58 protein-coding genes, 1 other RNA gene and 1 other annotated feature (1 of these 60 running past the window's edge) are annotated in these 56,336 nt (G+C 56.1%); of the genes, 21 read left to right on the top strand and 38 right to left on the bottom strand.

Annotated elements, in window-relative coordinates; all coding sequences use genetic code 11:
* Positions 1–45: 45 nt before the first annotated feature.
* The 5 genes from hisD to GNG29_RS09790 are packed head-to-tail and all read left to right on the top strand — an operon-like array spanning position 46 to position 4,823.
* Positions 46–1,368 (top strand): histidinol dehydrogenase, encoded by a 1,323-nt coding sequence (gene hisD / locus GNG29_RS09810; protein ID WP_197431839.1) that lies wholly within the window; start codon positions 46–48, stop codon positions 1,366–1,368.
* 3 nt (positions 1,369–1,371) lie between these two features.
* On the top strand, positions 1,372–2,136 hold the full coding sequence (locus GNG29_RS09805) for an SDR family NAD(P)-dependent oxidoreductase (protein WP_156654377.1): 765 nt from the start codon (positions 1,372–1,374) through the stop codon (positions 2,134–2,136).
* 11 nt (positions 2,137–2,147) lie between these two features.
* Complete coding sequence (locus tag GNG29_RS09800) at positions 2,148–2,864, top strand: alpha/beta fold hydrolase (protein ID WP_231736613.1); 717 nt, start codon at positions 2,148–2,150, stop codon at positions 2,862–2,864.
* Entirely contained in the window at positions 2,857–3,645 is a 789-nt protein-coding gene (locus GNG29_RS09795) for an HpcH/HpaI aldolase/citrate lyase family protein (protein ID WP_156654375.1), read from the top strand. Before GNG29_RS09800 ends, GNG29_RS09795 begins: the two co-directional genes overlap by 8 nt.
* An 11-nt stretch (positions 3,646–3,656) precedes the next feature.
* Positions 3,657–4,823 (top strand): cupin, encoded by a 1,167-nt coding sequence (locus GNG29_RS09790; protein WP_156654374.1) that lies wholly within the window; start codon positions 3,657–3,659, stop codon positions 4,821–4,823.
* A gap of 40 nt (positions 4,824–4,863) precedes the next feature.
* Here GNG29_RS09790 and GNG29_RS09785 read toward each other — a convergent pair whose 3' ends face one another.
* Positions 4,864–5,499 carry a carbonic anhydrase gene (locus GNG29_RS09785; protein WP_103179339.1) on the bottom strand — a complete coding sequence of 212 codons (636 nt, stop codon included), beginning with the start codon at positions 5,497–5,499 and terminating at the stop codon, positions 4,864–4,866.
* A gap of 71 nt (positions 5,500–5,570) precedes the next feature.
* On the bottom strand, positions 5,571–6,362 hold the full coding sequence (locus tag GNG29_RS09780; protein WP_156654373.1) for an MBL fold metallo-hydrolase: 792 nt from the start codon (positions 6,360–6,362) through the stop codon (positions 5,571–5,573).
* A gap of 128 nt (positions 6,363–6,490) precedes the next feature.
* On the opposite strand from GNG29_RS09780, the gene GNG29_RS09775 reads away from it, so the two are divergent.
* Positions 6,491–6,631, top strand: coding sequence for a hypothetical protein (locus GNG29_RS09775; protein ID WP_032617828.1), 141 nt, complete (start codon positions 6,491–6,493; stop codon positions 6,629–6,631).
* A 118-nt stretch (positions 6,632–6,749) separates the two neighbouring features.
* Here the strand turns inward: GNG29_RS09775 and GNG29_RS09770 are convergent, their stop codons facing one another.
* From GNG29_RS09770 to GNG29_RS23160, 4 genes are all read right to left on the bottom strand, one after another.
* Complete coding sequence (locus GNG29_RS09770) at positions 6,750–7,232, bottom strand: heme-binding protein (RefSeq protein ID WP_156654372.1); 483 nt, start codon at positions 7,230–7,232, stop codon at positions 6,750–6,752.
* An 89-nt stretch (positions 7,233–7,321) separates the two neighbouring features.
* Complete coding sequence (locus GNG29_RS09765) at positions 7,322–7,933, bottom strand: response regulator transcription factor (protein ID WP_156654371.1); 612 nt, start codon at positions 7,931–7,933, stop codon at positions 7,322–7,324.
* Complete coding sequence (locus GNG29_RS09760; RefSeq protein ID WP_156654370.1) at positions 7,926–9,254, bottom strand: sensor histidine kinase; 1,329 nt, start codon at positions 9,252–9,254, stop codon at positions 7,926–7,928. Before GNG29_RS09760 ends, GNG29_RS09765 begins: the two co-directional genes overlap by 8 nt.
* Positions 9,255–9,414: 160 nt before the next feature.
* Complete coding sequence (locus GNG29_RS23160) at positions 9,415–9,576, bottom strand: hypothetical protein (protein ID WP_168192014.1); 162 nt, start codon at positions 9,574–9,576, stop codon at positions 9,415–9,417.
* Positions 9,577–9,815: 239 nt separating this feature from the next.
* On the opposite strand from GNG29_RS23160, the gene GNG29_RS09755 reads away from it, so the two are divergent.
* From GNG29_RS09755 to GNG29_RS09740, 4 genes are read left to right on the top strand one after another with little or no spacing between them, the layout of a single operon-like run.
* Complete coding sequence (locus GNG29_RS09755; RefSeq protein ID WP_103179334.1) at positions 9,816–10,634, top strand: ABC transporter substrate-binding protein; 819 nt, start codon at positions 9,816–9,818, stop codon at positions 10,632–10,634.
* Between the two features lies 1 nt (position 10,635).
* Positions 10,636–11,451, top strand: a complete 816-nt coding sequence (locus GNG29_RS09750) for an amino acid ABC transporter ATP-binding protein (protein ID WP_156654369.1) — start codon at positions 10,636–10,638, stop codon at positions 11,449–11,451.
* Positions 11,448–12,218: an amino acid ABC transporter permease gene (locus GNG29_RS09745; RefSeq protein WP_156654368.1), complete on the top strand. Its 771-nt coding sequence runs from the start codon at positions 11,448–11,450 to the stop codon at positions 12,216–12,218. Before GNG29_RS09750 ends, GNG29_RS09745 begins: the two co-directional genes overlap by 4 nt.
* Positions 12,212–12,898 carry an ABC transporter permease subunit gene (locus tag GNG29_RS09740; protein ID WP_103179331.1) on the top strand — a complete coding sequence of 229 codons (687 nt, stop codon included), beginning with the start codon at positions 12,212–12,214 and terminating at the stop codon, positions 12,896–12,898. The genes GNG29_RS09745 and GNG29_RS09740 overlap by 7 nt, the downstream gene beginning before the upstream one ends.
* Here the strand turns inward: GNG29_RS09740 and fumD are convergent.
* The 4 genes from fumD to GNG29_RS09720 all read right to left on the bottom strand — a co-directional run bounded on the left by fumD (position 12,879) and on the right by GNG29_RS09720 (position 15,716).
* Positions 12,879–13,088: a fumarate hydratase FumD gene (gene fumD, locus GNG29_RS09735; RefSeq protein ID WP_014831602.1), complete on the bottom strand. Its 210-nt coding sequence runs from the start codon at positions 13,086–13,088 to the stop codon at positions 12,879–12,881. The genes GNG29_RS09740 and fumD overlap by 20 nt on opposite strands.
* Before the next feature lie 104 nt (positions 13,089–13,192).
* Positions 13,193–14,005, bottom strand: a complete 813-nt coding sequence (locus GNG29_RS09730) for a MetQ/NlpA family ABC transporter substrate-binding protein (protein ID WP_039029111.1) — start codon at positions 14,003–14,005, stop codon at positions 13,193–13,195.
* Positions 14,006–14,032: 27 nt separating this feature from the next.
* Positions 14,033–14,701 (bottom strand): methionine ABC transporter permease, encoded by a 669-nt coding sequence (locus GNG29_RS09725; protein ID WP_103179330.1) that lies wholly within the window; start codon positions 14,699–14,701, stop codon positions 14,033–14,035.
* Positions 14,694–15,716 (bottom strand): methionine ABC transporter ATP-binding protein, encoded by a 1,023-nt coding sequence (locus GNG29_RS09720; protein WP_156654367.1) that lies wholly within the window; start codon positions 15,714–15,716, stop codon positions 14,694–14,696. The genes GNG29_RS09725 and GNG29_RS09720 overlap by 8 nt, the downstream gene beginning before the upstream one ends.
* A gap of 583 nt (positions 15,717–16,299) precedes the next feature.
* Here GNG29_RS09720 and pykF point away from each other — a divergent pair.
* Together pykF and lpp are read left to right on the top strand one after the other, a co-directional pair.
* Entirely contained in the window at positions 16,300–17,721 is a 1,422-nt protein-coding gene (gene pykF, locus GNG29_RS09715) for a pyruvate kinase PykF (RefSeq protein ID WP_103179328.1), read from the top strand.
* Between the two features lie 310 nt (positions 17,722–18,031).
* On the top strand, positions 18,032–18,268 hold the full coding sequence (gene lpp, locus GNG29_RS09710) for a murein lipoprotein Lpp (RefSeq protein WP_001082307.1): 237 nt from the start codon (positions 18,032–18,034) through the stop codon (positions 18,266–18,268).
* Between the two features lie 64 nt (positions 18,269–18,332).
* On the opposite strand, the gene GNG29_RS09705 is transcribed toward lpp, so the two are convergent.
* From GNG29_RS09705 to GNG29_RS09665, 9 genes are all read right to left on the bottom strand, one after another.
* A complete protein-coding gene (locus GNG29_RS09705; protein ID WP_103179327.1) occupies positions 18,333–19,331 on the bottom strand; it encodes a L,D-transpeptidase family protein in 999 nt (332 codons plus the stop codon).
* A gap of 97 nt (positions 19,332–19,428) precedes the next feature.
* The gene (gene sufE / locus GNG29_RS09700; RefSeq protein WP_103179326.1) at positions 19,429–19,845 is read right to left on the bottom strand and encodes a cysteine desulfuration protein SufE; all 417 of its coding nucleotides are present in this window, start codon (positions 19,843–19,845) and stop codon (positions 19,429–19,431) included.
* A 14-nt stretch (positions 19,846–19,859) separates the two neighbouring features.
* Complete coding sequence (gene sufS, locus GNG29_RS09695) at positions 19,860–21,080, bottom strand: cysteine desulfurase SufS (RefSeq protein ID WP_156654366.1); 1,221 nt, start codon at positions 21,078–21,080, stop codon at positions 19,860–19,862.
* Positions 21,077–22,348: a Fe-S cluster assembly protein SufD gene (gene sufD, locus GNG29_RS09690; RefSeq protein WP_103791328.1), complete on the bottom strand. Its 1,272-nt coding sequence runs from the start codon at positions 22,346–22,348 to the stop codon at positions 21,077–21,079. Before sufD ends, sufS begins: the two co-directional genes overlap by 4 nt.
* A complete protein-coding gene (gene sufC / locus GNG29_RS09685) occupies positions 22,323–23,069 on the bottom strand; it encodes a Fe-S cluster assembly ATPase SufC (RefSeq protein WP_039029104.1) in 747 nt (248 codons plus the stop codon). Before sufC ends, sufD begins: the two co-directional genes overlap by 26 nt.
* Before the next feature lie 16 nt (positions 23,070–23,085).
* Positions 23,086–24,573: a Fe-S cluster assembly protein SufB gene (gene sufB / locus GNG29_RS09680; RefSeq protein ID WP_103179323.1), complete on the bottom strand. Its 1,488-nt coding sequence runs from the start codon at positions 24,571–24,573 to the stop codon at positions 23,086–23,088.
* Positions 24,574–24,581: 8 nt separating this feature from the next.
* Positions 24,582–24,950: a Fe-S cluster assembly scaffold SufA gene (sufA, locus tag GNG29_RS09675; RefSeq protein ID WP_103179322.1), complete on the bottom strand. Its 369-nt coding sequence runs from the start codon at positions 24,948–24,950 to the stop codon at positions 24,582–24,584.
* Positions 24,951–25,763: 813 nt separating this feature from the next.
* A complete protein-coding gene (menI, locus tag GNG29_RS09670) occupies positions 25,764–26,174 on the bottom strand; it encodes a 1,4-dihydroxy-2-naphthoyl-CoA hydrolase (RefSeq protein ID WP_103179321.1) in 411 nt (136 codons plus the stop codon).
* Complete coding sequence (locus GNG29_RS09665) at positions 26,171–29,227, bottom strand: FAD-binding and (Fe-S)-binding domain-containing protein (RefSeq protein ID WP_156654365.1); 3,057 nt, start codon at positions 29,225–29,227, stop codon at positions 26,171–26,173. Before GNG29_RS09665 ends, menI begins: the two co-directional genes overlap by 4 nt.
* 206 nt (positions 29,228–29,433) lie before the next feature.
* Between GNG29_RS09665 and ydiK the strand changes: the two genes are divergently transcribed.
* Both ydiK and rprA read left to right on the top strand, forming a co-directional pair.
* Complete coding sequence (ydiK, locus tag GNG29_RS09660; protein WP_103179319.1) at positions 29,434–30,546, top strand: AI-2E family transporter YdiK; 1,113 nt, start codon at positions 29,434–29,436, stop codon at positions 30,544–30,546.
* Positions 30,547–30,734: 188 nt separating this feature from the next.
* Positions 30,735–30,845, top strand: an RNA gene (rprA, locus tag GNG29_RS09655) — antisense sRNA RprA.
* A gap of 44 nt (positions 30,846–30,889) precedes the next feature.
* Here rprA and GNG29_RS09650 read toward each other — a convergent pair.
* The 3 genes from GNG29_RS09650 to ppsA all read right to left on the bottom strand — a co-directional run bounded on the left by GNG29_RS09650 (position 30,890) and on the right by ppsA (position 37,290).
* Positions 30,890–33,271, bottom strand: coding sequence for a glycoside hydrolase family 3 N-terminal domain-containing protein (locus GNG29_RS09650; RefSeq protein ID WP_156654364.1), 2,382 nt, complete (start codon positions 33,269–33,271; stop codon positions 30,890–30,892).
* A gap of 3 nt (positions 33,272–33,274) precedes the next feature.
* A complete protein-coding gene (locus GNG29_RS09645; protein WP_103179317.1) occupies positions 33,275–34,675 on the bottom strand; it encodes an MFS transporter in 1,401 nt (466 codons plus the stop codon).
* A 236-nt stretch (positions 34,676–34,911) separates the two neighbouring features.
* Positions 34,912–37,290 carry a phosphoenolpyruvate synthase gene (gene ppsA, locus GNG29_RS09640; RefSeq protein ID WP_103179316.1) on the bottom strand — a complete coding sequence of 793 codons (2,379 nt, stop codon included), beginning with the start codon at positions 37,288–37,290 and terminating at the stop codon, positions 34,912–34,914.
* 337 nt (positions 37,291–37,627) lie between these two features.
* Here ppsA and GNG29_RS09635 point away from each other — a divergent pair, with 337 nt between their 5' ends.
* The 3 genes from GNG29_RS09635 to hemP all read left to right on the top strand — a co-directional run bounded on the left by GNG29_RS09635 (position 37,628) and on the right by hemP (position 40,055).
* The gene (locus tag GNG29_RS09635; protein WP_103179315.1) at positions 37,628–38,461 is read left to right on the top strand and encodes a pyruvate, water dikinase regulatory protein; all 834 of its coding nucleotides are present in this window, start codon (positions 37,628–37,630) and stop codon (positions 38,459–38,461) included.
* Positions 38,462–38,614: 153 nt separating this feature from the next.
* On the top strand, positions 38,615–39,661 hold the full coding sequence (gene aroH, locus GNG29_RS09630; RefSeq protein ID WP_103181075.1) for a 3-deoxy-7-phosphoheptulonate synthase AroH: 1,047 nt from the start codon (positions 38,615–38,617) through the stop codon (positions 39,659–39,661).
* Between the two features lie 157 nt (positions 39,662–39,818).
* Positions 39,819–40,055: a hemin uptake protein HemP gene (gene hemP / locus GNG29_RS09625; protein WP_156654363.1), complete on the top strand. Its 237-nt coding sequence runs from the start codon at positions 39,819–39,821 to the stop codon at positions 40,053–40,055.
* Between the two features lie 33 nt (positions 40,056–40,088).
* Here hemP and selO read toward each other — a convergent pair whose 3' ends face one another.
* From selO to thrS, 14 genes are all read right to left on the bottom strand, one after another.
* A complete protein-coding gene (selO, locus tag GNG29_RS09620) occupies positions 40,089–41,531 on the bottom strand; it encodes a protein adenylyltransferase SelO (RefSeq protein ID WP_156654362.1) in 1,443 nt (480 codons plus the stop codon).
* Positions 41,532–41,595: 64 nt separating this feature from the next.
* Positions 41,596–42,306 (bottom strand): EAL domain-containing protein, encoded by a 711-nt coding sequence (locus tag GNG29_RS09615; protein ID WP_156654361.1) that lies wholly within the window; start codon positions 42,304–42,306, stop codon positions 41,596–41,598.
* 285 nt (positions 42,307–42,591) lie between these two features.
* On the bottom strand, positions 42,592–43,056 hold the full coding sequence (locus tag GNG29_RS09610) for an NlpC/P60 family protein (protein WP_103179311.1): 465 nt from the start codon (positions 43,054–43,056) through the stop codon (positions 42,592–42,594).
* Positions 43,057–43,128: 72 nt separating this feature from the next.
* On the bottom strand, positions 43,129–43,884 hold the full coding sequence (gene btuD, locus GNG29_RS09605; protein ID WP_103179310.1) for a vitamin B12 ABC transporter ATP-binding protein BtuD: 756 nt from the start codon (positions 43,882–43,884) through the stop codon (positions 43,129–43,131).
* Positions 43,884–44,435: a glutathione peroxidase gene (locus GNG29_RS09600; protein ID WP_156654360.1), complete on the bottom strand. Its 552-nt coding sequence runs from the start codon at positions 44,433–44,435 to the stop codon at positions 43,884–43,886. The genes btuD and GNG29_RS09600 overlap by 1 nt, the downstream gene beginning before the upstream one ends.
* A 35-nt stretch (positions 44,436–44,470) precedes the next feature.
* On the bottom strand, positions 44,471–45,451 hold the full coding sequence (btuC, locus tag GNG29_RS09595) for a vitamin B12 ABC transporter permease BtuC (protein WP_156654359.1): 981 nt from the start codon (positions 45,449–45,451) through the stop codon (positions 44,471–44,473).
* 101 nt (positions 45,452–45,552) lie between these two features.
* Positions 45,553–45,852, bottom strand: coding sequence for an integration host factor subunit alpha (gene ihfA / locus GNG29_RS09590; RefSeq protein WP_006820203.1), 300 nt, complete (start codon positions 45,850–45,852; stop codon positions 45,553–45,555).
* Between the two features lie 4 nt (positions 45,853–45,856).
* Positions 45,857–48,244, bottom strand: a complete 2,388-nt coding sequence (gene pheT / locus GNG29_RS09585) for a phenylalanine--tRNA ligase subunit beta (protein ID WP_156654358.1) — start codon at positions 48,242–48,244, stop codon at positions 45,857–45,859.
* 15 nt (positions 48,245–48,259) lie between these two features.
* Positions 48,260–49,243: a phenylalanine--tRNA ligase subunit alpha gene (gene pheS / locus GNG29_RS09580; RefSeq protein ID WP_156654357.1), complete on the bottom strand. Its 984-nt coding sequence runs from the start codon at positions 49,241–49,243 to the stop codon at positions 48,260–48,262.
* A 40-nt stretch (positions 49,244–49,283) separates the two neighbouring features.
* Positions 49,284–49,407: a sequence feature (Phe leader region), on the bottom strand.
* Positions 49,358–49,402 carry a pheST operon leader peptide PheM gene (gene pheM, locus GNG29_RS09575; protein ID WP_001386830.1) on the bottom strand — a complete coding sequence of 15 codons (45 nt, stop codon included), beginning with the start codon at positions 49,400–49,402 and terminating at the stop codon, positions 49,358–49,360. It overlaps the preceding feature by 45 nt.
* 117 nt (positions 49,408–49,524) lie before the next feature.
* Positions 49,525–49,881, bottom strand: a complete 357-nt coding sequence (gene rplT / locus GNG29_RS09570; protein WP_000124850.1) for a 50S ribosomal protein L20 — start codon at positions 49,879–49,881, stop codon at positions 49,525–49,527.
* 50 nt (positions 49,882–49,931) lie between these two features.
* Positions 49,932–50,129: a 50S ribosomal protein L35 gene (gene rpmI, locus GNG29_RS09565; RefSeq protein WP_001124225.1), complete on the bottom strand. Its 198-nt coding sequence runs from the start codon at positions 50,127–50,129 to the stop codon at positions 49,932–49,934.
* Positions 50,130–50,226: 97 nt separating this feature from the next.
* Positions 50,227–50,769 carry a translation initiation factor IF-3 gene (gene infC / locus GNG29_RS09560; RefSeq protein ID WP_023616141.1) on the bottom strand — a complete coding sequence of 181 codons (543 nt, stop codon included), beginning with the start codon at positions 50,767–50,769 and terminating at the stop codon, positions 50,227–50,229.
* Positions 50,770–50,772: 3 nt separating this feature from the next.
* Positions 50,773–52,701, bottom strand: a complete 1,929-nt coding sequence (gene thrS, locus GNG29_RS09555) for a threonine--tRNA ligase (RefSeq protein WP_103179305.1) — start codon at positions 52,699–52,701, stop codon at positions 50,773–50,775.
* Positions 52,702–53,016: 315 nt separating this feature from the next.
* Here thrS and yncL point away from each other — a divergent pair, with 315 nt between their 5' ends.
* Both yncL and yniD read left to right on the top strand, forming a co-directional pair.
* Entirely contained in the window at positions 53,017–53,121 is a 105-nt protein-coding gene (gene yncL, locus GNG29_RS09550) for a stress response membrane protein YncL (RefSeq protein WP_309236337.1), read from the top strand.
* Between the two features lie 100 nt (positions 53,122–53,221).
* On the top strand, positions 53,222–53,329 hold the full coding sequence (yniD, locus tag GNG29_RS09545) for a small membrane protein YniD (protein WP_103179303.1): 108 nt from the start codon (positions 53,222–53,224) through the stop codon (positions 53,327–53,329).
* Between the two features lie 186 nt (positions 53,330–53,515).
* On the opposite strand, the gene GNG29_RS09540 is transcribed toward yniD, so the two are convergent.
* Together GNG29_RS09540 and GNG29_RS09535 are read right to left on the bottom strand one after the other, a co-directional pair.
* Positions 53,516–53,749, bottom strand: coding sequence for a hypothetical protein (locus tag GNG29_RS09540; protein ID WP_156654356.1), 234 nt, complete (start codon positions 53,747–53,749; stop codon positions 53,516–53,518).
* Between the two features lie 256 nt (positions 53,750–54,005).
* Entirely contained in the window at positions 54,006–54,764 is a 759-nt protein-coding gene (locus GNG29_RS09535) for a YdiY family protein (protein ID WP_103179301.1), read from the bottom strand.
* A 292-nt stretch (positions 54,765–55,056) separates the two neighbouring features.
* Between GNG29_RS09535 and pfkB the strand changes: the two genes are divergently transcribed.
* Entirely contained in the window at positions 55,057–55,989 is a 933-nt protein-coding gene (gene pfkB, locus GNG29_RS09530; protein ID WP_156654355.1) for a 6-phosphofructokinase II, read from the top strand.
* 87 nt (positions 55,990–56,076) lie between these two features.
* On the top strand, positions 56,077–56,336 hold the 5' portion of the coding sequence (gene ghoS, locus GNG29_RS09525; RefSeq protein WP_103179299.1) for a type V toxin-antitoxin system endoribonuclease antitoxin GhoS. 31 nt of this gene lie beyond the right edge of the window; only the first 260 of its 291 coding nucleotides appear in the window; it begins with the start codon at positions 56,077–56,079; the stop codon falls past the right edge of the window.

The following is a 56,336-nucleotide window of genomic DNA, read 5'->3' as shown; positions in this document are numbered from 1 at the left end:
CCGCCGGGAGGATAGTTGTCATCTTAATTATGCGAGGAAGAGATTGTGGCTTATATGCTTAAAACCAGTAAACCGGTTCAGGAACGTCAGGATGCGCAGCGTCAAATAAGGGAAACGGTAGAGCTAATCCTGGCGGATATTGAAAAACGCGGTAATAAAGCCATCCGCGAATTATCCATTAAGTTTGATCGCTATGACCGTCAGGATTATCGCCTGAGCGACGCGGAAATTAATGCCTGTATCAATAAATTAAGCCGCCAGGATATTCACGATATCGAATTTGCGCAGGAGCAGGTCTTTAATTTCGCCCGCGCTCAAAAAGAATGTCTGCGGGATCTGGAAATTGAAACCCGTCCGGGGGTGATTCTCGGGCATAAAAACATTCCCATCAATGCGGTGGGGTGTTATGTCCCGGGCGGGAAATATCCCCTGCTGGCCTCAGCGCATATGTCGATTATCACCGCCAACGTGGCGGGCTGTTCCCGCATCGTGAGCTGCGCGCCGCCGTTCGGCGGCGAACCGGCTCCCGCAATCGTCGCGGCGCAAAAAATGGCCGGCGCCACGGAAATTTATGCGCTGGGGGGAATTCAGGCCATCGGCGCGATGGCGCTGGGCACCGATTCGCTCTCGCCGGTCGATATGCTGGTCGGGCCTGGTAACGCTTTTGTGGCGGAGGCCAAACGCCAGCTCTTTGGCCGGGTCGGGATTGACCTCTTTGCCGGTCCAACGGAGACGCTGGTCATTGCCGACGACACCGTTGACGCCGAAATGTGTGCTACCGATCTGCTGGGACAGGCCGAGCATGGTGTGACCACGCCAGCCATTCTGCTGACCAACTCGATGGCCCTTGCCAAAGAGACGCTGCGCGAGATCGATCGCCTGCTGGAAAAACTGCCCACCGCTGATATCGCCCGCCAGGCGTGGCGCGATTATGGGGAGATCATCGTCTGCGACAGCTACGAAGAGATGCTCGCGGAAGCCGACCGCATCGCCTCTGAGCATGTTCAGGTCATGACCGCCCGGGACGACTGGTTCCTGGCCAACATGACTAACTTCGGCGCTCTGTTCCTCGGCCCGCGCACCAACGTTGCCTATGGCGATAAGGTGATCGGCACCAACCACACGCTGCCCACGCAAAAAGCGGCGCGTTACACCGGCGGCCTGTGGGTGGGGAAATTCATGAAAACCTGCACCTGGCAGAAAGTCCTCAGCGATGAAGCCACCACCGAGATCGGCAGCTACTGCTCGCGCCTCTCGCTGCTGGAAGGCTTCGCCGGACATGCTGAGCAGGCCAATATCCGCGTCCGCCGCTACGGCCAGGTGGAGGTGCCTTACGCCACCCCGGCGCCGATCAGAGAGAAGGTGTAAGTCATGGCGTTTCCTGAGATGCCCTCCTTCGGCCTGCAGGGAAAGCGAGCCCTGGTGACGGGCGGCTCCCGCGGGCTGGGATTCGCCTGCGCTGTCGCCCTGGCGCAGAGTGGCGCAGAGGTGTGGATTGCCGCCAGGGATCGCCAGGCGCTGGATGCGGCTGCCACCCTCGCCGCCGAACGCGGGCTGCTGCTGCGTCCGGTGGTGCTGGATATCACCGATGTCGCCCAGGTGGAGGCCGTCACCAAAGCCCTGCCCGCCTTCGACATTCTGGTCAACAGCGCCGGGCTGGCTCGCCACGAACCGTTTCTGACGGTCAGCGAGGCGAACTTTGATGCGGTGATGGCGATCAACCTGCGGGCGACCTTTTTTGTCAGCCAGCGGATCGCCGCCCGGATGCGTGAGGAGCGAATAGCAGGCTCGATCATCCACATCTCCTCCCAGATGGGGCATGTCGGCGGCCCTAAGCGCAGCGTCTACTGCGCGTCGAAATTTGCGCTGGAAGGGTTAACCAAAGCCATGGCGCTGGAGCTTGGCGAGGCGGGGATCCGGGTTAATACCCTCTGCCCGACCTTTATTGAGACGGCGCTGACCGCATCGTCGCTGGCCGACCCGGCCTTTCGCCACTACGTGCTGGAGAATATCAAGCTCGGACGCACCGGTACCATCGAAGATGTGATGGGTCCGGTGGTGTTCCTGGCCTCCGGCGCCGCAGCGATGATCACCGGCAGCGCGCTGATGGTCGACGGCGGCTGGACCGCAACCTGAGGAGTAAGATTGTGGATAATCACGCCCTGCCGCTGGTGCTGATTAGCGGCACGCTCTGTAACGCGCGTCTCTGGCAGCCGGTGCTTGACAGGCTCAACCTCTCTGACGTGCTCTGCATTACGCTGACCGACGCGACGTCGGCGGCAGACGCCTCGCGAAACCTGCTGCGCGAACTGCCGCCGCGCTTCCTGCTGGCTGGCTTTTCACTGGGGGCGATTGTGGCCCTACAGATGGTCGCCGACGCGCCACAGCGTATCGCCGGGCTGGCGCTGCTGTCGGTCAATCCCCTTGCCGATGCGCCAGAAAATGCCGCTCCCCGACGCGAGGCGGTGCGCGTGGCGCGACAGCAGGGTGTAATGAGTTGGCTCTCCGCCAGCCTGTGGCCGAAATACGTTGCCCCGACGCGCACGCAGGATGCCGCCCTGCACGATCTGATTTGCCAGATGGCCGGGGAGTGCGGTCCCGACACCCTGGCGACGCAGACTGAAATCGCCATTACCCGGCGGGATAATCGCGGGGCGCTCCCGGCCCTCGCCTGCCCCATCGTTGTTATCAACGGCCTGCACGATCCCATCTGCACGCCGTCTCACCACCAGCGGGTTATTGAGAGTGCGCCTCAGGCGACGCTTGTCACCCTCGCCTCAGCCGGACATTTCACCCTGCTGGAAGCGCCGGATGAGGTTGCTCACCCGCTACGTCACTGGATCCAGGAGTGTTTAGATGCGTAAAAACAGACTCAATGCAATGCCCGACGGCAGCGCCATGATTAACGGCTGGCTGGCCATCCCGTCGGGCTACAGCGCGGAGATCGCCGGCCATCAGGGTTTCGATGCGGTCACCGTCGATCTTCAGCACGGCATGATTGACTTCGCCAGCGCGCTCGCCATGCTGCAGGCCCTCTCCGCTACCCCTGCGGTGCCGCTGGTGCGGGTGCAGGATAACGATCCGGCGCAGATCATGCGCATGCTGGATGCGGGTGCCTACGGCATTATCTGCCCGATGATCTCCACGGCCGAAGAGGCTCGCCGTTTTGTGGCCGCCTGCCGCTATCCGCCGCTGGGCAACCGCTCCTTTGGCCCTGCCCGGGGGCTGCTCTACGGTGGCGCGGATTATCCGCAGCACGCCAACGACGAAATATTGACCCTGGCGATGATCGAAACCCGTGACGGGCTGGCGAACCTGGATGCCATCCTTGCCACCGACGGACTGGATGGGGTCTTCATCGGCCCGAACGATCTGTCGTTGACCCTGACCGGCAGCGCCAGCGCCGAATCCCGTCACCCTGAGATGCTGGCCGCCATCGAGCGGGTCGTCAGCCGGTGTCGTCAGTGGAATAAAATCGCCGGGATCTTTTGCACCTCGGGTGAGGCTGCCGCCCGGCGCATTAGCGAAGGTTTCCAGTTTGTCACCCCGGCGAACGATGTCATGCAACTTGGCCGCGCCTCACGCGAAGCCATCGCCCTGGCGCGGGGCAATGCACTCCCCACTACCGGCGCATCAGGTTATTAACAGGAGAAAAGATGAAAGCACGTCACATTAGCCCCGAACTGGCCCGCAGCCGTCTGGTTGCCCCTGAAGATATGGTGTCCTGCAATCTTGCGTTTATCGACTGCAAGCTCCCCGGCTCTCACCTGAAACAGAACTATTCGTTTATTGGCCCGGGCGTGACCCAGTCCTCCGCTCAGGTGGTCAATATCCCGGAGCCGCACGGCTTTAATATCGGCGCCGCGGCGATGCCAAAAGGGGTGACCAATAACCTGCATCTGCATTTCACCGCCGAAGTGTTCTTGATTCACGAGGGCACGTGGCGTTTTCGCTGGGGAGCCAACGGCGAAAATGAAGCCGAGTTCAGCGCCCCGGCCATTCTTTCCATTCCCACCTGGATCTTCCGCGGCTTTACCAATGTCAGTAAAGAAGAGACCTGCGGCATGGTCTACACGGTGCTTGGGGGAAATAACACGGGGGGAATTATCTGGCATCCGTCGATTCTGAACGCGGCCAGCGAGTATGGCCTCTATCTGAGCAAAGACAACATGCTTATCGACGTGAATGCGGGCGATACCCTTCCGGAACCGGCAGGACTGCTGGCGCCATTGCCTGCAGAAGAGATCGCCGCCCTGCGCCACTACTCCGTGGAGGAGATGCGCGAGCGGGCGGTGACCGGTAACGATCGGCGCTGGTCGGCGGCGGGGTTACTCGATTCGGTCCTGCCCGGCCACGGCGGCGAGATCGCCCCGGCGATCGGCTTTGGTATCAGCCAGGATAAACACGCCGCGCCAGCTATTGTTAACCCGCACGGTTTTTCCGTTGAGTGGCTGCGCCTGGCCGCGGAGCATGTGGTGGGTCGCCACCTCTGCCCGGACGTACAGGTGATCATGGTCTTTAAAGGGACGCTGGAGGTGACCTGGAATAAAGAGGGCGAAGAGGTGAGCATTGTCGCCCCTGAGCGTTCGGTCATTTCGGTTCCGGCCAACAGCTGGCGGCGTTATCGCGCGTTGGAGGGCGACATGGAGTGCATTCTGACTACCGAGGGCGATCAGCGTAAGCGCGTCTACTGGGATGAAGAGATCCTGCAACAGGCGAGAGCGGCAAACCGCTGTCTCGATCCGGACGGGTATGTCACGGCGGCGGATCTGCTGCCGGAAACGGCGAAGCGCGCGGGTCTGAAACTTGAGGCGCTACCGTAAACAGAATCAGGGCGGGATCGCCCGCCCTGAATGCGGCGTGTTACTCGAAGTAAACGCCAGGATTTTCGGACAGCGAAACGAAGGTTTTCGTCTCTTTATCCAGGGCGCGAATTTCGCCGCTTTCGATATCGTACACCCAGCCGTGCAGGCGAATGGCGTTGTTACGCAGGCCAACCGCCACAGACGGATGGGTTTTGATATTGCTCAGCTGGGCGAAGACGTTCTCCTGCACCATGGCGTTGACCTTGTCGGTCGGGGTCTCCCAGGTTTTCTTTTCCACCACCGCTTTTGCCGCATCGGAGTAGCGCAGCCAGTGAGAGACGGCAGGCATCGGCTCGAGGTTGGCGTTGTCGGCAATCGCCTTCATCGCGCCACAGTTTGAGTGGCCGCAGATCACGATGTCGGTCACGCCCAGGGCGACCACCGCATATTCGATGGTGGCGGAAACACCGCCCGGCTCCGGCCCGAAAGGCGGCACGATGTTGCCAGCATTACGAATGACAAAGAGCTGTCCCGGCTCCTGCTGGGTTACTAACTCCGGCACCAGGCGGCTGTCAGAACAGGAGATGAACAGCGCTTTGGGATTCTGGCTGGACGCCAGACTGCGGAAAAGGTCTTTACGTTGCGGAAAAATTTCTTTTTGAAAGCTGAGAAAACCTTCAATGATATGTTGCATAGCAATGTCTCATTTTTTTGTGATTGTTACAGGCATGATCGAGATCACGGTTTTTTGAGTTTACCCACCGGTCACGACTTCAGACAAGCAATATATTTCTGGACCGACCGCATGACAATCTCCCGCGCGTTCGCGGAAATGTTCTGGCCTTCAAAGGCGCCGTAGAGGCGTTCGAAGGAAACCTTTTCCAGCCTGGCGGCGATCTCAGCCACGACGCCTGCCGGGAGCGGCAGCATGTTCGGGTAGCTCCACATAAACGACACCCCATCTTTGCCCGGCGTGACCTGCAGAATATCCCCGGCCAGCAGAATACCGCCGTCGCGGTGCCAGTGCAGCACCGTCCCGCCGGCAAAATGGCCGCCCAGTCGGTGCAGCGTCACGTCAGGGACGATCTCCAGCGAATCCCCCTCCCAGAAGCGCAGCGCCGGGCTGTCCCTCATCACCCACTGCCGATCCCTGGCGTGAAGGTATACCGGGGCGTTAAAGGCCGCTGCCCAATCCTGCATGGTGGTGTAGTAGTGCGGGTGCGAGATGGCGATGGCGTCGATACCGCCCAGCGCGTTCACCAGCGCCCGGGTGGCGGGATCGAGATTGGCGATGCAGTCCCACAGCACATTACCCTGCGCGGTTCTCAGCAGGATCGCGCGCTGGTTGATGGCAAACGCGGGCACGGTTTTGATGCTCAATAAGTCGGGTTCAAGCTGTTGCCACTTGTTGGTGTGCGTGTTGGTCAGGGCGGAAAAATCAAGCCACTCCTGGCCGGTCGCGGGTACATACTGGCGCTCATCTTCGCAAATGGCACAGTGCTGCGGTTCGTGGTCGGCGTCATAAGACGTGCCGCAAGTTTTACATAAGACGATCACAACGCCTCCTGAGTCCGGGTGAGTCATCAGTATGGCAAGGATTATCCTTATGTGCGCTGGGGTGCCTCCTCCCTCTGTTTTGCTCTATAATACGACCTGGAACAAAAACCGAACAAAGCAGGTAAACGATGGAAATTGATCTCAACAATCTGGTGTTTGACGGGCTGGACGAAGCCGAAGAACGTAACGCTGAACGCCTTGAAGATGCGGATAAAAAAGCCCAGGCGATCGTAGCGGATGATGATTGCGGCGACGCCTGCAAGATCTGATGTAAAAAGCCCCGGACTCGCGTCGGGGCTTTTAGTTTTATGCCGGGTGGCGCTACGCTTACCCGGCCTACAACACCCTTCCCTCAGAGCCGCTTAAGCGCAGCGCCGCCGGGCGTTTTTACGACTTCTTCAGGCCATCAATGGCTTGCTGCGCGCAGGCTTCATCCAGATGACCACCCGGCGCGCCGCCAATGCCGATGGCGCCAATCACCTCATCCCCTTCCCTGACCGGTACTCCCCCCGCCAGCAGCAGAAGGCCAGGGATATCGCGCAGGTTCTGCGCGCCCGCGTTGCTCTGGGCAGACTCCATCACCTTCCCCGACGCGTTTTTGGTGCTGAGGGCGGTAAAGGCTTTCATTTCGCTGGCTTTCAGGGTGTGCGGACCGGCGTTATCCGTGCGCTGCACCGCTTTTACCACCCCGGCGCGATCCACCACCGTGACGCTGACCTGATAATTTTTTACTGTGCAGGCCTGGATCGCCGCGCTGGCTAACGCATTCGCCTGGGCCAGGGAGAGATTTTTTTGCGCCACAGACTGTGCATGCGCCGATACGCTGACCATCCCTGCTACACACGCTGCCGCCATCATTAACTTTTTCATCGCACATCCTCTTGTAAGTGGGAACCCTTGCAGCGTATCCAGTCGTGCGATGAAATGTTATTCGGTTGACTACGCGGTGATCCTGGTAGTTATACGGATTGTAATTTGTCATATTCCCGGATGGCTTGCACCAGACTTGAGACGCCCAGCTTGGCGAACACCGCCGCCCGGTGCGCTTCCACTGTCCTTGGGGAGAGATTCAGCCGGGCGGCGACCGCTTTATTACTGCTGCCTTCCATGAGCGCCTGCAGCACCTCATGCTCCCGGGTGGTGAGCTGTTCAAACCGCGCTCGGACCCGCGTGGCCTCCTGCCAGACGCCCAGGCGCCGCTGGCTCTCGGTGAGGGCGGCGGTAATGGATTCGATCAGCCTGTCGGCATCCAGCGGCTTGGTGAAAAATTCAAACACGCCGTTGTGAAACGCGCGGCGGCAGGCATCAATGGTGCCATGACCGGTCATGAGGATCACCGGCAGCAGCGGCCAGGGCCATGCCCCCTCCTCCAGCCAGGCGAGCCCACCTTTTCCCGGCATGCGCATGTCCAGTAGCAGACAGCCGGTCAGGGATTTTTCCCCACTCTGAGCCGCGGTAAACGCGGCAATACTGTCATAAGGCTCCACATGCCAGTTCATACCGGTGAAAAGAAAAACCAGCGACTCTCTGACTGACGCATCATCATCAATCAACCAGATGACGTTATCCATTTACCTGACCTCCGGGGTGAGCAAACTGCAATCTGATCCTGGCCCCGCCCTCCGGGGCATTATCCAGAGCCAGCGTGCCATTCATCCGGGTGACCAACGACTCCGTTAAGGTCATTCCCAGCCCCGTGCCGCCCTCTCGCCCGCTATAAAAAGGCATAAAGGCGTTGTGGAGCGCTTCCGGGGTAAAGCCCGGGCCACCGTCAGTGATCGCTATATGGATGCGTTCGCCTTCGCGATGGCTGCGGATATGCACCCATCCTGCGGCGCGCTCCTGCTGGGCCTGAATAGCGTTGCTGAGCAGGTTATGCAGCACCTGCTCCAGCCACAGCCGGTCGGCGCAGAGCGTGCGGGCATCGGCGGCGAAATCATGGGTAAGACGAACAGGACTGGCGGTGCGCTCATGCTCCAGCAGGTTACTGACATGCCGCCAGCACTCGGCCAGATCTACTGCTTCTAAGGTGACAGCCTCCTGGGTCACGTGCTCACGAAAGCGGGTCAGCAGCGCGCTAATGCGCTGGGTTTGCACCAGCGCCGAGCCCAGCGCCTGAGCAACCGCCGCAGGGTTATCCTGGCGCACCTGGCGCTGCGCCCCCTGGATCCAGGTCTGCACCGCTGTGAGAGGCTGGTTGATCTCATGCACGATACCCGCGGTGATCTCCCCCAGGGTATTGAGCCGGGCATGTTGATAGTACCAGGCGCGCTGCTCGGCGTTCTGGCGCTGCTTACGCTGCCAGAGGATCACGCCACCCGCCGCGACCACAATAGCCCAGCCCACAAACAGCAGGACAAACGGCAGCAGCGCCACGCTCAGCCACGCCGGTTGGGCCTCGGCCAGCAGAATAAACGGCTGGGTATGCTGAGAAAACTGTCGCTGCCAGTGCCAGAAAGCCTCTGTTGCCGGTGGCTGCACCTCACCGGAGAGATTCAGGGTGAGGCGGGAAAAGCGGGGCCAGGCGTTAAGGACCGGCGAAGGGTCAATCAGCACCCGGATCTGTCGCCAGGGGTTGTAGAGCCAGTACTGCGTGCCCGTCACCGGTTCAACCCGGGCGGCGTCGAGTGCGCGACCAGAGGTGGTTTGCAGGTCGAGTATTTGCGGGAATTTTTTACGCAGCGCCGTCAGATCTTCATCGCCATTCAACAGCGGCAGCACTGACTCATTCTGGGTGAGAACCGCGCCGATCTCCGTAAACGCCGTGGCAAATTCCCGGTCGAGTGCCCAGTACTGACGGCGGATCTGTTCGGCATACAGCAGCACGCTGCTGAGCAGGCAGAGCGTGAGCCAAATCAGGAGCCCTCGTTGTAGATAGTTTTTGCTGTTCATTCATTTAACTGGCGCAGGAAAAGGACGCCAGAGACCTTAGCAGGAAGCTAAGCCGTGGACAAAACTTGCGGCGATTTTTGGATGTTAGCGTCCAGAATGGCAGAGGGTGCGGTGAAGAATGCACACCTCATTCCAGTATGTTTCCCGCACCAGACGGTGTTCAGCGTGGCGTTTGGTCATGGAACCACTCCGGGTCAATATTGGCGATATCCACACCGTAGAGGCTGGCGACAGGCAGAATGGATTCAATAATACGCTGCGCGCTGTTCTCTTCCGATCGTGCGGTAAAAAACCGCCGTAACGTACTCATCAGTTTGTCCATTGCCCTGTTCCTCATGTGCTCAACCTGAAAGCAGTACAACAGCAATCCGTCGGCGATGGAAATGCCGATTCCGGCAGAGGATTTGCGCCAGGCGCAAAAGCAACGCTGCTTTAACCGCTGAGTAACGCGCTGTTCACTAATGATTTTTTTCGTTAAGCAAAGATAATATTGGCATTTGGCTACCTGCGCCGGGTATGGGAGCGTATGAGGACAAAATAAAAACAGAAGCAGAGGAACCTATGGCAATACACACAAAACGGACGCTGGCACTGGCTTTACTGGCCGCTGTCGGGATGGTTTCCACCCAGGCGCAGGCAGACCAGCTGGCGGATATTAAGGCGGCGGGTGTGGTGAAAGTCGCAACGTTTGATGCCAATCCGCCGTTTGGATCGGTGGATGCAAAAAGCCATGAGATCGTCGGCTATGACGTCGACTTTGCTAAAGCGCTGGCAAAATCACTCGGGGTAAAACTGGAGCTGGTCGCCACTAACCCGGCAAACCGCATCCCGCTGCTACAGTCCGGGAAAGCGGATCTGATTGTGGCGGATATCACCATCACCCCGGAACGGGCGCAGGTGATCGACTTTTCGACCCCCTATTTCGTGACCGGGCAGCAGTTCCTGGTTCCGGCCAAGGGCGCGGATAAACTGGAGGCCTACAGCAAGGCGCGTATCGGGGCGGTAAAAGGCACCACCGGGGAGCAGGCGCTGCATCAGCGTTTCCCGCAGTCCCGCGTGCTCTCTTATGACGATATTCCGCTGGCGCTGACGGCGTTGCGCAACGGCAACGTGCAGGCGATCACCCAGGACAGCACCATTCTGGCGGGTCTGCTGGCCCAGGCGCCGGATAAAGCCAACTTTAAGATCCTCCCGGATCTGCTAAGTAAAGAAGAGATTGGCGTCGGGGTGAAAAAAGGCGAAACCGCGCTGTTAAAGGTGGTGAACGATGAGCTGGTGAAGCTGGAGAATACAGGCGACGCGGCAAAAATCTACGATGCCTGGTTTGGTCCACAGACGCCCTCCCCGCAGCCTCGCGCCTTTAAAATAGAAGCCCAGTAATATGCTGTCAGGTTTATTCTCTCGCTCCGCGGCCCGTGCCGCGGATTTTTCACATCTGCAACAGGCCAGCGTCACCTTTTGCGAGGTGGTGAAACGTTACGGCGACCGCCCGGTGCTGAAAGGCATCAACCTCAGCGTGACGCCCGGTGAGGTGGTCGCTATTCTCGGCCCGTCGGGTTCCGGTAAATCGACGCTGATTCGCCTGATCAACCAGCTGGAAGATCTCACCTCCGGCGACATCCTGATTGACGGGAAATCTACGCGCCAGCTCCCCCGCCAGGCGTTGCGCCAGCTACGCAGCCGGGTCGGTTTTGTCTTCCAGCAGTTTAATCTCTACAGCCATCTGACGGCCCGACAAAACATCGCCCTGGCGCTGAGGCACGTTCATGGCTGGCATTCGGCAGAGGCCGACACCCGCGCCGATAGATTGCTGGCGCAGGTGGGGATGGCGGATAAAGCCGATCACTATCCGGAGGCGTTATCCGGTGGGCAGCAGCAGCGGGTGGCGATCGCCCGGGCCCTGGCCTCCTCGCCGCAGATCATCCTCTTTGACGAGCCCACCTCGGCCCTCGATCCGGAGATGATTGGCGAAGTGCTGCTGGTGATGAAAGCCCTTGCCCACAGCGGGATCACCATGATTGTGGTCACCCATGAGATGCAGTTTGCCCGGGAGATTGCCGACCGGGTGGTGTTCATCGATGGCGGGCACATTCTGGAGGTGGCTCCGCCGGAACAGTTCTTTCAGCATCCTGCCCATCCGCGCACCCAGCGTTTTCTGCAGAAGGTGCTTAACCCGCTGCATCCGGGAGGGGTGTGATGCCCAACCTCGACTGGGAAGGGGTGCTGACCGGCCAGCCCTTGCAGTGGATCTTGTCCGGTTTTCTCACCACCCTGTGGGTGACGCTGGCAGGGATGGTGGTCGCCAGCCTTATTACTCTCGCCTCTCTGGGATTGCGTCTCGCCGGGGGGCGCATCGGCGCGCATATCGTCGCCCTGTGGGTATCGCTGTTTCGCAATACGCCCCTTCTGGTGCAGCTGCTGTTCTGGTATTTCGCCGCCTGGAACGGGCTGCCGCAGGGGTTTCGCACCTTTGTGATGGACGATCATACCTGGGCGGTGCTGCCGGGTCAGGTCTGGTGGTTTACGCCAGAGTTTCTCTGCTCCGCCTGGGGACTGGGGGTCTTTACCTCAGCCTTTTTGACAGAGGAGATCACCGCCGGGCTACGCGCCGTTTCCGCCGGGCAGCGGGAAGCCGCCCTGGCGCAGGGCTTTTCCCCCTGGCCGCTGCTGCGGTATATCCTGCTGCCGCAGGGGCTGGCGAACGCCTGGCAGCCGGTGGTGGGTCAGTACCTCAATCTGATGAAACTCTCTTCGCTGGCAAGCGGCATCGGCTTTGCGGAGCTCACCTACCAGGTGCGGCAGACAGAGAGCTATAACGCCCACGCGCTGGAGGCTTTCAGCATCGGCACGGTACTGTACCTGCTCACCGGCGTGGCGATGGGGGTGTTGCTGACCAGACTGGGACCTTCAACCGAACGGCGCCGTAAAGCCGCCATCACCCCCCGGAGTGAAGAGAGATGTTAGCCGGACTTACTGTCATTACCGATAACCTGGATTATCTGCTCTGGGGACGGACTGCGACCGGAGAGCCGGGCGGCGTGCTGTTGACGCTACTGATGGCTTTGGGTGCCGCGGCGCTGGCGTTCCCGGCTGGAATAGCGCTGGCGGGGCTGGCGTGGCGTTTCCCGGGTGGCCTGCGCAAAGCCCTGTTCCTGTGGGCTGAGATTATCCGCGGCATCCCGCTGATTTTTGTCATTTTCTGGCTGTGGTATCTGTTACCCCTCATCACCGGAGGCGATCTGCCGGGGGCGCTGACCGTTACTCTCGCGCTGGCGTGGTTTACCGCCGCCGCCGTGATGCACTCCGTGCTGGCCGGGCTGAATGCGTTGCCTGGGGGACAATATGAAGCCGCTCAGGCCCAGGGGTTTGGCGCGCTGCAAACGCTGGGGTTACTCCTGCTGCCGCAGGCGTTGCGCAACACCCTGCCTTCGCTAATGGGGATTTTTATCAGCCTGCTGAAGGACACCTCACTGGCCTTTATTGTCAACGTGCCGGAGCTGACCACCGTGGCAGGCCAGGTGAACAACCGGGTGCAGATCTACCCGGCGGCTATTTTTATTTTTACTGGCGTGGTCTATTACCTGCTGTGCTGTGGCGTTGAACAGCTGGCGAAACGCTGGCGGCTTAACCGGCCAGCGCTTTAACGACGGTTTCCATCGCCTGGGTGGTTAATTCGCTGCGTTTCACCCGCTGGTTTGCCAGTGCGGTGCGTAGTACCCCGGCGATGACGATATGCTTCGGCTCCTGCCCCAAATCGCGCATCTCAAGAACGACTTTGCCTACCACGCGACACATCTCCTGATACAGCGCTTCGTCTTTGGTTACATTGCCCATGACTTTCACTCCGTTGCCTTAAAAGGCCAGCTTAATAGATTCATCGCCGTTATACAAAAAAGCCCGACGAGAGACTCGCCGGGCTTTGAAATCAAACGGATAAATCAGTTGTTAACCGGGATCACCGCGCCTTTATACTTGGTGCGGATCCAGTCCTGGATCTCTTTAGAGTGCAGCACGTCCACCAGCGCCACGATGTCTTTCTTCTTCTCATCGCCACGGTGAACGGTGATGATGTTGGCGTACGGGTTGTTTTCACCGCTCTCCACCGCAATCGGGTCGTGAACCGGGTCCAGACCGGCGTCAATGGCGTAGTTGGCATTGATGACAACCGCCGCGCCCTCGTCATTGTTATACATCTGCGGCAGCAGGGAGGCTTCTACGTTCGGGGTGAACTGCAGCTTTTTCGGGTTCTCAACGATGTCGCTGATGCGCGCGGTCACTTTGTCGATGCCCGGCTTCAGCTTGATCACGCCCTCTTTCTCGAAGATAGAGAGGATACGTCCCTCTTCAGAGACCGCATCACGCATGATGATTTTGCCGCCTTCCGGCAGATCTTTCAGCGACTTGTATTTTTTGGAGTAGATACCGATTGGCTCGATGTGGATCGCCCCGGCGCTGACGAAATCGTACTCTTTATCCCCGGCGTGATCTTTCAGCACGCTGTTGAGGTATGGAATGTGCTGGAAGTAGTTGGCATCGATGTCACGACCCGCCAGCGCGGTGTTCGGCAGGATGTAGTCCTGGAACGGTTTGATCTCCAGATCGATACCCTGTTTCGCCAGAATCGGCTTCGCCTGCTCCAGAATTTCGGCGTGCGGGGTGTTGGAGGCTCCCACGGTCAGGGTATCAGCCCAGGAGGCAAAGCTCAGGGCGCTCAGGGTTGCTGCGGCGATCAACGTCAGTGTCTTTTTCATGATGATGGTTCCTGTGTATTGTTGTGTTTATCTTTTATCAAGAATGGAAGTAATGATGTCGCCGCAGAACTGGATAATGAAAACGATGATCAAAATGGTCACCGTTGCCACCAGCGTGACGTCACCATGGTTGCGCTGGAATCCCTCCAGATAAGCCAGATTTCCCAGACCACCGGCACCAATCACCCCCGCCATGGCGCTGTAGCTCACCAGGGCAATCAGCGTCACCGTGATCCCTGAGACCAGGGCTGGTGAGGATTCCGGCAGTAAAACCCGAAAAATTAAGGTGCTCAGACGGGCACCCATTGAGCGCGTCGCCTCGATCACCCCTTTGTCCACTTCACGCAGGGCGATCTCCACCAGACGGGCGTAGAACGGCGCGGCACCGACGATCAACGCAGGCAGTGCGGCGTTGGCCCCGAGGATGGTCCCCACCACGGTTTTGGTGAAGGGGATCAGCAGCACAATCAGAATGATGAACGGGATGGAGCGGAAGACGTTCACCACAATCGAAATGACGCTGTAGACCGTGCGGTTATGGAACATGCCACCGCGTGCGGTTAAAAAGAGCGCCAGACCGAGGACAAGCCCGAGCACAAAAGTCGCAACGCCGGAGAGCGCGGTCATATACAGCGTCTCCAGGGTGGCGGCCCAGAGCTGGTCCCATTTCAGGTGCGGGAAGAGATTCTCAGCCATGTTTAATTACCTCGCCTTCAATATCACTGTGCTGCAAATCGGCGAGGATATTGTTCAGTTGTTCATCTGTTGCCACCACGTGCAGCCAGAGCTGGCCGAAGACGCCGTGGGCGGTTTGTGTCATTTTGCCGTGCAGGATGTTAAACGGCAGGCCGTAGCGCAACGTCAGTTCCCCGACGACCGGTTTGTGGGTGCTGTGGCCGGTAAAGGTCAGCTTAATAACGGTGCCTTCCAGTTCGTTTGCCAGCTCGCTGTTAAAGGTTTCGTCTTCGGCGTACTGGCTGACCTGACGCACAAACTGTTGCGTAATCGGCTGCTGAGGATGGGTAAAGACCTGCAGCACGTCGCCCTCTTCCACCACTTTGCCGTTTTCCATCACCGCCACACGGTCACAGATTTTGCGCACCACGTGCATCTCATGGGTGATGAGTACAATGGTGAGCTTAAAACGACGGTTGATGTCGAGGAGCAGATCGAGGATCTGATCGGTGGTCTGGGGATCCAGCGCCGACGTGGCCTCGTCGCAGAGCAGCACGTCCGGGTTGTTGGCCAGCGCGCGGGCAATGCCCACGCGCTGCTTTTGCCCACCGCTAAGCTGGGACGGATAAGCCTGTTCGCGGCCTTTCAGCCCCACCAGCTCAACCAGTTCTGCCACGCGGGCTTTGATTTTGGCTTTAGGCACCCCGGCAATCTGCATTGAAAAGGCGATGTTCTCGCTCACGGTGCGCGACCACAGCAGATTGAAGTGCTGAAACACCATACTGATCTTCAGCCGCGCCTGGCGCAGGGTTTCACCTTTCGCCGCGGAGATGTCGTGTCCGTTAATCGTCACGCTGCCGCTGGTCGGCTTTTCCAGGCCATTGAGCAGGCGGATTAAGGTACTTTTACCCGCGCCGCTGTAGCCAATAATTCCATAAATTTGCCCCTGCTCTATCGTCAGGTTCACGTTATCAACGGCTGTCAGCGCCACTTTTCCGTTGTCAAAAATCTTTGAAATATTCCTGAGTACAATCATTCTTCGGGTAATCCGTTCGCCTGTGGCGGTTTAGCAGTATGGATGTCCAAACGATAGTAAACAGCCGTTATTAGCTTTTGAATGAATGAAAAGGAATATCTTATAACTTTGAGTGATAAGAGGCGTGACACCTGGGGATAAGGCCTTTGCTAATTTTCTGCAATCGATAGCTAAAAAGTCGCCATAGCGAAACGCCATAAAAATGGGGCATTTGCCTGAAGGTTTTTCGCGAGTGCAACATCTACGCGGTCAACCTTAACGCATTGATAACAACCCTTTGTAAAACTGCATATATAATTTTTGAAACGCTGTTTTCATTTTCCTTTTGCGCATCTTTCAGCGTATAATGCGCGCCTGTCTTCTGATGAATGGTTTCAGCGCTTGGACTACAAAAAACAACGCATACAACTTAACCTCTCTCCCTGGGCTGAAACACAGGCACACATTCTTCTGCACGCTCAATTGATGTCACCTATCCTTACTGCGTGCCATAAAAAATTTCGCAACACAGGTTTGACTCCAGGGCTCTGCGCCCCCGGAGCGAGATTTCCATATCCTTCCCAACTTAAAGACTAAGACTGTCATGAAAAAGACGAAAATTGTTTGCACCATCGGCCCGAAAACCGAATCTGAAGAGATGCTGACCAAAATGCTGGACGCCGGCATGAACGTGATGCGTCTGAACTTCTCTCACGGTGACTATGCTGAACACGGCCAGCGCATCCAGAACCTGCGCAACGTGATGAGCAAGACCGGTAAAAAAGCAGCAATCCTGCTGGATACCAAAGGTCCAGAAATTCGTACCATTAAACTGGAAGGCGGCAACGACGTTTCGCTGAAAGCGGGACAGACTTTCACCTTCACTACAGACAAGTCTGTTGTCGGCAACAGTGAAATCGTTGCTGTGACCTATGAAGGCTTCACCAGCGACCTGTCCGTCGGTAACACCGTTCTGGTGGACGACGGCCTGATCGGTATGGAAGTCACCGCTATCGAAGGTAACAAAGTTATCTGTAAAGTGCTGAACAACGGCGACCTGGGCGAAAACAAAGGCGTTAACCTGCCAGGCGTTTCCATCGCGCTGCCAGCCCTGGCTGAGAAAGACAAACAGGACCTGATCTTCGGTTGCGAGCAAGGCGTTGACTTCGTTGCAGCTTCCTTTATCCGTAAGCGTTCTGACGTTGTTGAAATCCGTGAGCACCTGAAAGCCCACGGCGGCGAAAACATCCAGATCATCTCCAAAATCGAAAACCAGGAAGGCCTGAACAACTTCGACGAAATCCTCGAAGCCTCTGACGGCATCATGGTTGCGCGTGGTGACCTGGGCGTTGAGATCCCGGTTGAAGAGGTGATCTTCGCGCAGAAGATGATGATCGAGAAGTGTGTTCGCGCGCGTAAAGTGGTTATCACCGCAACGCAGATGCTGGACTCCATGATCAAAAACCCACGCCCTACCCGCGCAGAAGCCGGCGACGTGGCGAACGCCATCCTCGACGGTACCGATGCGGTAATGCTCTCTGGCGAATCGGCTAAAGGTAAGTACCCGCTGGAAGCGGTCTCCATCATGGCGACCATCTGTGAGCGTACCGACCGCGTGATGAAAAGCCGTCTGGATTACAACAACGACAGCCGTAAACTGCGCATCACCGAAGCCGTGTGCCGTGGCGCGGTAGAAACCGCCGAGAAACTGGAAGCACCGCTGATTGTCGTCGCCACCCAAGGCGGTAAATCAGCTCGCGCAGTGCGTAAATACTTCCCGGACGCGACCATTCTGGCATTGACCACCAACGAAACCACTGCGCGTCAGCTGGTGCTGAGCAAAGGCGTGGTTCCACACCTGGTAAAAGAGATCGCCTCTACTGACGATTTCTACCGCCTGGGTAAAGAAGTGGCCCTGCAGCTGGTTGAACGTGGCCTGGCGCAGAAAGGCGACGTTGTGGTGATGGTTTCTGGTGCACTGGTTCCAAGCGGCACCACTAATACCGCATCTGTTCACGTGCTGTAATAATTTCGTTCGAATTAGTTTGTATAAAAAGCGTCCTTCGGGGCGCTTTTTTTATTTCCGCTATCAGCCAAAGTTATTAAAAAAGCAAATCGGGTTTTTCTATTTAACGGGGTCGTTTTCTAAGATGAATCCGATGAAAATTGTCTGTTTTAACACAATATTTTTCATGAAATAGTCAAAACAGGTGCTTCTTTGAGCGAACGATCAAAAATAGGCATATTCCCATCAAAAAAATATTCTCAACCTAAAAAACTTTGTGTAATACTTGTAACGCTACATGGAGATTAACTCAATCTAGAGGGTATTAATAATGAATCGTACTAAACTGGTACTGGGCGCGGTAATCCTGGGTTCTACTCTGCTGGCAGGTTGCTCCAGCAACGCTAAAATCGATCAGCTGTCTTCTGACGTTCAGACTCTGAACGCTAAAGTTGACCAGCTGAGCAACGACGTGAACGCAATGCGTTCCGACGTTCAGGCTGCTAAAGACGACGCAGCTCGCGCTAACCAGCGTCTGGACAACCAGGCTACTAAATACCGTAAGTAATAGTACCTGTGTTAATAAAATGGCGCACATTGTGCGCCATTTTTTTTTTGCCCCGCATTTCGCTTTACTGAATCGCCTGTTCATGCCCCACCGACGAAAGCGTGTTCTTCGCTGAAAGCCCACTACTGTTCACATTCGCCCCGGCACCTGTCGAGACCTCCACCGGGATACCCGCCCGACGCGACAACGCTTTGTTCACTAACGTCTTATCGCTGCCACTCTGCGACATAAAGGATGCAAGCGCACTGGAGTGGGCAATCGCCAGCGTTTGCGGATTCTCTCCTTCCATCGTCGCCAGCGGACGATGCACTTCAACGTAGCGCTTACCGTCCGGCTCAACCGAGAACTTCACCGGCTCATTGATGATCTGCACCCGCGTGCCGACAGAGGTCTGGGCGAAGAGCGCTTTGATATCCGGCGCATTCATACGCATACAACCGGAACTGACGCGCAGCCCCACGCTGTCGGGCGCGCTGGTGCCATGGATCAGGTATTCACCGTTACCCACGCCCAGACGCAGCGCAAAGCGTCCTAACGGGTTATTTGGCCCTGCGGGTACTACCGGCGGCAGTTTGATGCCCTGGGCCAGCGAGCGCGCTCTGATGCCCGCAGTTGGCGTCCAGGTCGGATTCGGGATCTTCTGGCTGATGCGGGTGGTGGTCACCGGCGTGTCCAGCCCCAGCTGTCCAATGCCCAGCGGATAGACCTGCACGCTATTTTCACCCGGGGGATAGAAGTAGAGCCGCAGCTCCGCCAGATTCACCACAATCCCTTCCCGGGGTGTATCCGGCAGCAACATTTGCGACGGAATGGTGATCACCGTTCCCGGCGCCGGATAGACCGGGGCGATAGTATTATTGGCTTCGAGTATTAAATGCGCAGCGGTATTAAATCGGCGCGCAATGGCCTGCAGGTTATTATCACCTTCCTGAACAACATAGGTCTGATTTTGCCCGATTAACCGGCTACCCGCCGCTGGCAAAGGATAATCCACCGCCCGGGCGCTATTAAGCGCGCTGAGCGAACCTAAAAGAATGAGAGTTAATAAAGACGCGCGCTTCATACTGAGATTCCTTATTCACTGACAGAACGTCAGAAAGCTGAAAAATCCGCGAGGCGGGAGCCGTCTCGCGGAGCAGAATGAGGGCTGTCCTGATAGTTTAGCTAATGTTGGCGGCTTTGGAGCGGATTGCGCGGATCATCGCCTCAAGCCCCTGGGAGCGGGAGGGGGTTAAATGCTGGGTGAGCGCCATTTTTTCAAACCACGGGCGGACGTCAAAAGCGACAATATCCTGGGCGGACATCTGCTGATATAAAATAAACACGACGGCAATAAGGCCTTTGACTATTGCCGCATCACTGTCGCCCGCTAATTCAATCACCCCGGCTTCATTCTGGTGCATTATTATCCACACCTGGCTCTGACACCCCTGAATACTATTTTCCGGGACGTGGTCGCTTTCGCTGAGGGCAGGCAGACGCTGCCCCAGCTCAATGATGTAGAGGTACTTCTCTTCCCAGTTTGCGCAACGCGTAAAATTACGCAGCAATTTATCTCTGTCTGGCAATGCAGCCATCTCTTGCCCTCTTTTTAGCCCAGCAGCTGGTGGATACGCTTCAGCCCGGCCACCAGTCTGTCGACCTCTTCCAGTGTGTTGTACATCACCAGCGATGCGCGGCACATCGCCGGTACCTGATAAAACGCCATCAGCGGCATAGCGCAGTGGTGTCCGGTTCGCACCGCCACCCCGTAGTTATCGAGAAAACTGCCCACGTCATAGGCGTGGTGTTTGCCAAGGTTAAAGGCAATAACACCCTGACGGTCCGCCGGGCCATACAGCGTGAGATCCGGCACGTTGGCAAGTTCCGCCAGAGCGTAGCGCATCAGCATCTGTTCATATTCGGCGATAGCATCAAGGCCGATGCCTGACACATACTCCATCGCCGCGCCCAGCCCGATAATGCCGCCGGTGTTAGGCGTGCCCGCCTCAAAGCGCCACGGCGCCCGGGCGTAGGTTGTGCCTCCGCTCAGGCTGACGGTGGCGATCATCGACCCGCCCCCTTCCCACGGCGGCATCGCCTGTAAAATCTCATCTTTGACGTACAGCACGCCGATACCGGTAGGCCCGTAGAGCTTATGGCCGGAAAAGACATAGAAGTCGCAGTCCAGCGCCTGGACATCCACCGTATGGTGCATCACCGCCTGGGCGCCATCAATCAGCACTTTCGCCCCCACCTGGTGGGCTTTGGCGATAATCTCCGCCACCGGATTTTCGGTACCCAGCACGTTGGAGATCTGAGTAATGGCCACCAGCCGGGTGCGTTCATCCAGCAGGGTATCCAGCTGTTCAAGCTGTAACGTGCCATCCTCGTTAAGCGGGATAACCCGCAGTTCCGCCCCGACGCGCTCGCACAGCATCTGCCAGGGCACGATATTGGCGTGGTGCTCCATCTGACTGATGAGGATGTTATCGCCCGCGTGCACTTCGGCGCTGCCCCAGCTGTTCGCCACCAGGTTGATCCCTTCGGTGGTACCGCGCACAAAGACCAGCTCCTCCGGCGAGCGGGCGTTTAAAAATGTTGCCGCGCGGGTACGGACATTCTCCATCCGCTGCGTCGCCTCGGCGCTGAGGGTGTGGATCCCCCGGTGCACCGCCGCGTAACCATGCCGGTAAAACTCCGCCTCGGCCTCGATCACCTGCGTGGGCTTTTGCGCGCTGGCGGCGCTGTCGAGATAGGCAAGCGGCAGACCGTTTACTTCACGGGTCAGGACAGGAAAATCCGCCCGCACTTTCTCTACAGGGAAAATCATGCCACACCTCCAGGCAGACGCTGGCCGATACGCGCCAGCACCTGCTGTCTTAACGTTTCATCGTCGAGGGCTTCGGTCAGTTCGGCGGCAAAGGCGTAGATAATCATCTTCTCGGCCGCCTGCTTATCGATCCCACGGGAGCGCAGATAGAACATCTGCTCATCGTCGATCCGCCCCACGGTGGCGCCGTGGCTGCACTTCACATCATCGGCGTAAATTTCCAGCTGCGGTTTGGTGTCCACCTCCGCCAGTCGCCCCATCAGCAGATTGTTGTTGGTCATCTGGCCGTCGGTTTTGATGGCGTGCTGCGCCACGTTGATCAGCCCGTTGAAGACGGCCCGCCCCTTATCGCTGACGATGGTTTTATGCAGCTGGCGGCTGTTGCAGTAGCCCTTGTTGTGCTCAAGCCAGGTACGGGTGTCGCACACTTCAGATTTCACCGGCATCGCCAGGCTGTTGATGCGCAGGGTCGTATTTTCGCCGTTAAGCTGAGTGCTGGTGTTATGGCGCAGTACTGCGCCCCCCAGCAGGAAGCTGTGGCTGAATGCCGTCGCATCGGCGGCCATCAACAGGTCGTTATGGGCGAAGTGGTGGCTCGCCGCGTTCTCGAACGCCAGCTTGATATGGTGCAGCCGGGCGTTAGCCGCCACGTTCATGGTCAGGCGCGAGCCGGTGAAATGGTGCATCTCATTGAGACTTACGTAATGCTCAATGATGGTTGCTTCTGCACCCTGCGCCAGTTCCAGATGGTGACGATAGTGAGCAGTGTTGATCTCTTCGCCTTCAAGTCCCTGGGTGATGTGCATCAGCAGCAGCGGCTTTTCAGGACGGGCGTTACGTTTCACGCTGATATGCGTCACGCTCTGGGCCAGACTTTCGGTCAGATGCAGGAACAGCTCCGGCTGAACCGGTGCCGCCAGGCTTTGCCGCTCGTCGTTAATGGTCACCTCAAACCCGCTGCCGTCGGTGCTGTCGCTCAGTTCCGGACTAAAGCGTCCGTCAACAAAGACCAGCCGCGTGGCGTCGAGAGTAAGCGCCAGGGCATCCCGATCGCTCGCTGCCACCCTGGCGGGTCGGGAAACAAACTCGCCGTTAAGCAACCCTTCCAGCGGGGTATATTTCCAGTTTTCGTGCTTACGCGTCGGCAACCCGAGGCGCAGCATCTGCTGCAGGTGCTGCTGGGCCTGTTCAGAGCGGGTTCCGCCCTGTGCCTCAAACAGGCGGTGCCACTGCTGCAGCGCGTTACTGCTGTTCGCTAAGCCAGCCATAGCCCTGCTCCTCCAGCTGTTTGACCAGCGTAAAATCACCCGATTTCACAATCCGCCCCTGATAGAGCACATGCACATAATCGGGTTTGATGTAATCAAGGATGCGCTGATAGTGGGTGACGATGATAAACGACCGCTTGCCGTCGCGCAGGGCGTTAACGCCGTCGGCGACGATTTTCAGGGCGTCGATATCGAGCCCGGAGTCGGTTTCATCGAGGATGCACAGCTCCGGCTCCAGCACCGCCATCTGCAGAATGTCGTTGCGCTTCTTCTCCCCGCCGGAAAAACCGACGTTGACCGAGCGGGTGAGCAGATCTTCCGGCATCTTCAGCAGCTGGATCTTCTCTTCCATCAGATCCTGGAAATCAAAGCGATCCAGCTCCTCTTCGCTGCGGTATTTGCGCACGGCATTCAGGGCGGTCTGCAGGAAGAACTGGTTGCTGACGCCTGGGATCTCTACCGGGTACTGGAAGGCCATAAAAATGCCCTCCCCGGCTCTCTCTTCCGGTGACAGCTCCAGCAGATCTTTGCCCTTAAAGTCGACCGAACCGCCGACCACTTCGTAATCTTCGCGCCCGGCAAGGGTGGCTGACAGCGTACTTTTGCCCGACCCGTTAGGGCCCATAATCGCATGCACTTCGCCCGGGCGGACCTCAAGGCTCAGGCCGCGCAGGATCGCTTTATCTTCCACACTGACCTGTAAATCTTTAATGCTTAACATGTGCTTTCCTTAATCCTTAGCCGACGCTGTGTTCGAGGCTGATCGCCAGTAATTTTTGTGCTTCCACGGCAAACTCCAGCGGTAGTTCAGAGAACACATCCTTACAGAAGCCGTTCACAATCATCGAGATGGCATCCTCTTCGCTGATGCCGCGCTGCAGGCAGTAGAAGAGCTGATCTTCGCCGATCCGCGAGGTTGTCGCTTCGTGTTCCAGCTGGGCGCTGTTATTGCGGCACTCAACATACGGGAAGGTATGCGCCCCGCAGTCCGGGCCAATCAGCATGGAGTCGCACTGGGTAAAGTTACGGGCGTTGGTGGCCGTCGGCATGATTTTGACTAAGCCGCGATAGCTGTTCTGGCTCTGCCCAGCGGAGATCCCTTTCGAAATGATGGTCGACCGGGTGTTTTTGCCGATGTGGATCATCTTAGTGCCGGTATCGGCCTGCTGATGCCCGCTGGTCAGCGCCACGGAGTAGAACTCGCCGATGGAATTATCCCCGCGCAGAATACAGCTCGGATATTTCCAGGTGATGGCGGAGCCGGTCTCAGACTGGGTCCACGACATTTTACTGTTTTCGCCTTCGCACAGGGCGCGCTTGGTGACGAAGTTCAGGATGCCGCCGGTGTTATTATCCCCCGGGAACCAGTTCTGCACCGTCGAGTATTTCACCTCGGCGTCTTTATGGATGATCACCTCCACCACTGCCGCGTGCAGCTGGTAGCTGTCGCGCACCGGGGCGGAACAGCCCTCGATATAGCTGACGTAGCTACCCTCATCGGCAACGAGGATGGTGCGTTCAAACTGGCCGGTTTTCTCGGCGTTGATACGGAAATAGGTGGAGAGCTCCATCGGGCAGCGCACGCCTTTCGGCACGTAGATAAAGGTGCCGTCGGAGGCTACCGCCGCGTTGAGGGCGGCAAAGAAGTTGTCATTGCCCGGCACGACAGTGCCAAGATATTTCTTCACCAGCTCTGGGTGATCGTGGATAGCTTCCCCGAAGGAGCAGAAGATGATCCCTTGCTCGCCCAGTTTTTCGCGATAGGTGGTCGCGACCGAGACGGAGTCAAAGATGGCGTCCACCGCTACCTCGCGCCCTTCACGTACCGGCACGCCGAGCTGTTCGAACGCCTCCTCCACCTCTTTACTTAAAAAGGCGTTGGCCCCGGTCTGCTGTACCGCACCGGGCTCAGAGGCGCAGGTGTCGTCGCAATGACCGCACGAGGGGGCAGAGTAGTAGCTGTAATTCTGATAGTTAAGCTTATCGTAGTGCGCCTTCAGCCAGTGCGGCTCTTCCATCTCCAGCCAGGCTTTGAACGCATTCAGCCGGAACTCCAGCATCCAGTCGGGTTCGTTACGCTTGGCGGAAATCGCGCGGATGACCTCTTCGTTGATCCCTTTTGCCAGCTCGTCGGTCTGCAATTGGGTGAAGAAGCCCTCTTTGTAATTAATGTGGCCGCCGGACCAGGTGTTGACGTCGTCAGTTGCTTCAGTATGTCGAGACATAATACCGCCTATACCCCAAAACTTTCGCCGCAGCCGCATTCGTTCTGGGCTTTCGGGTTATTGAATTTGAATAACTGGTTTAAGCCTTCGCGCACGTAATCCACTTCCGTACCGTCAATAAACGGCATCGCCTGGAGCGGCACATAGAGCCGGGCGCCGTCATGTTCAAAAACCAGATCGTCTTTTTCCGGCTGGCTGACGGTGGTGAGGACATAGCCGAAACCGGCGCAGCCCGTCTGTTTCACCCCTAACCGCACGCCGAGCATATCTGCCTGTTTGCTCACCAGCTCGCGAATGTGCGCCGCTGCGGCAGGGGTCAGCGATAATCCGCGCCATGCAAAATCTGTCGGATCAAACGTTTCTGAATGCTGTTCCATAAGTCCACCTCATGTATTGCGCCCTCTGGGCATAACACCATGTTAGTGATAATGATTATCACTTCAACCCCTCACTTGCAGGGGCATTCGGCTTAATCGCCCTTTTTGCATACTTTTATTAAGCATAGACCCTGATGACAGGCTTAACAGGCCTGACGAAGATTGTTTAATCTCTTGATAATCTTGATGATTAACAGAACAAATCGACCATAATGGTCAAAAGTTAAAATATGTATAGAAAATGCCTATTTTTGGAATAGCCAGATAGATAAGACGCAAGGACAGAGGATCTCCTGAAGGGCGGTGCCAGGTGAGCCAGGCTCTCCAGGATTGAGGCATGACCTTATTTGGGTACTTTGGGCCAACAGGCAAACCTGCGCCCCAGCAGGGTTTTTCTTTTTGTAAGCGTATTCTGAATCTCAGTCGGAAGGGTGAGGCGAACGCCGCCGGGTGCGCTATGCTTCGGCAAAAGGGCAGCATACGGAGGGGAAAATGCTCATTGCAGTTGTGACCATCGCCATCGTTGCCGTCGTCATAACCGGTCTGGTTATCCTGTCTGCCATGCAGGACATTAACAACGATTACTGAATGCAGTAAAAAGAAAGCCCTTAAGACTACCAGAAGTAATCTTAAGGGCTTCTCGCTCCATCCGGCGCTTATCTCCGGCACTCAATATGGCTTAGCTCTTGAAGGAGCATAGGAATAATCTCATAAACCTTGACGCGCGAATTAACATTTCTTGCGGCCCGCCAGTAAGCCTCCCTTTTTCAAGGTGATAAAAAAGAAAAAAGGCCGCTTTTGCGGCCTTTCGCTTCAGATCACAGCCGTAGTCAGCCGCGACGAGCAGCACAAGCGATTCTGTTCATCCAGGATCTCAATCTCCCAGACCTGATGGCGTGAGCCAGCATGCAGCGCACGGCAGACGCCGCGCACCCGGCCGCTGCGCACGGAACGAATATGGTTGGCATTCACCTCCAGCCCCACCACCTTCTGCTCTCCTTCGGTGCAGAGATAGCCCGCCACCGAGCCCAGGGTTTCGGCCAGCACCACCGACGCACCGCCGTGCAGCAGCCCAAAGGGCTGATGGGTGCGGCTGTCGACCGGCATAGTGGCCTCCAGTTCATCCTCGCCGATACGGGTAAACTGGATATCCAGCAACCCCACCATATTCCCGTCGCCCATGGCGTTTAACGCCTGTAACGTGACAGCCCGTTTCCAGATCATCCCATAATCTCCAGTAAGGCCTGCAGTGGATGGCGCACGCCGTTGCCCTCGACGCGTTTGACCTGGCTGCGGCAGGAGTAGCCGGTCGCCAGGCAGCGGTTGCGCGGCAGGCGCTGCATCGCCTGGTGCCAGGAGAGCTCATAGATCCCCAGCGAGTTCGCATGGTTCACCACCTCGTGCCCGTAGGTTCCGGCCATGCCGCAACAGCCAACGCTGACGCTCTCCAGCTTCGCGCCAAAACGGGCAAAGATGGCCGACCACAGTGCTGGCGCGACCGGCAATGCGGTTACTTCTGTACAGTGTCCGAACAGATACCACGCCTCGCCGCTGGTCTCCTGGGCGGGTTGCGCATCGAGGATCGTCGGCAGCCACTCATGTACCAGCATGACGTGGAAGTCGCCGCGCTTGTCACCGAGGGTCTGCTTGTACTCATCGCGATAGCAGAGCACCAGCGCCGGATCGACCCCAACCATCGGCATACCCAGCTGCGCCACCCGGTTAAGGAAATCCGAGGTTTTTTGCGCGGTTTTCGCAAAGCGGTTGAGGAAACCTTTGATGTGCTGCGCCTTGCCGTTCGGTGAAAACGGCAGCAGCACCGGCTGGTAGCCTAACCGCTCGGCAAGACGAATAAAGTCCGCTACCACCTGGGCATCGTAATAGCTGGTAAAGGGATCCTGCACCACCAGCACCGTTTTCGCTTTTTGCTCTGCGCTCAGCGCCTCAAGCTGCTCGAGGGTCAGGTTGGCAGAGCGGTGGCCGACCATCTGACGCTGCAGGGAGGGCGTGGAGAGCAGCGGCAGGTCGATCATGCCGATATGCTTCTCGGAAAGTTTGCGTACCAGCGGCTGGTTAATAAAGAAGTTAAAGGTGCGCGGCGCGCGGGCCATCAGCGGGGCATAACTCTCCACCGTCGCGACCAGGTGATCGCGCATCGGGCGCAGATACCGGCTGTGATAGAGCTGCAGGAAGCGGGAGCGGAACTCCGGCACGTCGATCTTAATCGGGCACTGGGTAGAGCAGGCTTTACAGGCCAGGCAGCCCGACATCGCCTCTTTCACCTCGTGGGAGAAGTCATACTCCCCTTTACGCGCATGCCAGCTGTTGCGGGTGCGATCGATAAGGGTGCGCAGGCTGGCGCGTTTCTCCGGCAACTCTTTCTCCAGCGCAAGCGGATCGACGCCGCGTTCGGCCAGCAGGCGCAGCCACTCGCGCACCAGCGTCGCACGTCCTTTCGGCGAGTGAATGCGGTTGCTGGTGATCTTCATTGACGGGCACATCGGGCTTTTCGCATCGAAGTTAAAGCACAGGCCGTTGCCGTTACACTCCATCGCCCCGCGCCAGGAGGCGCGCACGGCTATCGGGATCTGGCGGTCAAAGGTGCCACGCTTGACCGCATCCACCTGCATCATCGGGGCGTCGACACCCTCCGGCGGACAGATTTTACCGGGGTTGAGGCGGTTGTTCGGGTCAAAGGCCGCTTTGATTTTGCGCAGCTCGCCATAGAGCTGTTCGCCAAAGAAGGCCGGACTGTACTCTGCGCGGAAGCCCTTCCCGTGCTCGCCCCACAGCAGGCCGCCATATTTGGCGGTGAGCGCCACCACCTCATCGGAGATCTGCTTCATCAGGATCTCCTGCTGCGGATCGCACATATCCAGCGCCGGGCGCACGTGCAGCACCCCGGCATCGACATGGCCGAACATGCCGTAACTCAGGCCGTGGCTGTCGAGCAGAGCGCGGAACTCCACGATATAGTCCGCCAGGTTCTCCGGCGGCACGCAGGTGTCTTCAGCAAACGGTATCGGCTTGGCAGCCCCTTTGGCGTTGCCCAGCAGCCCCACCGCTTTTTTACGCATCGCATAGATACGTTCGATGCCAGCGAGATCGTTACACAGCTGCCAGCCAATCACCCCGCCCTCGCCCCGGGCGATAAGTTCGTCCAGCCGCTGGCACAGGGCAGCGACCTGGCTTTCGATAAGCGCTGCGTCATCGCCAGCAAACTCAACAATGTTCAGGCCCAGCATCTCTTTATCGGGCACGTCAGCGATAAGTTCGCTCACCAAGTGCCAGACGATATCTTCCCGCGCCAGGTTGAGCACTTTTGAGTCGACGGTCTCAACAGACAGCGCCCGGGCATCCACCATAAACGGCGCATTACGCAGCGCAGAGTCGAAGGAGTTGTACTTCACATTCACCAGGCGACGCACTTTTGGCAGGCGGGTGATATCGAGACGCGCTTCAGTGATAAAGGCCAGCGTCCCTTCTGAGCCGGTGAGGATACGGGTCAAATCGAACTGGCTGAGATCGTCATTAAAGACATGACGCAGATCGTAACCGGTCAGGAAGCGGTTCAGTTTCGGGAATTTATCAATAATCAGCTGGCGGTTATCGCGGCAGCGTTCCAGCACGGTGCGGTAGATGCGCCCGGTGGCGGTGTTGTCCTTGCCGAGCGTTTCGGCAAGCTGAACCGGCACAGGCTGGGTATCAAGAATATCGCCGCCCAGCAGAACTGCCCGCACGCCGAGAACGTGATCGGAGGTTTTACCGTAGACCAGCGAGCCCTGTCCCGAGGCGTCGGTATTGATCATCCCGCCGAGAGTAGCCCGGTTACTGGTCGACAGCTCCGGGGCAAAAAAATAGCCGTAAGGCTTCAGAAACTGATTGAGTTGATCCTTAATCACCCCGGCTTCCACCCGCACCCAACCCTCTTCCGGGTTGATCTCGATAATGCGATTCATGTAGCGGGACATATCGACGACGATCCCCGTGTTAAGCGCCTGGCCGTTGGTGCCAGTGCCGCCGCCGCGAGGGGTGAAAATCAGCGAAGCGAAACGCTCCTGGGAGGCCACACGGGCCAGGAGTGCCACATCAGCGGTAGAACGGGGAAAAACGACTGCATCGGGAAGTAGCTGGTAGATACTGTTGTCGGTCGCCATGGTCAGCCGGTCGGCATAACGTGTGGCGGTATCGCCGGTAAAACCCTGTTGCTCCAGTGCCTGCAAAAAATTAAGCACCAGCTGAACGACGCCGGGTGCCTGAGAAATTTGTGGGATCATTACTGTCGACCCTGCCCAATCTTAAGAGTTGTAGATAATCGTTTGCGTTGTGTCTCACATTTTGTATCACATTTTAAACGTATCCGCCCGACAGAATTACAGGCAGAATCTGCCTGTTAAAAATGGCTGAAATCACTAATGATTGTAGTGATGCGGTTTTATGTTCTCGCCGGTTTGCCGGTGTTCTCAAAAGGTAAATTTCATCTATGGTCAATCGACACCAGCCCAGGGACGTTGCACAAGTTTTGCTGTCGGTGCTGTTTCTGGCAATCATGATTATTGCGTGTCTGTGGATTGTTCAACCCTTTATTCTCGGTTTTGCCTGGGCAGGAACGGTGGTTATCGCCACCTGGCCGCTATTTATTCGTCTTGAACGCTTACTGTTTGGTCGCCGGACGCTGGCGGTGCTGGTGATGACGTTGCTCCTGGTCCTGCTCTTTGTCATTCCTGTCGCATTGCTGGTTAATAGCCTGGTTGACGGCAGCGGCCCGCTTATTAGCAGTGTCACCAGCGGCGATATGACGCTGCCGGAGCTGGCCTGGCTCAACGATATCCCGCTGATTGGCGATAAACTCTATGCCGGCTGGCATAACCTGCTGGATATGGGCGGCAGCGCGATTATGGCGAAAGTACGGCCTTATATTGGCGCCACCACCACCTGGTTTGTGGGTACCGCCGCCCATCTTGGCCGCTTCGTCGTGCACTGCGTACTGATGCTGCTGTTCAGCGCCCTGCTCTACTGGCGCGGCGAGCAGGTAGCGCTGGGCGTTCGCCATTTCGCCACCCGTCTGGCCTCGACACGCGGCGACGCGGCGATGCTGCTGGCGGCGCAGGCCGTGCGGGCCGTGGCTTTAGGTGTGGTGGTGACCGCTCTGGTGCAGTCGGTGCTGGGCGGTGTGGGTCTGGCGATCGCCGGGGTGCCTTACGCCACCCTCTTTACGGTGCTGATGCTGTTAACCTGCCTGATGCAGCTGGGGCCATTGCTGGTTCTGGTCCCGGCGATTGTCTGGCTCTACTGGAGCGGCGATACCACCTGGGGCACCTTCCTGCTGGTGTGGAGCTGCGTGGTGGGCACGATGGATAACGTCATCCGCCCGATTCTGATTCGCATGGGTGCCGACCTGCCGTTGATTCTGATCCTCTCCGGCGTTATTGGGGGGCTGATTGCTTTTGGGATGATCGGTCTGTTTATCGGACCGGTGCTGCTGGCCGTCTCCTGGCGACTCTTCTCTGCGTGGGTGCACGAGGTCCCGCTGCCGCCGACCGATCCTGCTGTCCTGCTCGCCTCCCTTAACGAAACGGACGAGGTCAAAAAGTAACGCTCCCGTTCTGGTGGGTTCGCCCACCAGAATGTTAAGCTCCACTTATCAATTGGGTTTCCCTTTAGCGCTGCTAAAGCCTTTCCTGCGCGTAATTCCTTCAATCTACTTCATAAATTCTTCATGTTTTTTAAACTATTGAGACGAATCTGATCGACGCAAAAATTCCCTATGCCTACTATTAGGTCACGGTTATGAATCAACAACACCTTGATTTATAAGCATGGAAATCCCCTGAGTGAAACAACGAATTGCTGTGTGTAGTCTTTGCCCATCTCCCACGATGGGCCTTTTTTTATCCTGCAAACCAGGCGGGAGAAAAGATTCCCGCCTTTACAGCACCTTAGCTCGCGCTCTTCTCAACCGTGCAGTGACTCACCATACGCCATTCGCAAGGTAATACCCGGGTGTCGCCCGTCGCCTCGACAGTGACCACCTCGCGAATATCCGCCGACGATGCCCCGACCTGCAATTCAAACTCGCCCGGCTCAACCACGCGTTTGCCGTCCCGGCGCGTAAAGTTGAAGAGATCCACAGGCAGGGTAAAGGTGAGCGTGGCGCTTTCACCCGGAGACAGCGTGACGCGCTGGAAGGCTTTTAGCTCCTGCAAGGGCCGCACCTGGCTGGCGACTTTATCCCGGACGTAAACCTGGACCACTTCGCTCCCGCTGCGCTCGCCGCTGTTTTTCACGTCGATGCTCAGCGTCACCTCGCCGTCGACGGGCACCCTGCTCTCAGCCAGCCGTGCGGCTCCCCAGCTGAAGGTGGTCCAGCCCAGGCCATAGCCAAAGGGATAGCGAGCCCCAAAGTGGAAGGCGAACGGCGTACCGCCGCTTTTCAGCTTGTGGTTGTAGTAGAAAGGCATTGCCCCCGCGCTTTTCGGTACGCTGACCACCAGCCTGCCCTGTGGCTCTGCCCGCCCGGTCAGTACATCGGCGATGGCCCAGCCGCCTTCCTGACCCGGCGCCCAGGCCATCATCAGGGCCGCTACGCGATCTTCCAGCCCCTGCAGGTTGTATGGCCGCCCTCCCGTCATCACCACGATCACCGGTTTGCCGGTCGCCACCAGCGCCTCCAGCAACTGCTGCTGTACGCCGGGCAGATTCAGGCTGTCCGTATCCGAGCCCTCACCCACGGTGCCGCTCTGGAACAGGCCCGCCAGGTCCCCCACGCATGCCACCACCACATCGCTGTCGTTGGCGACCCGCACAGCGTGCGGGATGAGCTGGGTATCCTGCGAAACCGGCGACTGCTGCATCGGTTTACCGCTGCTGTCCCCCGGGAAAACCGGGGCCCCCGCCATACGTTTTTCGATGATATGACACCCTTGCGCATACTGAACGTGGGCCTCGCCCAGGTAGTGCTTCAGTGCCTGCAGCGGGGTGGTCACCTGAGCGGTCTCTTCCACCATGTCACTGATGATCAAATGGACCGGGAAGCTGTAGCCGCTTAACAGCGCCAGCGGATCGTCCGCCGTGGGCCCGACCACCGCCACGCGAGGTTTACCGGAGAGAGGCAGAACGCCGCGGTTCTCCAGCAGGGTGAGCGAGCGCGTCGCCACCTCGCGGGCCACCCGGCGAGTCTCGTCACTTTGCAGATCGATGGCGTTTTCGTCGGCATAGGGATGTTCAAAGAGCCCAAGGCGGAATTTTTCGGTCAGTATGCGGGCGACGATCTCATCCACTTTCTCCATGGCCATCAGGCCCCGCTCCACCGCCCCGGCCAGATGCCGGGCGCAGTCATCTTTTGGCAGTTCGACGTCTAGCCCGGCGTTAAAGGCCAGCGCGGCCGATTCGGCTGCATCGTGGGCTATCCCATGGTGCTGATGCAACAGACTCACGCCGCCGTAATCCGCCACGATGATGCCGTCAAAGCCCCACTGCTCGCGCAGCACGGTGGTGAGCAGGAAGTGGTCACTGTGGCCGGGTTGATTATCAATATCGTGATAAGCCGGCATCACTGACCCGGCATTCGCCAGCTTCACCGCCATCTCAAAAGGCAGCAGGAAGGTGTCGTTGAGTTCGCTGAAACCAAGATGGACCGGGGCGTGGTTGCGCGCCCCTTCGCTAAAGGAGTGGCCAACATAGTGCTTGAGGGTCGCCAGCAGATCGCGCTTATCGCCCTGCAAGCCCTTCACATATGCCGTTGCCATCACCCCCACCAGCCACGGGTCCTCGCCAAAGGTCTCTTCTGTTCGTCCCCATCGCACGTCGCGGGAGACGTCCAGCACCGGTGCCAGTCCCTGCTGGCAGCCAACCGAACGAGCCTCGTTACCTATCTGTTCAGCGGCACGCTGCACCAGCGCCGGATCCCAGGTTGAACCGTAGTTCAGTGAGGAGGGAAACAGGGTGGCGTCTTTACACAGCAGCCCCACCAGGCACTCTTCGTGGAACAGCGCCGGTATACCGAGCCGCGTCTCCTCCATCATCATGCGTTGCAGACGGTTAGCGGCGCGCACGCCGGTTCTGGCATCAACAATGTGGGTGCCCAGCGGACGGGTGATCTGCCCGACGCCCAGCTTCAGGCGTTCGCTCAGGGCGGCCTGTTCACTTACGCCGGCAAATTCATCGCTCAAATCGCTACGCTCACGGTGGTTGCCGTTCTCATCGAGGATCAGCCAGTAAGCGTGCATCTGGGCAAATTTCTCTTCCGGGGTCATGCGCGCCAGTAAGTCGGCGACGCGCTCCTGCACGGGACGGCCCGCATCCTTGTAAATAGCAGTCATCAGTTACTCCTGAGTTGCGGAATGAATTGCCGGGCTGAGGTGCCCTGCCTCGTTACGGGTTTCACGTTTGCTGGCGAGTTCACGCGCAATGGTATCCACCAGTCGGCTGTTGAGCTTGTAGACAGCCAGCAGCAGCACCATGCAAATAAACAGGCCGCAGGGGATCAGGGTGAACAAGGCGTTGATCGTAGAGAGCACGTGCGGGGCCTGGGTGGCCTCTCCCGGCGCGTAATCCACCATCCCCAGCACCCAGCCCACCACGGCACCGCCCAGCGCAAGACCAAATTTGATGGCGAACAGCGCAGTAGAGAACACCAGCCCGTCGAGTCGGCGACCGCTGCGATGCTCTTCGTAGTCCACCACGTCCGAGAACATGGTCCACTGGAGCGGCGTGGTCAGGTTTTGTATGAAGCTGAAGATGATATTCAAACCAAAGATCAGCCAGACCTGGGAGGGCGGAATGAAGAAAATCAGCGCGCCAAAAATAACGAAGGTAATAATGGTCCACTGATAAGCGCGAACCCGGTCAAATTTCCCCAGCAGGCGTTCGGATAATAAAGCGCCACTCAGCGAAGCCACCATCCCAGAGACAATAAAGGCAAAAATCAGTTCGGGGCGCAGCAGAACATATTTCACGTAATACATCGTTGCTGACCCACGCGTGACCACCGCGGTAAGCAGGAGAATATTGAACAGAAAAACGATTCGCCACTGGCTATTTCCGGCCAGCAGTTTTAAATCCGTCAGCATTGAGCCCGAGGTGTCATTACGGGGAGAATAACGTTCGCGGGTCATAAAGAAACAGCAGAAGAATAAGATAATGCCTAATAACCCCATAAGGCTCATGGCATAAAAATAGCCCTTCTGAACGTTATCATTGCCTAAATAAGAGACCAGCGGTAAGGCGATAACCGTGACGATCAGACCGCCGATAAACGACAAACCAAAACGCCAGGATTGCAGGGAGTGGCGCTCGCGCGGATCCAGCGTCAGAGCGCCGGGCATTGCGCAGTAAGGCACGTTAATGGCGGAGTAGATAAGGCTTAAAATAGCGTAGGTTACGCAGGCATAGATAATTTTTGCCGTGGCGCCTACGTCCGGAACATAGAAGGTAATCAGGCAGCTGACGCCAAACGGAATGGCGAACCAGAGCAGCCAGGGGCGAAAACGACCGTGGCGGGTTTGGGTGCGATCGACCAGCGCCCCAATACAGGGATCGACAAAGGCATCCACTACCCTGACGACTAAAAACATGGTACCCATAATGGCCGCAGGCAGGCCAAAAACATCGGTATAAAAGTAGGCCAAAAATAACGTCGCGGTTTGCCAAACCAGCGCGCTGGCCATATCACCTAATCCATAGCCTATTTTATCCTTCGTACTCAATACAGAGGAAATTGTCATTTTTAATGAGCCTTTTTATCAGGTTAAAATTATTTCAACCAGCTGCGCAAGAATCAGATTCGTGCGCATTCGAGGCTCAATTATTAGCAACGCTTTGCCCGCTAACAATTGTCTAAATTAACAGACAAATTATGATATTTAGTTTTTTGATTTATTTGTGATGGAGAGCAAGTCTCAGGGGAAATAAAAAAGGTGAGGATCAATATCCTCACCTTTTATCGTGCATAAGCTGAATGTTACTTTTTCAGTTCGGCCAGGCTCAGCCAGGTTTGTACCACGGTATCCGGGTTGAGGGAGAGACTGTCGATCCCCTCGTCCATCAGCCATGCGGCAAAGTCTTCATGGTCGGACGGGCCCTGACCACAGATACCCACGTACTTACCCTGCTTCTTCGCGGCGCGGATGGCCATCGACAGCAGCGCTTTAACCGCCTCGTTACGCTCATCAAACAGCGCGGAAACCACGCCGGAGTCGCGATCCAGACCCAGCGCCAGCTGCGTCATATCGTTCGAGCCGATAGAGAAGCCGTCGAAGTGTTCCAGGAACTGCTCTGCCAGCAGGGCGTTGGACGGGATCTCACACATCATAATGATTTTGAGCCCGTTCTCGCCGCGCTTCAGCCCCTGACGCGCCAGTTCGTCAATGACCGCTTTCGCCTGATCCACGGTCCGCACGAACGGCACCATGATCTCAACATTGGTCAGCCCCATATCGTTACGCACGCGTTTTACCGCCTCGCACTCCAGGGCAAAGCAGTCGCGGAAGCTGTCAGAGACATAACGACCGGCGCCACGGAAGCCCAGCATCGGGTTCTCTTCTTCTGGTTCATAACGCTCGCCGCCCACCAGGTTGGCATATTCGTTAGATTTGAAGTCGGAGAGACGCACGATGACGCGTTTCGGGAAGAATGCCGCACCCAGCGTCGCAATCCCTTCAGTCAGACGGCCAACGTAGAACTCTTTCGGCGAGTCGTAGCCCTTCATCATCTCGCGGATCTCTTTTTGCAGCTTCTGATCCTGGTCGTCGAACTCCAGCAGCGCACGCGGGTGAACCCCGATCATACGGTTGATGATGAACTCCAGTCGCGCCAGGCCAACGCCTTCGTTTGGCAGGCAGGCGAAGTCAAACGCCCGGTCCGGGTTGCCGACGTTCATCATAATCTTCAGCGGCAGATCCGGCATGGTATCCACGCTGGAGCTCTTCACGCTGAAGTCCAGCAGCTCCGCGTAGACATAACCGGTGTCGCCTTCGGCGCAGGAGACGGTGACGTTCTCATCGTCCTTCATACGTTCCGTGGCGTCACCACAGCCGACGACCGCCGGAATACCCAGCTCACGGGCGATGATCGCCGCGTGACAGGTGCGACCGCCACGGTTGGTGACAATTGCCGAGGCCTTTTTCATGATCGGTTCCCAGTCCGGGTCGGTCATGTCTGTTACCAGCACGTCCCCCGGCTGGATACGGTTCATTTCGCTGATATCGTGGATAACCTTCACCGGGCCTGCGCCGATGCGGTGGCCGATGGCACGGCCTTCAGCGATGATTTTGCCCTGGGCATGCAGGGTGTAACGCTCCATCACCTGGCCGCGGGAACGGACGGTTTCCGGACGCGCCTGGACGATGAACAGTTTGCCGGTGTTACCGTCTTTCGCCCATTCGATATCCATCGGACGGCCATAGTGCTTCTCAATCTGCACCGCCTGCTTCGCCAGCTCCTGCACCTCGGCATCGGTCAGCGAGAAGCGATCGCACTGTTCCTGCGGCACATCTTCAATGCGAACCTGCTTGCCGTGCTCCTGGGTTGGGGCGTAAACCATGCGGATCTTTTTCGACCCCATGGTACGGCGCACGATAGCCGGGCGATCCGCAGCCAGGGTTGGCTTGTGAACATAGAATTCGTCAGGGTTGACGGCACCCTGCACCACCATCTCGCCCAGACCCCAGGCAGAGGTGATAAAGACCACCTGATCGAAACCCGATTCGGTATCAATAGAGAACATCACCCCTGATGAGGCCAGATCTGAACGCACCATGCGCTGCACGCCCGCCGAGAGCGCAACGCCACGGTGGTCATAACCCTGATGCACGCGATAGGAGATTGCGCGGTCGTTAAACAGGGAGGCAAACACATGTTTTACCGCCACCAGCACCGCATCGTAGCCCTGCACGTTGAGGAAGGTCTCCTGCTGTCCGGCGAAGGAGGCATCTGGCATATCTTCTGCGGTCGCAGAGGAGCGCACGGCAAAGGAGGCCTGCGCATCGTCAGCGGAAAGCTGGTTGTAGGCGTCGTGAATGGCTTTTTCCAGTTCAGGCTGGAAAGGTGTGTCGATGATCCACTGGCGGATCTGAGCCCCGGCTTTTGCAAGCTCGGAGACATCATCAATGTCCGTATTATCCAGTAGTTCGTAAATGCGCTGGTTTACGCCGCTTTGATCCAGAAAATAGTTAAAAGCATCGGCGGTGGTAGCAAATCCATTCGGTACGGAGACACCCATACTGGACAGATTTGTAATCATTTCACCCAGGGAGGCATTTTTGCCTCCAACTCTGTCTACATCATTCATGCCGAGTTGGTTATACCAAAGCACCAGCGGTGACGAGCCATTGTTGGACATCGAAACAATCCTTTTATGATATATGAACGGGTTTTGAGAAGTTCCTTACTGCGTATTTATACTGTCATATTTATTCGCGCTAAAAAAACGGTGAATCGTGTAAGCACATTTATTTTTTAGCTTTTCAGACTCTTCCCGCTTAAATGCTAACCTAATGATTCTTATGGATTCCCACAAAAATACTCAGACTTTAGGGTGATTTTGAAAAATGAAACACCCCTTTCATTTAAAATAAAAATAGCGTTTCATTTTTATTTTCCGGCCTACATTGCCTGTTGTATTTTACTTTTTTAATTTATGCTTTCAGTCAATTACATCTGATATACGAGTGTGCAAAATGGATAATGCTGTCGATCGCCACGTTTTTTATATTTCCGATGGTACGGCCATCACCGCCGAAGTACTGGGCCACGCAGTCATGTCGCAGTTCCCGGTTTCCATTAACAGCATCACCCTGCCGTTTGTAGAAAACGAGAGCCGCGCCAGAGCGGTGAAAGATCAAATCGATGCCATTTTTCAGCAGACCGGCGTGCGCCCGCTGGTCTTCTATTCGATTGTCATCCCGGAGATTCGCCAGATCATTTTGCAGAGCGAAGGCTTTTGCCAGGATATCGTCCAGGCGCTGGTGGCCCCTCTACAACAGGAGATGAAACTGGATCCCACCCCGGTGGCGCACCGCACCCACGGCCTGAACCCGGCGAACATCATTAAATATGACGCGCGTATCGCCGCCATCGATTACACTCTCGCCCATGACGACGGCATTTCGCTGCGTAATCTCGATCAGGCCCAGGTCATTCTGCTCGGGGTGTCGCGCTGCGGTAAGACCCCTACCAGCCTCTATCTGGCGATGCAGTTCGGGATCCGCGCCGCCAACTACCCCTTCATCGCCGATGACATGGATAATCTGGTGCTTCCGGCAGCGTTAAAACCCCTGCAACATAAGCTGTTTGGTCTGACCATTAACCCGGAACGCCTGGCGGCCATCCGTGAAGAGCGCCGGGAAAACAGCCGCTACGCCTCGATGCGCCAGTGCCGTATGGAGGTGGCTGAAGTCGAAGCCCTGTACCGAAAAAACAATATTCCGTGTCTGAACAGCACCAACTATTCGGTCGAAGAGATCGCCACCAAAATTCTCGATATTATGGGCCTGAATCGCCGCATGTACTAACAGCCTAGTACATTGGTTCATAATCCTTTATACTCGCTCCCCATTACAGGGCACGTCTGTGCCCTGCACTTGAAATCAGCGGGGATTGGTTTAAGGTGATGCCCATCACTTCCCGGTAAGTTACCGATGAAGCACTACATTCTGAGAAATACCATGAATAAAACCGATGAACTGCGCACAGCGCGTATCGATAGCCTGGTGACGCCAGCAGAGCTGGCCCAGCGGTACCCTGTTTCTGCGACAGTAGCCGAACACGTGACAACGTCACGAAAACGTATTGAAAAAATCCTTAATGGGGACGATCGCCGCCTGCTGGTGATTGTCGGTCCCTGCTCTATTCACGACCTCGACGCAGCGATGGACTACGCCCAGCGCCTGAAAGGACTCCGGGATAAACACCAGTCACGACTGGAGATCGTGATGCGTACCTACTTTGAGAAACCGCGCACGGTGGTAGGCTGGAAGGGGCTGATCTCGGACCCCGATTTAAACGGCAGCTACCGGGTCAATCACGGCATCCAGCTGGCACGTAAACTGCTATTGCAGGTCAACGAACTTGGCGTGCCTACCGCCACTGAATTTCTCGATATGGTGACCGGGCAGTTTATTGCCGATCTCATCAGCTGGGGGGCGATTGGCGCCCGTACCACCGAAAGCCAGATCCACCGTGAAATGGCCTCGGCGCTCTCCTGCCCGGTGGGCTTTAAAAACGGCACCGACGGCAATACCCGCATCGCGGTAGATGCCATCCGCGCCGCCCGCGCCAGCCATATGTTCCTGTCGCCGGACAAGAACGGTCAGATGACCATCTATCAGACCAGCGGCAACCCCTACGGCCATATCATTATGCGCGGCGGCAAACAGCCAAACTATCATCCCCAGGATATCGCGGAAGCCTGCGATACCTTGCGCGAGTTCGACCTGCCGGAACAGCTGGTGGTGGATTTCAGCCACGGTAACTGCCAGAAGCAGCACCGTCGCCAGCTCGACGTCTGCGACGAGGTTTGCCAGCAGATCCGCAACGGCTCCAGCGCCATTGCCGGGGTGATGGCGGAAAGTTTCCTGCGCGAAGGTACGCAAAAAGTGGTGGTCGGCCAGCCTGTTACTTACGGACAGTCAATCACCGATCCTTGCCTGAGCTGGGAAGATACTGAAGTGCTGCTGGATAAACTGGCGGCGGCGGTGGACTCACGCTTTTAGCACCTGCGCCGGGTGGCGGCTACGCCTTACCCGGCCTACAAACCCCTACCGTAGGCCCGGTAAGTTAAGCACCAACGGGCTTTTTTTCAGGTCGCATCTCTCAAGCCTCTCACCTTTTCTCACAAAAAGAGTTGCTGGACCGGTCAGTTTATCGATAATGCTTATCAATGTTACATTGATTGCTATTTTAAAAAATTATATATCACCTATGGATAACAGTGCAGCAACGCTTACCCGTCATGAAGACAAAACCGCGCCAGCTCCGGAGGCGACCGATCGCCGTATCGACAGTAAACAGCTGCTGGGCGAAGAGGGACGCGTCATCATTGAGCATCATGGTCAGCACTACCTGTTGCGCCAGACACATGCCGGAAAACTCATCCTCACAAAATAATCCCTTCGCCACCGCAGCCGGTATTCTCACGCGTTAGCTTGAGCAACTCACCTCAAGCCGCTTGCCCCAGTCTGGCGGGCGGCTGATATAGTCATCGTTACGGTCAGCAAACGGCGTCCGCAGGGCCTCATGCAGGCGGTGAAGCTCAGCGTAATCGCCTTTTTCGGCCTGTTCGATCGCCCGCTGCGCCAGCCAGTTACGCAGCACCATCGCCGGGTTGACGGCATTCATTTGGGCCTGACGCACATCGTCGGCAACATTCTCCTGCTGCAGGCGCGCGCGGTAAGACGCAAACCAGTTATCAAAGGCCTGACGGTCGATAAACTCATCGCGAAGCGGCGAAGCGGGGCTCTGCTGCTCGGTTTGCCCCAGCATGCGGAAGGTGCGGGTGTAGTCGCTGCCTTCCCGGGCCATCAGCGCAAACAGGTTATTCAGGATGGTGTTATCGCCCTTCTCCTCGGTCATCAGCCCCAGCTTGCGGCGCATCAGTTTGCCGTATTGCTGCAGGAGCACCTCCTGATAGCTATCCAGCGCGTCGTTGAGCGCTTCAACATCAATGAACGGCGACAGGGTCTGGGCCAGACGCTGCAGGTTCCACAGCCCGACAGCAGGTTGGTTATCAAAGCTGTAACGCCCCTGATAGTCGGAGTGGTTGCAGATATAACCCGGCTGATAGTCATCGAGGAAACCGTACGGGCCATAATCGATAGTCAGCCCGAGAATCGACATGTTATCGGTATTCATTACGCCGTGAGCAAAGCCCACCGTCTGCCAGCTGGCGATCAGGGATGCGGTACGCGCCACCACGTCGCGGAACCAGAGAATGTACTTATCGGCCTCGTCCTGCCACTGCGGCCAGTAGTGACGAATAACAAAATCTGCCAGCTGGCGGACTTTTTCCGGCTCGCGGCGATAGTAGAAGTGTTCAAAATGGCCGAAACGGGCATGGCTCCGGGCAACACGGATCAGCATGGCTCCCTGCTCCATCGTTTCACGCGCGACGGGGGTATCGCTGGTGGCAATCGACAGTGCGCGGGTAGTGGGAATGCCCAGGGCATGCATCGCCTCGGAAGCCAGGCTTTCGCGGATGGTGGAGCGCAGCACGGCGCGACCGTCGCCCATACGCGAGTATGGCGTGAGCCCGGCCCCTTTCAGGTGCCAGTCCATCGTTTGGCCATTGGCAAGCTGCTGTTCGCCAAGCAGGATCCCCCGCCCGTCACCCAGTTGTCCGGCCCAGACGCCGAACTGGTGCCCACTGTAGACTTGCGCCAGCGGCTGCATGCCCGGCAGCAGCGTTTCGCCGCCAAAGACGCCAGCGCCCTGTTCAGGGCGAAAGAGCGAGGCCGGGATTGCCAGTTCGTCTGCCAGCGCCGTGTTATGCCAGATTAGACGGGCATTGTTCAGGGGCGTGGGTTTCAGGGCCGTGTAAAAACCGGGTAGTTCATCATGCCAGTGCGCGGTAAAAGACAGGGTCATAGGTCCTCCTGCTTTTAGTGTAGTGGGTTTGTCAGATGTTAAACACCGGTTAAGACCAAGGTTATCACTGCACCAGGGACGTGATCCGCTCAAGGGGAACGGCAGGCCAGAGGTTGCCCTGCATGGCACTGAAGCCATAAACCGACAGCCGTTGCAAGGCGATCTCATCATTAACGCCCGCCACCATCAGCGACTGACAGTACGGCGATACCTGGGCAAAGATAGCCCGTAAAAAAGGATCGAAGGTATTTTCAGTAAGATGATTCTGAATGAAATTTTTATCCAGCGCCACGCGTTTAAACATGCCATCAAAAATGGCTTTGGTTGACGCATCCCCGGTTCCGAAATTACCCAACACCAGCGGAAAGCGCAGCGCAAAATTCATTAGCGTGTTATTTAAATTACCTTTATTAAGGTCAGGGTAGTTCTCATAAATGGTGAACTCCAGCCATGGATATCGTTCACATATTGAAACACCTTCGTCTTCTGTTAACAGGTATTCAACGATAACCGGGGAGATATTTATCCAGGCGATGAGCTGTTGCTGAATAAAAAAGAGCTTGCAGGTTTCAAGCAAGGCGAGCTGCTCCTGAAACAGCATCAACTCCTGTACAGGGGTTAGCATAGGCCGCACCAGCTCGGTAGGTATGCGCACCTGGTTGTTAACGCCAACAAAGTTGACGTTTATTTCAAGTCCTTTAAGCGCTCCTGAGTCATGGCGCGCAGGGACTAATAAAAATTCTGTTTGGTACGCAATATCCAGCATCACAATCATGGCATCCGTCCTGATTTAAAGACGATACATGACATCCTGAAACATGTGCTGAAGCAATTCAACCTTATGGGTTTTAATAGGAATAATTTCATTCGTTCCTTTTAATTTTCGGATTTTCCTTAGCCCTGAAATAATCTTATCCTGGTTGCTGCTTAATAGCCAGTTTAGCTTAACTACCAGAATTGCATCAAATTAATTCAGACCTCTGGCCTCCCGGTAAATTAAGCCTTAAAACGAATTTCATTTAAAAATTATCCTGCGTCGCGCCCGCCTGGCGCGACGGGGTTAAATACGCCGGGCTTGCCAGAAATTTTTGCGCCAGTAAACGTTGTTGAGAGACGAACGCATTACACCGCGGCTGGTCGAGGCATGTATAAATTGATTATCGGTATCGTAGATTCCGACATGCAGGCCGCTCTCTCCGGAGCCGGTTTTGAAGAACACCAGATCGCCCGGTAACAGATCGTCTTTATCAATTTCGGTGCCTATAGTTGCCTGCTGGCGCGTTTCTCGCGGCAACTGCAGGGCAAACTTGTCGCGAAACGTCAGCAGGACAAACCCTGAGCAATCCACCCCACCACGGGTCATGCCGCCGTAACGATAAGGCGTGCCTCCCCAGCTATGGAGTTGATCGTTAAGACCGGCAATTACGGCGATAGAATCAGACAGCCGCGCGTTGGGCGGCGGTGCGCGATGGCTGCTGCATCCTGCAAGGAATAGCGCGGCTACCAGGAGAAAACAGAATCGCATTCCCGACGAATCCTCTGATTTTTTGAATTTTCTGTAATTTAGCCTGTGAATATGTCGCTGTGCAACAAGCGGTTATTCCTGTGACGTCGAAATGATCATTCTGTGACCTTCGATGTCCAGGCGGCGGAAAGACATCTCATACGCTTTCGCCAGATTCGGCGGCGTCAGCACGCTGTCACGCGCCCCGCTGGCAATGAGTTGCCCCCGCTTCAGCAGCCAGACGCGATGCGCGTGGCGTAGCGTATGGTTGAGATCGTGGCTGCTCATGACTACCGCAACCCCCTGCTGTGAAAGTGCGCTCAATGCTCTGTCGAGCGCTACCTGCTGGGCCACATCGAGACTGGTCATGGGTTCATCCAGCAGCAGCAGTTGACCGTGGGGATTGCCCTGGGGATGGATTTGCAGGATCACCGCTGCCAGCCGCACACGCTGCCACTCTCCCCCCGAAAGCTGACTGACGTTTCGGGACAGCTTATCTTCAATACCCAGCATCGCTGCCACGTCACTTAACAGCCCCTTTTGCGGGTTGGTATGCTGATGCAGCGTCAGATAGTGCCAGACCGGCATAGCGAACGGCGCAGTTTGCTGCTGTGCCAGATATGCCCTGCGGCAGGCCAGCGAGGCGGGAGACCAGCGCGAAAGGGGTTCCCCCAGTAAGGTAATGTTCCCTTCACCACCGGTTAAACCCGCCATACGGGAGAGCAGCGTGCTTTTCCCGGCACCGTTCGGCCCGACAAGATGCACGATCTCCCCACCATTGACGGTGCTATCGAGCGGGCCCAGCCGCCCTTTCACCGCTACGGCACTGAGCTGCATCAGGACGGTCATTAGCTGGCCAGCGCCTTTTCAACCGCAGAGGTGATGGCCGGATCGTCTGGCGTCATATCCGGTGAAAAGCGCTGGATCACCTTCCCGTCGCGACCGATCAGGAACTTCTCAAAGTTCCACAGGATGTCCTCCGGTGAGAGCGGCGCGCGGCCTTTACTGGCCATACGATCATAAAAACCGCTGCCCTCTGGCGCCAGGGCGGTTGGTGCTGCCGCAATCAGCTTCTGATAAACCGGATGGCGGTTCTCACCGTTAACATCCACTTTACTGAACATCGGGAAGGTCACGCCATAGGTTGTGCTGCAGAATGTTTTGATCTCTTCTTCGCTGCCTGGCTCCTGGCCGAGGAACTGATTGCAAGGGAAGCCCAGCACGCTGAACCCCTCTTTTTCCCGCGCCTTTTGCATCGCTTCCAGTTGCTCATACTGGGACGTCAAACCGCATTTAGAGGCCACGTTAACCACCAGCAGCACTTTGCCTTTGTAGCTTTCCAGAGTGGTCTTTTCCCCATCAATGGTCGTCACTTCGGTGTTCAGAATATCGTTCGGCATAACATTCCCTCAGGTTGATGTTCAGAGTGGCAGCCTTAGCGGCCCGCTTTTAATAATAGCCAGATAAATACCGGTGCTCCCAGCGTAGCGGTGACAACACCAATCGGCAACTCTGCTGCGGTCAGTGCCAGACGCGCAATGATGTCGGCAATAAGCAGCGTAGCGCCGCCTGTTACGGCCGCAGCAGGCAGCAGCAAGCGATGGTCGGTAATCCCGCACAGACGCAGCATATGGGGGATAACGAGGCCGATAAAGCCGATGGCCCCAGACAGCGCCACACTCACCCCCACCATCCAGCCGATGGCGATCACCAGGATGTTGCGCCAGAAGGTTAGCGGCAGTCCCAGTTGGCGAGCAGAAACTTCGCCCAGCACCAGGATGTTCAGCGGCGCGGCCTGAAAGCAGCCCCAGACGATGGCAGGCACCAGCAGCAACATTAGCCAGCCCTGTTCCCAATTCACGCCACCGAAGCCGCCCATCATCCAGTACATCAGCTGGCGCAAATCAAATGAGGTAGAAAAATAGACCGCCCAGGTCATCAGGGCGCTACAGATGATGCCCAGCGCCACCCCGGCAAGCAACAGACGGCTCACTGAGAGATGACGACGGGCAAAGCGCAACAGAATAAGGGTAATGATGAGTGCCCCGGCAATAGCGCAGAGGCTCAGTTCCCCTCCTGACAGGGCTCCCCCACCCAGCATCACAGCGGCAATCAACCCGACACCCGCCCCGTTCGAAACGCCCAACAGGCCAGGCTCCGCCAGCGGGTTATCAAACAGCGCCTGCATAATTGTCCCGCTTAGCGCCAGCGCAGCGCCCACCAGCACCACGGCCAGCGTGCGCGGCAGGCGGATTTGCCAGATAAAGAGCTCCCCCTGCGGCGTAAACCACGACTGCGGCCCGATCCATTGATCGCCCGCGCAAAGGCTCAGGCCCAGCGCGGTAATCAGCGCCAGCAGCAGTAAAAGCACTTTACGCAGATCGGAACGGTATTGCTGACGGGCAAATTCAGGCATTGGAATCATTTTGCGGGAGAAAGATGTAGTTGATTTTACGGTGGGTTTACAGCAGCGCAAAGAAAAAAGGCCGCTTTCGCGGCCTTTTTAGTTAGATCATCTCACTCTGCTTTGGGTGAAGCGTTTTCGACACGGCTTTTTAACTTCTGGCCGGGTCTGAAGGTCACCACGCGGCGAGCCGTAATGGGAATATCCTCACCCGTCTTCGGGTTACGACCCGGACGTTGATTCTTGTCGCGCAAATCAAAGTTACCAAAGCCGGAGAGTTTCACCTGCTCACCGTTTTCCAGAGCGCGACGGATCTCTTCGAAAAACAGCTCAACCAGCTCTTTGGCATCCCGTTTGCTAAGCCCAAGCTTATCAAACAGATATTCGGACATTTCAGCTTTTGTAAGCGCCATAGGTTCAATCCCTCAATGATGCCTGGAATCGCTCTTTTAATGCCTCTACACATTTGGCAACGGTAGCGGCAATCTCCTCTTCTTCGAGTGTACGGCTGGTATCCTGAAGGATCAGGCTGATAGCCAGGCTCTTAAAGCCCTCTGCCACGCCCTTGCCGCGGTACACGTCAAATAAGTTTACGCCAACTACCTGATTTACGCCAACTTTCTTACATTCGGCCAAAATATCTGCGGCAGGCACATTTTCGGCCACGACAACGGCGATATCACGACGGTTTGCCGGGAAGCGAGAAATCTCCTGAGCCTGAGGAATGACGCGGTCTGCGACCTTGTTCCACTCCAGCTCAAACGCCAGTGTACGGCCATTGAGATCGAGTTTGCGTTCCAGTTCCGGATGCACAACACCAATGAAACCAACGCGTTCACCTTTCAGATAAATCGCGGCACTTTGCCCCGGATGCAGCGCCGGAATAGCTTCAGCACGGAACTCAATTTCAGACAATTTACCGGTAAGTTCCAGTACAGCTTCCAGATCGCCTTTCAGATCGTAATAATCAACGCTGTTTTTACTGAGATCCCAGTGCTCTTCATAGCGGTTGCCGCAGATAGCGCCCGCCAGCATCAGATCCTGACGGATACCCAGGTTCGCCTGAGTGTCCGGCACAAAGCGCAGACCGGTTTCGAAAATGCGTACGCGGCTCTGCTGACGGTTCTGGTTGTAGACGATGGTAGTCAGCAGGCCGGTCAGCAGCGACAGGCGCATCGCGGACATCTCGCTGGAGATTGGGCTTGGCAGGATCAACGCTTCCTGGCCCGGGTGGATCAGCTGCTGCACTTTAGGGTCAACGAAGCTGTAGGTGATCACTTCCTGGTAGCCTTTATCGATCAGCATGGTCTTCACACGCTTCAGAGAGAGGTCAGCTTCACGGTGGGAGCCCATCACCAGGCCAGCCTGTACCGGCTCATCAGGAATATTGTTGTAGCCGTAAACGCGGGCCACCTCTTCCACCAGATCTTCTTCGATCTCCATATCGAAACGCCAGCTTGGCGCAACGGCTGTCCACTGGTCCTGGCCTTCGGTTACTTCACAGCCCAGACGACGCAGAATGTCGCTCACCTGCGCATCGGCAATGTGGTGGCCAATCAGGCGATCCAGTTTGCTGCGGCGCAGGGTGATGGTCGCAGGCTTCGGCAGATGCGCCTCGCTGGTCACGTCAATAACCGGACCGGCTTCGCCACCGCAGATGTCGATCAGCAGGCGGGTAGCGCGCTCCATCGCTTTGTACTGCAGCGCCGGATCGACGCCGCGCTCATAGCGGTGAGAAGCGTCGGTATGCAGGCCGTGACGACGTGCGCGACCGGTAATGGAGAGCGGGCTGAAGAAGGCGCATTCCAGCAGCACGTTCTGGGTTTCATCGTTCACGCCGGAGTGGTCGCCGCCAAAGATCCCGCCCATCGCCAGCGCCTGGCCATGGTCGGCAATCACCAGCGTGTCGGCATTGAGTTTGGCTTCGCTGCCGTCGAGCAGAACCAGGGTCTCGCCCTCTTTCGCCATACGAACCACAATGCCGCCTTCAATGCGATCTTTATCGAACGCGTGCATTGGCTGACCCAGCTCCAGCAGAACGTAGTTGGTCACATCAACCACGGCATCGATGGAGCGGATGCCGCAGCGGCGCAGCTTCTCTTTCATCCACAGCGGAGTAGGCGCCTTAACGTTAATGCCTTTAACCACACGGCCAAGGTAGCGCGGACAGGCCTCTGGTGCGTCAACCTGAATCGATACCGTATCGTTGATGGTGGCAGCAACCGGTGCAATCTCTGGCACGTTCAGTTCGGTCTGGTTCAGCACAGCGACGTCGCGCGCAACGCCGATAATGCCTAAGCAGTCGGCACGGTTCGGCGTCACGCTGATTTCGATGGTGTTGTCATCGAGCTTCAGGTATTCGCGCAGGTCGGTACCGATCGGGGCATCTGCTGGCAGCTCAATGATGCCAGAGTGGTCGTCAGAAATACCCAGCTCAGAGTAAGAGCACAGCATGCCTTCAGACGGCTCGCCGCGCAGTTTCGCCGCTTTAATTTTGAAATCGCCAGGCAGTACCGCCCCAACGGTGGCCACGGCTACCTTCAGGCCCTGACGGCAGTTTGGCGCGCCGCAGACGATATCCAGCAGGCGTTCGCCGCCCACGTTCACTTTGGTGACACGCAGTTTGTCTGCATTCGGGTGCTGGCCGCACTCCACCACTTCACCCACAACCACGCCATTAAACGCACCTGCAACCGGCTCAACGCCGTCCACTTCCAGGCCTGCCATGGTGATCTGGTTAGAGAGCGCCTCGCTGTCGAGCGCGGTGTTTACCCATTCGCGTAACCACAGTTCACTGAATTTCATTGTTCTGTCCTGCCCTTATTTAAACTGTTTGAGGAAACGCAAATCGTTTTCGAAGAAAGCGCGTAAGTCGGTCACGCCATAACGCAGCATGGTCAGGCGCTCCATCCCCATACCGAACGCAAAGCCGGAGTAAACTTCCGGGTCGATGCCGACATTACGCAGGACGTTCGGGTGCACCATGCCGCAGCCCAGCACTTCCAGCCATTTGCCGTTTTTACCCATCACGTCAACTTCGGCAGAAGGTTCAGTGAACGGGAAGTAGGAAGGACGGAAACGGATCTGCAGATCTTCTTCAAAGAAGTTGCTCAGGAAGTCGTGCAGAGTACCTTTCAGGTTGGTAAAGCTGATGTTTTTATCCACGATCAGCCCTTCCATCTGGTGGAACATCGGGGTGTGGGTCTGGTCGTAGTCGTTACGATAGACGCGGCCCGGCGCGATAATGCGGATTGGCGGCTGCTTCTCTTTCATGGTACGGATCTGTACGCCAGAGGTCTGGGTACGCAGCAGACGGGTAGCATCGAACCAGAAAGTGTCGTGGTCAGCACGTGCCGGGTGATGGCCTGGGATATTCAGGGCATCGAAGTTATGGTAATCGTCTTCGATTTCCGGGCCGGTCGCCACGGTAAAGCCGAGCTCACCGAAGAAACTTTCAATGCGGTCGATAGTTCGCGTGACCGGATGCAGACCACCGTTTTCAATACGACGACCCGGCAGGGAGACGTCGATGGTTTCTGCAGCCAGACGCGCATTCAGCACAGCGCTTTCCAGCGCGTTTTTACGCTCGTTCAGCGCCTGCTGAACCTGCTCTTTGGCTTCGTTAATTACCGCACCTGCAGCCGGGCGCTCTTCTGGCGGCAATTCACGCAGGGTAGTCATTTGAAGGGTCAATTGCCCTTTCTTGCCCAGATATTCCACGCGGACATTGTCTAACGCGGCAACATCTGAGGCCTGGTTAATGGCGGCCGTTGCACTGGCAACCAGCTCTGCGAGATGTGACATGGTTTTCCTCGTTATGTAGCGATATTTACAAGCGGCAGATACGAAAAAAGCCTCCATCAGGAGGCTTTCTGGCGCTGTTTTCCGTTTCGTCTTTCACGCGCTAGCCTCCTGATGTCAGGTGCTAAAGTAAAAGAAGAAGCGGAAAATAGCAGCATTCATGCTTGCGTTACCTTGTGTGGTATGGGACCTGTCGCCCTATTGAAAAGGGTCGCCAGAAAATTGTCAATGTTTTGATGCTGTTGAAACGAAAAGAGGGAGCAGAGCTCCCCCTTTCAACTGGCTTATGCCAGAGCTGCTTTCGCTTTTTCGACCAGAGCGGTGAACGCTACTTTGTCGAATACTGCGATGTCAGCCAGGATCTTACGGTCGATTTCAACAGAGGCTTTTTTCAGGCCGTTGATGAATTTGCTGTAAGAAATACCGTTCTGACGTGCTGCTGCGTTGATACGCGCAATCCACAGTTGACGGAACTGACGCTTACGCTGACGACGGTCACGGTAAGCGTACTGACCAGCTTTGATAACAGCCTGGAAGGCAACGCGGTATACGCGTGAACGCGCACCGTAGTAGCCTTTAGCTTGTTTCAAAATTTTCTTGTGACGTGCACGTGCAATTACACCACGTTTTACGCGAGCCATGTGTGCTCTCCTGTATCTATTCTAAGTTAAAAAAGTTAAACGTTAACGACTTATGCGTACGGCAGGCACGCGATTACCAGGCCCAGATCGCCTTTAGAAACCATGGCTTTTGGACGCAGGTGACGTTTACGCTTGGTAGCTTTCTTAGTCAGAATGTGACGCAGGTTAGCGTGCTTGTGCTTAAAACCACCTTTACCGGTTTTTTTGAAGCGCTTAGCAGCACCGCGTACGGTCTTAATTTTTGGCATTTTAATAACTTCCACTTCGCATTGTTAAATAAACGAAACGTAGGCGAACAAAACCTGCGAAGCCTGTCGGCTCCACAGGAATTGCTACTTGAAGGCCTTACTGTTTCTTCTTAGGAGCGAGCACCATGATCATCTGGCGGCCTTCGATCTTCGTAGGGAAGGATTCGACTACTGCCAGTTCACTCAGATCGTCACGGACGCGGTTAAGCACTTCCATACCGATCTGTTGGTGGGCCATCTCACGACCGCGGAAACGCAGCGTGATCTTGGCCTTATCGCCATCTTCCAGAAAGCGAATCAGGCTGCGGAGTTTTACCTGATAATCGCCATCGTCGGTACCAGGACGGAATTTAATTTCCTTAACCTGGATAACTTTTTGCTTCTTCTTCTGTTCCTTAGAAGACTTACTCTTTTCATAAAGGAACTTGCCGTAGTCCATGATACGACAAACTGGCGGTTCGGCGTTAGGGCTGATTTCAACTAAATCTACTCCAGCTTCTTCAGCCTTTTCGATTGCTTCTCTCAGACTCACAATCCCCAGCTGCTCGCCTTCCAGACCTGTTAAGCGAACTTCCTGGGCGCGAATCTCGCCATTGATACGATTCGGACGTGCCGTTTGAACTCGTTTTCCGCCTTTAATACCTTATTCCTCCAGTTGTTGAAGACTGCGGCTGCGAATCTCTTGTTGCAGCTTCTCAATCACTTCACTTACGTCCAGGCTGCCCAGGTCTTTACCACGGCGGGTGCGAACGGCAACTTTGCCTGCTTCCACCTCTTTATCACCACAGACCAACATATACGGGACACGACGTAAAGTGTGCTCGCGGATTTTAAAGCCAATCTTCTCATTTCTCAAGTCTGCTTTTACGCGAATGCCCGCATTTTGTAGTTTCTGCGTCAATTCTTTAACGTAATCAGCCTGAGAATCGGTAATGTTCATCACCACTACCTGCACCGGCGCAAGCCAGGTTGGGAAGAAGCCAGCGAACTCTTCGGTCAGGATGCCGATGAAGCGCTCCAGAGAACCGAGAATCGCACGGTGAATCATTACCGGAACCTGACGCTCGTTGTCTTCGCCAACGTAAGAGGCGCTTAAACGCTGCGGCAGGGAGAAGTCCAGCTGTACAGTACCGCATTGCCATGCACGATCGAGGCAGTCATACAGGGTAAATTCAATTTTCGGACCGTAAAATGCGCCTTCGCCCAGCTGGTATTCAAACGGGATACCGTTCTCTTCCAGCGCGACGGCCAGGTCCGCCTCAGCACGATCCCAGGTCTCGTCACTGCCGATACGTTTTTCAGGACGAGTTGAGAGTTTGACCACGATCTTCTCGAAGCCAAAGGTGCTGTACATATCGTAGACCATACGAATACAGGCGTTAACTTCATCACGCACCTGATCTTCAGTACAGAAGATATGCGCGTCATCCTGCGTAAAGCCACGAACACGCATCAGGCCATGCAGCGCGCCTGATGGCTCGTTACGGTGGCAGCTACCGAACTCCGCCATACGCAGCGGCAGGTCGCGGTAGGATTTCAGACCCTGGTTGAAGATCTGAACGTGACCCGGACAGTTCATCGGCTTAATGCAGTATTCACGGTTCTCAGAAGAGGTGGTGAACATTGCATCTTTGTAGTTGTCCCAGTGGCCGGTTTTTTCCCACAGCACACGGTCCATCATGAACGGGCCTTTCACTTCCTGATACTGGTACTCTTTCAGCTTGGAGCGTACGAACGTCTCCAGTTCGCGGAAGATAGTCCAGCCATCGTTATGCCAGAACACCATACCCGGCGCCTCTTCCTGCATGTGATACAGGTCGAGCTGTTTACCGATTTTACGGTGGTCACGCTTCGCCGCTTCTTCCAGACGCTGCAGGTACGCGTTCAGGGCTTTTTTGTCGGCCCAGGCGGTACCGTAAATGCGTTGCAGCATCTTATTGTTGCTGTCGCCACGCCAGTAAGCGCCTGCGGTCTTCATCAGCTTGAAGTGATGGCAGAAACGCATGTTCGGCACGTGCGGTCCACGGCACATGTCGACATATTCTTCATGATGATACAAGCCAGGCTTATCATCATGGGCAATGTTTTCATCAAGAATAGTGACTTTGTAGGTTTCACCACGCTTCACGAAGGTTTCACGCGCTTCGTGCCAGCTCACTTTCTTCTTAATGACGTCATAGTTGCTCTCAGCCAGCTCGTGCATACGCTTTTCGAGGGCTTCGATATCTTCCTGGGTCAGGGTGTGGTCAAGGTCAACGTCATAGTAGAAGCCGTTGTCGATAACCGGGCCGATAGCCATTTTGGTGTGAGGCCACAGCTGTTTGATCGCATGACCGAGCAGGTGTGCGCAGGAGTGACGAATGATCTCCAGACCTTCTTCGTCTTTCGCGGTGATGATCGACAGCTTCGCATCGTTTTCAATTAAATCGGAAGCATCAACCAGCTCACCATCTACGCGGCCAGCAATAGTGGCTTTCGCCAGTCCCGGGCCGATATCCAGCGCAACATCCATTGGGCTGACGGCGCGGTCAAAATGGCGTTGGCTGCCATCAGGAAGAGTAATAACAGGCATTTTATATCCTTATTTGCAGTGATGCCCCACACATAAGAGCATATGCAAAGAAAATAATCTTTAATTTACAGTGGATTGCAAAACCATCTGACCAACAATCGTCAAATTGGCCCGCAACCATGCACAGGATCGAAATCAGATAAATGACAATTTACGATCAGCCCGAAGATGGTAACACTAACAAAAGGGTGAAAACACCCTTTACAGGCAGAATGAACGCGTTAGTACTTTTGCATGAGTTTGACGTGGAATTTCAGACAGCTGCTCGCAATAGCGGGCTGCTAAGCTATTCTTGAAAAGGTCCTTCAACATTCCATGGGGCAAATTATGAACGTATCCAGCAAAACAGTCGTTATCCTGAACATTCTTTCTGCCACCGCCTTACTCGTCATTCTGGCAGATAAGTTTCACTGGTTTTGACGCGTGTTGTTGCAGGCGCCTGAGGATGTAGCATCCCGGTGAAGCGCAATTATCTTTGTTCTTTGGTAAACTCCATGAATCAATGAACAAGGATGATCGGATGCCAACGAAACGCTTTACAAAAAAACACTGGAAGATGGTGATTGTGTTAATCGCCATCTGCGTTGCCATGCTGTTATTACGCTGGGCGGCAATGCTTTGGGGTTAATCGTCTCGCCTTCCCCTACGCCATAACGATATTTCGCGTCTTGTAGGTAATAATGGCGCGAATATAAAATCGCGTTCTATATAACTTTACAAAAATGACAAAAATAAAAAAACCGGTACATCAAAATCCGGTTTTTTTAGTGGCAATAACAGCCCGTAAATGAATGGAGATAATCTGACAAATCGATCAGGACCATTCCCCGGCGACCAGTTTATGCACGTCGAATGCGTCATCCATGGACTGCCCGGTAGATTGCGAACCCGGGGCGATGTTTGATCCGGCTTCTACATCAGAGGCTTTGGTAATGCCGATTTGTGTAGAGGTGTCACTGGCAGAGTTATATACAGCGTCAGCGGCAAATGCGCCGAATGACAGTGCAGAAAGCACCAATGCTGCAGATGCAGTTGCGATTTTATTCATAATGTTTTTCTCTTACTGAATTAATACAGACCAACTTAAGGCAATATCTAGCCTGTGTTCATAGTTTAGATCTGGATCACACTTTTGCATAGTCAAAATATTTATCAATTCGTGTCAAATAAACTGAATAGTTAACGAAGCGAGGAATTATGGAGAGAATATGGAGATATCGGCTGCCGCTATATTCTAAAACAGTGTTTATTATTTATCAGCACAAAAATTAAAAACGGGCCAATATATTCTTGGCCCGCGATAATTACATTTTGTAGCCCAGAGAGACGGTGGTTCTACGATCGGTGTGTTCCGGCGCAGACGCTGGCGGCTCGGAGTTCCAGGTCACATTGTATGCAACTTTCAGCCCGAAATGGGCGTTGATTGCCACGTTAAGCGCGGTTTCGGAGTTGACGGTGGTGTCGTCAGCGCCAAAGACAGAAACGCCCTGGCTGAATTTCGCGTTATCGGTCATCTGCCATGCATAAGTTCCGGACGCGTAGCCCAGCGGCTGAGTTTCCGTGTCGCCGTCAGTGTATTCGTCATAACGTACGCCTGGACCAAATTCAAAGCGGAAGCTGTGTACCGGACCGTTCAGGAACTGCCGACCGTAACCGGCGGTCGCAACGTCACGCTCACGATAGCCGTTATAGCGATCGGTTAACCAGCTTGCCTGGCCAAATAGATAGTCATAGTCGGTCACATTGAAACGGCTACGCCCACCTACCGCATATTTCTCGGAAGAACGCTCATCGTTAGAAGAGGTGTTACTTGCGTTACCCCACAGCGACCAGGCGGTAGTATTGCCGTACCAGGTCAGGGTGGTGTCTGCGGTCAGGGAGGAGCTTTTCGTATTGCCCGATTGCGCCAGATAACCTGCGTTAAGGTTGCCTTCGAAGGGTTTCTGTGCAGTGGAGGGATCATCCATGACAGTAAAAACGGAATCATCGGCTGCTGCATTCATTGACGCAAGCAGACCTCCCGCTAACATCATCGCAGCGGGTACTGTCTTTAAGAGCTTCATTTATAAAGAGTCCGTACAACAAAAAAAGAGACCATTACGGTCCCGGAAACTTTCTTGCGGATCAATGCCATGGGATCCTTGGAAAGGTAACAAATTATAAAAAGGCTCAAATAACATAGCAATGATTTCTTGTTTCATTTTTGGAATAAGAACGATCTCAAAGCCCTCTAATATTTATAAAAAACAGTCACGTTACGTAAAGATATTTATATTAGAAATCATATTGTTATTTCTTTCGCTTCTGTGGGTTCGGTGCCAGGCTTAATGCAAACCTCACTTACAGGAGATAAGCATGGATCGTATTTTTACGTTGACGCTCTCCCCTTCCCTGGACAGCGCTACCCTGACGGCACAAATCTATCCTGAAGGTAAACTCCGCTGCAGCGTGCCGGTCTTTGAGCCCGGCGGCGGCGGCATTAACGTCGCCCGCGCTATTACGCACCTTGGCGGAAAAGCCACAGCCATCTTCCCCACGGGCGGTGCGACGGGCGAACATCTCGTCTCACTCCTTGCCGACGAGCAGGTTGCCGTCGATACGGTTGAGGCCCGGGACTGGACCCGGCAAAACCTGCATGTTCACGTTGAATCCTCTAACGAGCAATACCGCTTTGTGATGCCTGGTGCGACATTAAGCGAAGATGAGTTTCGCCAGCTTGAAGAGAAAGTGCTGGCCATCGAAAGCGGCGCATTGCTGGTTATCAGCGGCAGTCTGCCACCCGGTGTGAAAACCGAAAAACTGACGCAGCTGATCCGCGCTGCCCAGCAGAACGGCATTCGCTGCATTGTCGATAGCTCCGGGGAGGCGCTCAGCGCCGCGCTGACGCTTGGCAATATTGAGCTGGTAAAACCTAACCAGAAAGAGCTGAGCGCGCTGGTCAATCGTGACCTCAGCCAGCCAGACGATGTGCGTAAGGCCGCCGAGGAGTTAGTGAAAAGCGGCAAAGCGCGGCGGGTCGTCGTCTCCCTGGGACCGCAGGGGGCGCTGGCCGTTGATGAAACCGGCTCGGTACAAGTGGTACCGCCGCCGATGAAAAGCCAGAGCACCGTCGGCGCAGGTGACAGCATGGTCGGCGCCATGACCCTGAAACTGGCGCAGGGCGCATCCTTACGGGAGATGACCCAGTACGGGGTGGCAGCAGGCAGCGCGGCGACCATCAATCACGGCACCCGACTCTGCTCGCTGGAAGACACGCAAAAAATATTCAAGTATCTGGCAAATGCGTAATGACAGCCCTCCCGGTTAGCCGGCGAGGGCGACAAATAGCATGAATCGACTATGCTAAAAAATTTCGGGATAACAACGAGGTGAATGATGAGTAGTGGAGAGATCGCGCGCTACGTGGTAACCATTAAAGTGCATGAAGATACGCTGACCGAGCTCAACGAAATGAACAACAACCTCACCCGCGGAGGTTTTTTACTGACCATGACTGACGATGAGGGCACGCTGCATGAGCTGGGCACCCATACTTATGGTCTGGTTACCCCGCTGGGTGAAGACGAGGTGAAGGCGCTGGCGTCGGGGCTGGTTGAGAGCGCAACCGGGAAAGAGCCGCAGGTTGAAGTCACGCG

The organism is Leclercia sp. Colony189 (genome assembly GCF_009740165.1).
Lineage (GTDB): Bacteria > Pseudomonadota > Gammaproteobacteria > Enterobacterales > Enterobacteriaceae > Enterobacter.
Note: the sequence above shows the minus strand (reverse complement) of the source record. Positions and strands in the feature narration are given on the sequence as shown.

Excerpts from the sequence above, each read along its gene's own strand:
- GNG29_RS09540 (WP_156654356.1), bottom strand. The coding sequence starts at position 53,749 with ATGAATAAAATCGCAACTGCATCTGCAGCATTGGTGCTTTCTGCACTG.
- pfkB (WP_156654355.1), top strand. The coding sequence starts at position 55,057 with ATGGATCGTATTTTTACGTTGACGCTCTCCCCTTCCCTGGACAGCGCT.
- sufA (WP_103179322.1), bottom strand. The coding sequence starts at position 24,950 with ATGGAACAGCATTCAGAAACGTTTGATCCGACAGATTTTGCATGGCGC.
- pheS (WP_156654357.1), bottom strand. The coding sequence starts at position 49,243 with ATGTCACATCTCGCAGAGCTGGTTGCCAGTGCAACGGCCGCCATTAAC.
- menI (WP_103179321.1), bottom strand. The coding sequence starts at position 26,174 with ATGATCTGGAAACGGGCTGTCACGTTACAGGCGTTAAACGCCATGGGC.
- GNG29_RS09725 (WP_103179330.1), bottom strand. The coding sequence starts at position 14,701 with ATGGCTGAGAATCTCTTCCCGCACCTGAAATGGGACCAGCTCTGGGCC.
- GNG29_RS23160 (WP_168192014.1), bottom strand. The coding sequence starts at position 9,576 with ATGGACAAACTGATGAGTACGTTACGGCGGTTTTTTACCGCACGATCG.
- selO (WP_156654362.1), bottom strand. The coding sequence starts at position 41,531 with ATGACCCTGTCTTTTACCGCGCACTGGCATGATGAACTACCCGGTTTT.
- lpp (WP_001082307.1), top strand. The coding sequence starts at position 18,032 with ATGAATCGTACTAAACTGGTACTGGGCGCGGTAATCCTGGGTTCTACT.
- GNG29_RS09650 (WP_156654364.1), bottom strand. The coding sequence starts at position 33,271 with ATGACTGCTATTTACAAGGATGCGGGCCGTCCCGTGCAGGAGCGCGTC.
- GNG29_RS09790 (WP_156654374.1), top strand. The coding sequence starts at position 3,657 with ATGAAAGCACGTCACATTAGCCCCGAACTGGCCCGCAGCCGTCTGGTT.
- GNG29_RS09720 (WP_156654367.1), bottom strand. The coding sequence starts at position 15,716 with ATGATTGTACTCAGGAATATTTCAAAGATTTTTGACAACGGAAAAGTG.
- GNG29_RS09600 (WP_156654360.1), bottom strand. The coding sequence starts at position 44,435 with ATGCCGAACGATATTCTGAACACCGAAGTGACGACCATTGATGGGGAA.
- GNG29_RS09730 (WP_039029111.1), bottom strand. The coding sequence starts at position 14,005 with ATGAAAAAGACACTGACGTTGATCGCCGCAGCAACCCTGAGCGCCCTG.
- GNG29_RS09785 (WP_103179339.1), bottom strand. The coding sequence starts at position 5,499 with ATGCAACATATCATTGAAGGTTTTCTCAGCTTTCAAAAAGAAATTTTT.
- GNG29_RS09795 (WP_156654375.1), top strand. The coding sequence starts at position 2,857 with ATGCGTAAAAACAGACTCAATGCAATGCCCGACGGCAGCGCCATGATT.
- GNG29_RS09760 (WP_156654370.1), bottom strand. The coding sequence starts at position 9,254 with ATGAACAGCAAAAACTATCTACAACGAGGGCTCCTGATTTGGCTCACG.
- GNG29_RS09615 (WP_156654361.1), bottom strand. The coding sequence starts at position 42,306 with ATGATTGTGATGCTGGATATTGCGTACCAAACAGAATTTTTATTAGTC.
- ihfA (WP_006820203.1), bottom strand. The coding sequence starts at position 45,852 with ATGGCGCTTACAAAAGCTGAAATGTCCGAATATCTGTTTGATAAGCTT.
- sufE (WP_103179326.1), bottom strand. The coding sequence starts at position 19,845 with ATGGCTGCATTGCCAGACAGAGATAAATTGCTGCGTAATTTTACGCGT.
- GNG29_RS09610 (WP_103179311.1), bottom strand. The coding sequence starts at position 43,056 with ATGCGATTCTGTTTTCTCCTGGTAGCCGCGCTATTCCTTGCAGGATGC.
- sufS (WP_156654366.1), bottom strand. The coding sequence starts at position 21,080 with ATGATTTTCCCTGTAGAGAAAGTGCGGGCGGATTTTCCTGTCCTGACC.
- btuD (WP_103179310.1), bottom strand. The coding sequence starts at position 43,884 with ATGACCGTCCTGATGCAGCTCAGTGCCGTAGCGGTGAAAGGGCGGCTG.
- ydiK (WP_103179319.1), top strand. The coding sequence starts at position 29,434 with ATGGTCAATCGACACCAGCCCAGGGACGTTGCACAAGTTTTGCTGTCG.
- rplT (WP_000124850.1), bottom strand. The coding sequence starts at position 49,881 with ATGGCTCGCGTAAAACGTGGTGTAATTGCACGTGCACGTCACAAGAAA.
- GNG29_RS09635 (WP_103179315.1), top strand. The coding sequence starts at position 37,628 with ATGGATAATGCTGTCGATCGCCACGTTTTTTATATTTCCGATGGTACG.
- GNG29_RS09770 (WP_156654372.1), bottom strand. The coding sequence starts at position 7,232 with ATGAAAAAGTTAATGATGGCGGCAGCGTGTGTAGCAGGGATGGTCAGC.
- fumD (WP_014831602.1), bottom strand. The coding sequence starts at position 13,088 with ATGGGCAATGTAACCAAAGACGAAGCGCTGTATCAGGAGATGTGTCGC.
- GNG29_RS09750 (WP_156654369.1), top strand. The coding sequence starts at position 10,636 with ATGCTGTCAGGTTTATTCTCTCGCTCCGCGGCCCGTGCCGCGGATTTT.
- GNG29_RS09765 (WP_156654371.1), bottom strand. The coding sequence starts at position 7,933 with ATGGATAACGTCATCTGGTTGATTGATGATGATGCGTCAGTCAGAGAG.
- GNG29_RS09805 (WP_156654377.1), top strand. The coding sequence starts at position 1,372 with ATGGCGTTTCCTGAGATGCCCTCCTTCGGCCTGCAGGGAAAGCGAGCC.
- ppsA (WP_103179316.1), bottom strand. The coding sequence starts at position 37,290 with ATGTCCAACAATGGCTCGTCACCGCTGGTGCTTTGGTATAACCAACTC.
- aroH (WP_103181075.1), top strand. The coding sequence starts at position 38,615 with ATGAATAAAACCGATGAACTGCGCACAGCGCGTATCGATAGCCTGGTG.
- GNG29_RS09740 (WP_103179331.1), top strand. The coding sequence starts at position 12,212 with ATGTTAGCCGGACTTACTGTCATTACCGATAACCTGGATTATCTGCTC.
- GNG29_RS09535 (WP_103179301.1), bottom strand. The coding sequence starts at position 54,764 with ATGAAGCTCTTAAAGACAGTACCCGCTGCGATGATGTTAGCGGGAGGT.
- hemP (WP_156654363.1), top strand. The coding sequence starts at position 39,819 with ATGCTTATCAATGTTACATTGATTGCTATTTTAAAAAATTATATATCA.
- pykF (WP_103179328.1), top strand. The coding sequence starts at position 16,300 with ATGAAAAAGACGAAAATTGTTTGCACCATCGGCCCGAAAACCGAATCT.
- btuC (WP_156654359.1), bottom strand. The coding sequence starts at position 45,451 with ATGCCTGAATTTGCCCGTCAGCAATACCGTTCCGATCTGCGTAAAGTG.
- sufC (WP_039029104.1), bottom strand. The coding sequence starts at position 23,069 with ATGTTAAGCATTAAAGATTTACAGGTCAGTGTGGAAGATAAAGCGATC.
- rpmI (WP_001124225.1), bottom strand. The coding sequence starts at position 50,129 with ATGCCAAAAATTAAGACCGTACGCGGTGCTGCTAAGCGCTTCAAAAAA.
- yncL (WP_309236337.1), top strand. The coding sequence starts at position 53,017 with ATGGGGCAAATTATGAACGTATCCAGCAAAACAGTCGTTATCCTGAAC.
- yniD (WP_103179303.1), top strand. The coding sequence starts at position 53,222 with ATGCCAACGAAACGCTTTACAAAAAAACACTGGAAGATGGTGATTGTG.
- GNG29_RS09775 (WP_032617828.1), top strand. The coding sequence starts at position 6,491 with ATGGAAATTGATCTCAACAATCTGGTGTTTGACGGGCTGGACGAAGCC.
- sufD (WP_103791328.1), bottom strand. The coding sequence starts at position 22,348 with ATGGCTGGCTTAGCGAACAGCAGTAACGCGCTGCAGCAGTGGCACCGC.
- GNG29_RS09645 (WP_103179317.1), bottom strand. The coding sequence starts at position 34,675 with ATGACAATTTCCTCTGTATTGAGTACGAAGGATAAAATAGGCTATGGA.
- thrS (WP_103179305.1), bottom strand. The coding sequence starts at position 52,701 with ATGCCTGTTATTACTCTTCCTGATGGCAGCCAACGCCATTTTGACCGC.
- sufB (WP_103179323.1), bottom strand. The coding sequence starts at position 24,573 with ATGTCTCGACATACTGAAGCAACTGACGACGTCAACACCTGGTCCGGC.
- GNG29_RS09705 (WP_103179327.1), bottom strand. The coding sequence starts at position 19,331 with ATGAAGCGCGCGTCTTTATTAACTCTCATTCTTTTAGGTTCGCTCAGC.
- GNG29_RS09665 (WP_156654365.1), bottom strand. The coding sequence starts at position 29,227 with ATGATCCCACAAATTTCTCAGGCACCCGGCGTCGTTCAGCTGGTGCTT.
- GNG29_RS09755 (WP_103179334.1), top strand. The coding sequence starts at position 9,816 with ATGGCAATACACACAAAACGGACGCTGGCACTGGCTTTACTGGCCGCT.
- pheT (WP_156654358.1), bottom strand. The coding sequence starts at position 48,244 with ATGAAATTCAGTGAACTGTGGTTACGCGAATGGGTAAACACCGCGCTC.